A 51,723-nucleotide genomic window follows, 5' to 3' on the forward strand; every position below is an offset into this window, starting at 1 on the left:
TGTTTTTGCCTATCTAAAAGCTCTTCTGCGCTACTGAATGTCTTTCGTTTTTCAGTGGGGCAAAGATAGATACTTCTACCTTCACACGCAAGTTTATTTAACTTAAAGTTTACACCAGTATTATAATTGTGGAAAAATAAACTACATAACAAAATGAAAATAAAACTATTATATACTTATCAACACTTATCCACAATAAGTAATATAAATCCTAAATATGAAAGAATAATGTACTGAAGTCAAAAAAAACATTTGAATGATGTAAGCAGAAAAAATTCGATTACCTAAGATAAAATATGAATAGATATTATTTAGTTCATAATTGCAAACTAGTATTCATTATTGTTCTAAGATACAGATTTGCATAATTTATATTAGTAAACAAATTTTTTAATTTAAGTCTATAAATATTTATTATAAATACAACAATCATATTCAGTAAGGATAGATAAGGCTATTATCCTGATTCTAGTTTTTAAATAAAAATTATATCAGCCTCCACTAAAGCCAATTATTAGATTGATATAAAGATAAAAATCATTATATAAATTATTCATTGCTCTTGTTCTATCTGATAGAAATACCAATAATATGGTTTACAAAATCATCAGACTATGCTTTTTTATTTAGATTTTGACGAGACAAATAACTATTTGGTTAAATAAAACTGATAATAAGCCAACGATTATAGTAACCATTAATTTTATTATTAAAGCAAACTTCTGAGTAATACATTTCAATCCGCTCCTACATCTCATTGCCTTTGTCATTTCATACAGACCCAAGCACCATATTATCTATAGTTTTTCATAGCACTATTTCACAGCTCTATTCAATGAATAGAGTATGAACATAGCCTTTAAAATCTCGCAATCCCTTTCACTTTTCATTATGACAACGATTGGGATATATCAAAAATACTCATGATAAGGATAAACAGAAATATAGTCCGCCCTGCCCTAGTTTATTACTTATAATTGAAAATAAAAAAGTATTCTTTTCCTTAAAAGGATTATAATAGCATGGTTTAGATCCTTCTATGATGACAAGTATACCATTTATATTAGGGATAATAATTATCTTATGAATAATTAATGGGATTGGCTTTAACAAAACTTAAAATTGTTCTGCGTGTATATCCCACTCACTTTGTCATTCCGATAGGAATCTAGACAACGCTATCCCACCAATTGTTACAATTATTCTTTCTTTTATCATCCTCGTTTAGATCCTTTCAGGATGACAAAATGTGGTAAAGTTATCAGAAGTAATGATACCAGGAAATATCTATGATAAAATAAAAAGAGAAGAGAAGAGTATAGAGAGAAGAAGAAAGAATCTACAACAAAAAAATAAAGACTTGGATAAAAAACCGGTATCCGTAACAGGAACCAAAGTTGTTAGATTACTCATTACCGATTACTCATTGCTCATTGCTCATTACTTATTGCCCATTACTCATTACTTATAGTTGTTGGGTATAAAGCAAAAAAAATCCTTTATCATAATGATAAAGGATTTTTAAAAATAAAATAAAAACTGGCGGCGGCCTACTCTCCCGCGTTAGCAGTACCATCGGCGCTGGTGGGCTTAACTTCTGTGTTCGGAATGGGAACAGGTGAGCCCCACCGCTAAAACCACCCTAAAGAAGGTATATAAGGTTCAGGTTGTAGATCGTAGGTTAAAGGTAATAGCTGTTAACTGCTACCTGCTACCTTGCATCTATCATCTGATACCTGTTTTAAGCGATAAAAACTTTCACAAAGACAAAACCTTCGCTGCGCATAAAGAACTTGTCGTAATATTTTAATCATTTAATAAATATTTTCTTATAGCAACCATAGGCTATAAATCTACGGGTAATTAGTACTACTTGGCTATGACATTACTGTCTTTACACCTATAGCCTATCAACGTCGTCATCTACAACGACCCTTAAAAGATGTCTCATCTTGAGGCGAGTTTCGCACTTATATGCCTTCAGTGCTTATCTCTTCCAAACGTAGCTACTCAGCGGTGCACCTGGCGGTACAACTGATACACCAGAGGTTTGTTCAATTCGGTCCTCTCGTACTAGAATCAAGCCCTCTCAAACATCTAACGCCCGCAATAGATAGAGACCGAACTGTCTCACGACGTTCTGAACCCAGCTCGCGTGCCACTTTAATGGGCGAACAGCCCAACCCTTGGGACCTTCTCCAGCCCCAGGATGTGACGAGCCGACATCGAGGTGCCGAACCTCCCCGTCGATGTGAGCTCTTGGGGGAGACTAGCCTGTTATCCCCGGAGTACCTTTTATCCTATGAGCGATGGCCCTTCCATACGGAACCACCGGATCACTATGTCCTGCTTTCGCACCTGATCGACTTGTGGGTCTCACAGTCAAGCACCCTTATGCCATTACACTCTACGCACGGTTACCAAGCGTGCTGAGGGTACCTTTGAAAGCCTCCGTTACTCTTTTGGAGGCGACCACCCCAGTCAAACTACCCACCACGCAATGTCCTTCTGAAAGAAGTTAGGCTCCAAGTAAGTAAAGGGTGGTATTTCAACGTCGGCTCCACAAACACTAGCGTGCCTGCTTCAAAGCCTCCCACCTATCCTACACATTACTTACTCAAAGTCAATACGAAGTTATAGTAAAGGTTCACAGGGTCTTTTCGTCCCATTGCGGGTAATCGGCATCTTCACCGATACTACAATTTCACCGAGCTCGTGGCTGAGACAGTGCCCAGATCGTTACACCATTCGTGCAGGTCGGAACTTACCCGACAAGGAATTTCGCTACCTTAGGACCGTTATAGTTACGGCCGCCGTTTACTGGGGCTTCAGTTAATGCCTTCGCTTACGCTAAGCACCTTCCTTAACCTTCCAGCACCGGGCAGGTGTCAGACCCTATACAGCATCTTTCGATTTAGCAGAGTCCTGTGTTTTTGATAAACAGTCGCCTGGGCCTCTTCACTGCGGCCACCATTGCTGATGGCGTCTCTTCTTCCGAAGTTACGAGACTATTTTGCCTAGTTCCTTAGCCACGACTCACTCGAGCACCTTAGGATTCTCTCCTCGACCACCTGTGTCGGTTTTGGTACGGGTTGCTTCACTTCGGCTTTTCTTGGATCAGATTACTCTACAGCAGCTTCGCCCGAAGGCTAGGCCTTGACTATTCCGTCAGTCTCCAGTAGATACATCCAACCGTCCCCTTTATTCGTGAGCAAGTCAGGGAATATTAACCCTGTGTCCATCCACTACCCCTTTCGGGTTCGCGTTAGGTCCCGACTAACCCTCAGCTGATTAGCATGGCTGAGGAAGCCTTGGTCTTTCGGTGAGCAGGTTTCTCGCCTGCTTTATCGTTACTTATGCCTACATTTTCTTTTCTATCCGCTCCACAATACCTCACAGTACTGCTTCGGCGCAAATAGAATGCTCTCCTACCAGATATATCTAAAATATAAATCCATAGCTTCGGTAATATGTTTATGCCCGATTATTATCCATGCCGGACCGCTCGACTAGTGAGCTGTTACGCACTCTTTAAATGAATGGCTGCTTCCAAGCCAACATCCTAGCTGTCAATGCAGTCCAACCGCGTTGCTTCAACTTAACATATATTTTGGGACCTTAGCTGTTGGTCTGGGTTCTTTCCCTCTCGGACATGGACCTTAGCACCCATGCCCTCACTGCCGACGAACATTTATTAGCATTCGGAGTTTGTCAGGAATTGGTAGGCGGTGAAACCCCCGCATCCAATCAGTAGCTCTACCTCTAATAAACTTAACATCGACGCTGCACCTAAATGCATTTCGGAGAGTACGAGCTATCTCCCAGTTTGATTGGCCTTTCACCCCTACCCACAGGTCATCCGAAGACTTTTCAACGTCAACCGGTTCGGTCCTCCACTCTGTGTTACCAGAGCTTCAACCTGCCCATGGGTAGATCACAAGGTTTCGCGTCTAATCCTACTAACTATGCGCCCTATTCAGACTCGCTTTCGCTCCGGCTCCGGTACTTAATACCTTAACCTCGCTAGTAAAATTAACTCGTAGGCTCATTATGCAAAAGGCACGCCGTCACAGCATTACGCTGCTCCGACCGCTTGTAGGCGTACGGTTTCAGGTTCTATTTCACCCTTCTATTCGAAGTGCTTTTCACCTTTCCTTCACAGTACTTGTTCACTATCGGTCTTTCAGGAGTATTTAGCCTTGGAGGATGGTCCCCCCATATTCAGACAGGATTTCACGTGTCCCGCCCTACTCATTTATCATCCAAATATACCTTTCGAATACCGGGCTATCACCGTCTATGGCCGCACTTTCCAGTACGTTCTTCTAAATATATAAAGACTTTTGGGCTAATCCGCTTTCGCTCGCCACTACTTACGGAATCTCTTCGATTTCTTTTCCTCCGGGTACTTAGATGTTTCAGTTCTCCGGGTTTGCTCCTCTTACGAGGTGACATGTCTTCAACATGCCGGGTTGCCCCATTCGGACATCTGCGGATCAATTCGTGTGTGCCAATCCCCGCAGCTTTTCGCAGCTTACCACGTCCTTCGTCGCCTCTGAAAGCCTAGGCATCCGCCATACGCCCTTAACGATTTCTTTCCTATTTTTGGTTACTCAAGCGCTTTATGCGCTCGGTTTTCTCTTTGTGATGTCTTTACCGTTAATGTCAATGATCTTAATTTCTTTCTTTCCGACTGATGAACAGATGTTGTTGTTGGCTCCATCCGTAACTTTTAAATCAGTCTTCCAAAACTGTGGAGAATAAGGGAGTCGAACCCTTGACCTTCCCGATGAATCGGGACGATCTAGCCCCTATCGGCTAAAATCCTTTGTTTTATTTATAATAAATATCTTCTATTCTTGTTACTTTTCAGTAACTATGTGGAGAATAAGGGAGTCGAACCCTTGACCTCCTGCGTGCAAGGCAGGCGCTCTAGCCAGCTGAGCTAATTCCCCCTCTAGGTTGATTTGAGATTTGAAGTTTCACATTTGATATTCATACGTAACGAATTTCAAATTTCAAATTTTCAATTTCAAATCACTTAATTAGTAGTCTCGGGCAGGCTCGAACTGCCGACCTCTACATTATCAGTGTAGCGCTCTAACCAGCTGAGCTACGAGACTGTCTGTTAGACTAACAGATTTCAGATATTAGATATCAGACTTTTCTTTCTTCTTTTATCTTGCCTCTTTGTCTCAATCCCTTTACTAATTTCTAGTGGGTTTTGTATTTTTATATATCAACCAAACAAAAAACTAAAGCTATTGCTTTAAGTAAGTATAATGTACTTGCGTACTAATTTTGTTTAACGTCTTTAAGACGCTCTAAAATGAGATGTTCCAGCCGCACCTTCCGGTACGGCTACCTTGTTACGACTTAGCCCTAGTTACCTGTTTTACCCTAGGCAGCTCCTTTTACGGTCACCGACTTCAGGTACCCCAGACTTCCATGGCTTGACGGGCGGTGTGTACAAGGCCCGGGAACGTATTCACCGCGCCATGGCTGATGCGCGATTACTAGCGATTCCAGCTTCATAGAGTCGAGTTGCAGACTCCAATCCGAACTGAGACCGGCTTTCGAGATTTGCATCACATCGCTGTGTAGCTGCCCTCTGTACCGGCCATTGTATTACGTGTGTGGCCCAAGGCGTAAGGGCCGTGATGATTTGACGTCATCCCCACCTTCCTCTCTACTTGCGTAGGCAGTCTCACTAGAGTCCCCAACTTAATGATGGCAACTAGTGACAGGGGTTGCGCTCGTTGCAGGACTTAACCTAACACCTCACGGCACGAGCTGACGACAACCATGCAGCACCTTGAAAAATGTCCGAAGAAAAGTCTATTTCTAAACCTGTCATTTCCCATTTAAGCCTTGGTAAGGTTCCTCGCGTATCATCGAATTAAACCACATAATCCACCGCTTGTGCGGGCCCCCGTCAATTCCTTTGAGTTTCATTCTTGCGAACGTACTCCCCAGGTGGCTAACTTATCACTTTCGCTTAGTCTCTGAACCCGAAAGCCCAAAAACGAGTTAGCATCGTTTACGGCGTGGACTACCAGGGTATCTAATCCTGTTCGCTCCCCACGCTTTCGTCCATCAGCGTCAGTTGTTGCTTAGTAACCTGCCTTCGCAATTGGTGTTCTAAGTAATATCTATGCATTTCACCGCTACACTACTTATTCCAGCTACTTCAACAACACTCAAGACTTGCAGTATCAATGGCAGTTTCACAGTTAAGCTGTGAGATTTCACCACTGACTTACAAATCCGCCTACGGACCCTTTAAACCCAATAAATCCGGATAACGCTTGCACCCTCCGTATTACCGCGGCTGCTGGCACGGAGTTAGCCGGTGCTTATTCGTATAGTACCTTCAGCTAGATACACGTATCTAGGTTTATCCCTATACAAAAGAAGTTTACAACCCATAGGGCAGTCGTCCTTCACGCGGGATGGCTGGATCAGGCTCGCACCCATTGTCCAATATTCCTCACTGCTGCCTCCCGTAGGAGTCTGGTCCGTGTCTCAGTACCAGTGTGGGGGATCACCCTCTCAGGCCCCCTAAAGATCGCAGACTTGGTGAGCCGTTACCTCACCAACTATCTAATCTTGCGCGTGCCCATCTCTATCCACCGGAGTTTTCAATTTAAAATGATGCCATTCTAAATATTATGGGGTATTAATCTTCCTTTCGAAAGGCTATCCCCCTGATAAAGGCAGGTTGCACACGTGTTCCGCACCCGTACGCCGCTCTCAAGATCCCGAAAGATCTCTACCGCTCGGCTTGCATGTGTTAGGCCTCCCGCTAGCGTTCATCCTGAGCCAGGATCAAACTCTCCATTGTATGTTTGTCTGACTCACTCAAAGTTTTTAACGCTTTAGTTTTTCCTTACTTGGTTGTTATATTGTATGTCAATGATCTTTATATCTTCCGCTTTTCAACGAAGCAATCTTTCTGTCAGTGTCGCTCCGTATTTGCGAGTGCAAAAGTAAAACTTTATTTTGAATTGACCAAATGTTTTGAAAGAAAATTTTAAAGTTTTTTATCTAACCTTAACCCCTCTCTAAACCTCAATCTTTAAACTCCTGCGCTCCGATTAATTCGGACTGCAAAGATATAAACTTTATTTAAACCAGCAATCTTTTTTATTAAAAAATTAAAGTTTTTTTTCGCCGCTATCTTATGAAGTTTCATAATGTTTTTGCCTATCTAAAAGCTCTTCTGCGCTACTGAATGTCTTTCGTTTTTCAGTGGGGCAAAGATAGATACTTCTTGAATCCTACGCAAGTTTATTTAACTTAAATTTCATTTTTACGTAATATTTGAAGGTAAAACACTGGTTGGCAGGATGAAAAATTTTAAACAAAATTTAGATATAGCTGTAAAATTAGAATCAGCAACTTTATTTAATCTGTTTAAGGCTTATCTTCTTTATAAATCAGGCTCAGAAATTCGGCATACGATTTCTCTAAGCCAACAATATCACCGGATTTTAAATTCAACCCTCCTATTCCTGAGGTATCAGACTTCACTTTCAAAGATGAAATTTGAAAATATAAATTTTCACTACTCGTTTTGGGTTGTACTTTGATGGTAGATCCTAATAGTTTTTTTGTTGAGATGGTATAGACTTCACCAGGAACTATTTTTAGTTTTAAAAATGATCTGGGAGCTATTGTATAATCTTGTTTGTTTACATTAATTTTCTGATCTTTCTCTGCGGAAGCAAATATATAGATCATTCCGTTCTGAACTTCTAATTTTTCTTTAGGGGTATAATATAATGCGATTCTATAGTTAGAAGCATTAAATGGCTGAGCGGAACCATTAATATTTTCAAAAGGTTTTAAGGCAAAAGTATTGGCACCAATCTCTTTTGCCTTTTTATATATTAATGAAAATGCCAACGCATCATCTTTAAAAAAGCCTTGAACATCTATTTCTCCTAAATAAATAGCCCCTTCCACGGCTTCATCTTTTTTATATAAGAATTTATCTTTGTTATCATTTGTTTTTTCAACCCGGCTCAGATAGACATTTTGAGCTGTCCACAACTGAACACACAATACGGAAAAGATGATGGCTAGATTTTTCATATATTATTATTGTTGTGAAAGAATATCAACACAGTCTTCAAGACTATTTTCCCAATGTTTGGGTTCTATTTTATATGTGTTTTCTATTTTATCCAAAGACATTGTACTTCTTACGGGTCTTTTTGCCGGAGTTGGGTATTGTTCGGTTGTCAATGGATTTAACTTTATTGAAGATTTGGAAAATTCGGCGATCTTTTTTGCAAAGTCAAACCAAGTCGTTTCGGGATAGTTGGAGAAATGAAATATTCCAAAGGTTTTGTTGGGAGACTGAATGATTTCCATTATAGCCTCTGCAAGATCATTGGCATTGGTAGGTTGTCCGAACTGATCAGCGACAATTCCCAGTTCATCTTTTTGGGAGAATAGATTCAACATTGTCTTAACAAAGTTCTTATTAAATTCTGAGTAAAGCCAAGAGGTTCTCAAAATAATTGTTTTGGGGTTAATCTCTAATGCCAACTCCTCTCCCTTTCTTTTTGATTCTCCGTATACGCCGATAGGATTAGTAAAATCATCTTCGGAATATGGAAGATTGGTATCTCCATCAAAAACATAATCTGTAGAAACGTGAATTAAGATACTTTTGTAGTCTGCACACGCCTGAGCAAGGTAAGCAACTCCGTCAGCATTTACAGCAAATGCCTTTTCTTTTTCCTTCTCTGCCAGATCTACTGCTGTATAGGCAGAAGCATTGATACAATAATCAGGTTTATTATCGTAAAAAAAATCGTTGATCTGATCTTCGTTGGTAATGTCTAACGTAGTTGAGTCTGTAAATAAAAATTCGTATTGATTTTCAAAATCCGGTGCAATTTTCCTGATACAGTTTCCTAATTGTCCGTTGCTCCCTATTATTGCTATTTTTTTCATTTAATTATTTTAAATTGTATAAAAAGTATCGTTTAAGAATTTTTTGCATTTTGTGATCTTAAAAACTTAACTCTTGACTGGAAGTCTTTTTGTATCAGATCCACATAAAATTTCTGAAAGGTTTCTTTAATATCTTCCGGGTGGACTTCAGATTTTCTGGTTTTAACATTGAAATAAATTACAGTAACCCAAAGTACAGCATGAACGGTTTTTTCATCTAAACTTTTCATCAGAATCTCCACTTTAGCTGTTCTATCCTGTATTTCTATTGTTTTACTGCTGATGACCACCTGGGTATTGTATCTTACTTCTTTCAGATAGGCAATTTCATTTTGAATGGCAATCCAGGTACAGCCGGTTTGTTTAGTATACTCTTCATATGTAAATCCATAAAATGTTTCCACATGATCTTCTCTTGCATTGAACATATACTCAAGATATTTTACATTATTCAAATGTCCGATTGGATCGCAGTCGCTAAATCTAACTTTTACCGTGGTTGATACTTCTTTTTCCATTCCGCAAAAATAAAAAAACCACCTCTAAAAGAGGCGGTTAGTTTTATAAATCTTTGTTAATTTGCTAAATTATTGAATTCCTAATTCTTTTTTAACAGCTGCAGTTGCATCTGCTCCTGCTTTATAAAGGAATGCCGGAGAGTTTGCATCCATTACATACTCGTATCCGTTAGCTTTAGCTACTTTGTCTACAGCATCGTTTAATTTTTTCTCAATTGGCCCGAAAGCTACATCTTGTTTAGCTTGTAGGTCTTTTTGAGCTTTGTCTTGCATTTGTTGGATTTCTTCTCCTAATTTTTTCATTTCTTGCTCTCTAGCAGCATTTTCATCAGCTGTCTTTTTAGGAGCTTCAGCTTGATATTGCTGGAATTTAGTTTGAGCAGCATCTGCTTTTTTCTTAATCTCAGCTTGTTTTGTATCTAAGAATGTTTTAAGATCAGCATCTGCTTTTTTCTTTTCTGGCATCGCATTAAGAACTCCTATTACATCTAAAGTAGCAATTTTTTGAGCTTTTGCCATACCTACAGACACAATCATCATCACTGCTGCAAATAATACACTTAATTTTTTCATAATTGGTAAATAAATAATTTAATTTGTTTTTAGATTTTAAATTTAAGTAAAAGTTAATTGAAAAAATTACTTTTTACTTTTATTATTAGTTTTTTCTTTCTTATCTGTTCCTTTCAACAAAATGTCCAACACCTTGTCGGTAAAGTCATATTTTTTCTGAAGAAAAATAACGCTAATGTTATTGCTTTTATCAAGAACTATGCCCAACCCGTTTTTTTCAGACATTGTTTTAATCGCATTCCATATCTGATCCTGAAAAGGCTGTACTAAGTTTGTTCTTAGCTTTGTGATCTCACCATTTGCTCCAAAACGTAAGCTGGTAGTTGTTTTAATATTTTTATCAAGATCTACTACTTCTTTCTCTCTCAGTTTCAATTGATCACCTATCAACAACACTTTTTCACTTTCAAATGCCGCTTTTTTTCTTTCGTACTCTGACTGTAGATTTTGCAATTCTGACTGCCAGGTATCGATTTGTGAATTAAGTCTTGCTTCAGCTTCTTTATATTGTGGTAATTTATTTAAAATATAATCAGTATCCACTACACCTATTTTCTGGGCACTACTTAAGCCAAAAAATAACAGCAATACGAATGTGAAAGTTATTTTAAAGTTCTTCATATTTATAATTATAATGATTGGTTCATCAAGAAGTGGTTTTGCCATCCTGAACGGTTTCCTGAGATGGTCTTATCAAATCCATATGCGAAGTCAAATCCGATCAATCCAAATGCACCCATATATACTCTCACTCCGACCCCTACTGATCTTTTCAGCTGGAATGGATTATAATTACCCCAAGAGTTCCAAACGTTACCACCTTCAGCAAATGTCAATGCATAAATTTTAGCTGTTTGGTTCATTGAGATTGGGTATCTTAATTCTAAAGTAAATCTATTGTAGATTGTACCTCCTCCTTTCTGGGTAATATCAGTTCCATCACCACCATAAGTACTTGCATTTTCATAACCTCTTAAAGGAATCAATTCTCTACCATCGTATCTACCTCCAAATAAACCGGTACCTCCTACATAAAATCTTTCGAAAGGCGGAGCTCCCAATTGTTTGTTATAACCATCCATGAATCCCATTTCAGCAGAAGATCTCAATACAAGTTTTCCAACGATTTCGTTATATACATCTGCTTTAAACTTGATTTTATAGAACTCCATCCACTTATATTTATCAATAGGTGACATTTTAGAATAATCTTTATTGCTAAACAATGAATATGGAGGTGTTAGTTTCGCAGAAAGTTCGATATTGGATCCCGTTGTTGGGAAGATTGGGTCTATACCTGCTGAGTTTCTACTTAATCCTAAGTTGACACTGAAGTTATTAGCATTTCCATAGTATTCCGTAGTATCCCCAAATTGGAACGGATAGTTGTTGAAGTCATACTTCTGGAATTGCAGACCTGTATACAAAGAGAAATAATCATCAGGCCAGTTCAATAGTCTGTTTAGACCTACTGAAGCCGAGAAAATATTAAGCTTCTGTGCATTTCCATACATATCACTGTATTTTACTCTTGAGTTATTCAAACTTACAGAAAGTGCTGTAGGCTTAGTTCCGAATAACCAAGGCTCAGTAAATGATACTCCATAGTTCTGGAAATACTGACCTGCCTGAACCTGGATAGAGAAGGTTTGTCCATCCCCTTGTGGTACAGGTTTAAAGTCTTTAAACTTAAGGAAGTTTCTTAACGAGAAGTTATTAAACGTTAATCCTAAAGTTCCGATAAAGCTATTACCTCCATAACCAGCTTGTAACTGTACTTGAGAAGATCCTTTTTCTACCAGTTTCCAGTTGATATCAACGGTATTATCTTGTTGATTTGGCTGAATATCCTGTCCGATCTGTTGTGGATCAAAGAAAGACATCCCTGCCAGATCGAAATAAGTTCTTTTAATTTCAGTCTTTTTGAAAAGTTCTCCAGGTTTTGTTCTTAATGCTCTAAGGATTACGTGGTCATGGGTGGTTGTATTTCCCTGCCAAGTCACTTTATTCCATGTAGCCTGTTCTCCTTCATTAATTCTAATTTCGAGATTTACAGCATCTCCTGTTACAGATTTTTCTACCGGTGTTACATTAGAGAAAAGGTATCCATTGTTCATATACACGGATTTGATATCAGAATCATCTTCTTTACCTCCGTCTTCTCCTACTTTTTTGTTGAATCCAACGGCATCGTAAATATCCCCTTTCTTATATCCTAATAATCTTTGTAATTGTTCAGTGGCATATACTGTATTTCCGGTGAACGTAATGTCCCCGATATAATACTTTTTACCTTCATTAAGTTTTACATTGATTTCGTAGTTCTTATTTTTATTTCTCCATACAGAATCTGAGACGATCTTTGCATCTCTGTATCCTAAAGAGTTATAATAACTGATCAGGCTTTGTTTATCTGCCTGATATTTATCTTCAATAAATTTAGAAGACTTCAAAATTCCCCCGATACCAAAGCGTTTTTGCTTAGTTTCTTTAAAAGCTTTATTTCTAAGCTTACTATCTGAAACATTTTGGTTGCCTTCAAATTCGATATGGTCGATTTTAACTCTCTTCCCTTTATCTACGTTGATGGTCCAGTCTACCAAAGCAGGATCTCCTGCATTCGCTTTATCCTGAATACTGATTTTAGCATCAGCAAAACCTTTTTTGATATAATCTTTTGGGATGTTTGTCTTAAGACTTGAAACTAAGTTTTGAGTAATTTTAGTTCCAGGCTTCAGGTTGTTATCCTTAGCCAGTTTTTCGCTTTTAGATTTTCCAATTCCTTTTCCTTCGAATTTAACTTCGCCAAGTTCTTTAAGGTCTTGTAAGTAAAATCTAAGCACGATAGTCTGTCCTTCAATACTTTGGACGTAAACTTCCACCTCAGAAAAAGATTGGGTATCCCAAAGCTTTTTCACAGCATTACTTATTTTCTGTCCCGGAATGTCTACACTTTCTCCTTTAGATAAACCTGTAAATCGCAGAATTTGCGCGGGTGAATATTTTTTTACCCCATCTACAACGATGTCTTTAAGTGTGTAAGTGCCTACTTCATTTTCTGTATGAACAGTCGACTTATTTACTTTTGTGCTGTCCTGTGGAGTTACTTGTCCATAAAAATGTGCAGAAGCAGCAAACATAATGATGGGTAATAGTCTAAACTTCATTTTATCGAGTCTTTCTTTTCTTAAAAATTTATTGGCCTTGTATCTGCTCTCCGGTTAATCCGTATCTTCTTTCTTTGTTTTGATAATCTACAATACATTGGAAGAAAATATCTTTGGTAAAATCCGGCCATAAGACATCTAAAAACTGTAATTCTGCATAGGCAATCTGCCAAAGAAGGAAATTACTTATTCTGATTTCGCCACTTGTTCTGATGAGTAAATCTACAGGAGGAAAATCTTTTGTATAAAGATAGTTCTCGAATAATTGTTCGTTAATATCTCCTATTTCTACTTTTCCTTCTTTTACATCAGAACTAATATTTTTTACAGCATTCAGAATTTCGTTTTGAGAGCCATAGCTTATAGCTAATACTAAGTTTCCTTTTGTGTTTTCTTTTGTAAGATCTACCACACGTTGAAGCTGCTCTCTTACTAATGTAGGCAACTTCTCCATATTTCCTATCACATGCATTCTCAGTCCCTTACTGAAAATCTCTTCTGCTTCAAGTAGTAAAGTTTCTACTAAAAGATTCATAAGAGTATTCACTTCTTCAGTCGGACGGCTCCAGTTTTCTGAAGAGAACGTATAAAGTGTTAGGTAGGGAATATTGATCTCATTACATGCATTAATAGCATTTCTTACAGCATTAATGGCATTCTTGTGGCCAAAAGTTCTTTCTTCGCCACGAGACTTCGCCCATCTTCCATTACCATCCATAATGATGGCTACGTGTTTTGGTAAATTCTCAGAATTTATTTTATCTTTAATCAACGACATATTAATCACAATAACATGGAGGTCTTCCAAACGAAAAAGTAAGTCCTAAACTGAAAGTATTCATCCAATCTTTAGATCTACTATCTCCAATATTTCTCTTTCTAATAAACTCTTCCTGTCTTTCTTTAGCAACAGCATAATAATTTCCTGACTGCAATAAAGAGGCTCCAGTAGCCGGATCTAAAATATCTGCATTAAAAGAAGTCTTTACATCTTCAGCAAGGATCTTACTATGATCCAACTGATCCGTTAAGGTATATCTAAATGTAGCTTCTGCAAATATAGCCCAAGTATGATTAAATTTATACTTCAACCCTACTCCAAAAGGAATATGCATTGTAACTTTTTTCCCTAATGAATATTCGGTTCTCGTTTGGAAATCCATTTCATTAATAGGAGCTAATGCAACTCCGTCAGCATCTCTTTTAAAGTCATTGACCATAGTAGCTTTAGGAGCGTCAAACATTAAAGCACCGATCCCCCCAAAAATATAAGGGCTTACCATACTTACCTGTTCATTATTTATTGGGAAAAAGTTGTATTCAAACATTAAACTTGCCTCATATACATTATTTTTCCCATATGAGTTTCTATTCTTTCTATACTCTTCTTTCGCAACTTTATCATTAAACTGAATCTGATTATATCCTAAATCCAATCTAACAGTCTGGTGCGGATTAAAATTAAATCTATATAACAACCCTCCATAAAATGGGAACCCCCAATCTGAAACTCTATTTAAATCCAACGGCTTTTGTAAAATATAATTTGTCCTTCCTACATCTCCCACTAGGTTACTCATCCCTAGACGAACTCCCAATTCGTTTCTTTGTGCTTTGACACTTACCACTCCAAGGAGAGCAAGGAAGCTAAACAATAATTTTTTATTCATAAAAGAATATGGATTTATGGTTATTTTAAAATTTAATTTTTGCAAATATAAAACATTTTTATATTAATGATAATCTTAATGTTTAGTTAAAAATAAACAAAAAAACATAATTTGTTATAAAGTAAACGGCAAAGTGGCAAAAATATTCTTTTTTTCATAGAATCAAAACACATCAAGTATAAAAAAACCCCCATTACATGAGGGTTTAAAGCTCTATTTTTTATTAAATATTGTTTGTACTTTATTCCGTATTCTGATTAATAACGGTTCTTTATAATTTTTATCTTCATCAAAATAACCATAACCATAGCCATAACCGTAGCCGTAACCATAGCCATAACCTTGTTTTGTATTATAGTCATTATAAATAAGACCCAAATGACTAATTTCGTTGTTATGGTATTTTTCGGTAATCATTTTCAGCATATACTTTTCGGTATATTCGTGACGTACAACATAAATATTGGCATCCGAATACTTCATCAGCTCATAGGAGTCTGCAACCAAACCTACAGGCGGTGAATCTATGATGATAAAATCATACTTTTCTTTTAATTCTTCTATGAATTTGATATTTCTCTGACTCATCAAAAGTTCAGATGGATTTGGTGGGATAGGTCCTGAAGTTGCTACATCAAGATTTGGAATTTTGGTTTTATTGATAATCTGGTCAATCTCAACTTCACCTGTCAGATAATTTGAAATACCATATTTATTATCAATTTTAAAATCTCCAAAGATCTTAGGTTTTCTAAGGTCCATTCCTAATAGGATTGTTTTTTTATCACTTAATCCTATAACAGATGCTAAGTTAATAGAGATATAAGTTTTTCCTTCACCACCAATAGAAGACGTTATCAAAATAACCTTGCCTTTCCCATCTTCATTATTATTCTCCATTAAAAATCTCATACTTGCTCTTATTCCCCTGAAGGCCTCAGACACAGATGATTTTGGCTGCTCTAAAACGGTAAGCATATTTTCGTTGCTATTGTTTCCGATAACACCAAGAAGTGGGATTTTCGTAGCGCTCAATAGCTCTTTAATATTTCTGATCTTGCTGTCTAGCAATTCACCGATTAGGATAAATAAGATTGGAAGCAATAACATTCCTGATATAATACTAATCTTAGCCAGCTTTATATTAGGTCCTATTGGATGCTGTCCAAGGTTTTTGGCAGGGTCAATCACCGTAATATCAGATTGATTGGTCGCCATCCTCATCTGTGTATCATTCTGTCTCCCTAAAAGGCTGTTATAGGTTGCTTCTATCATATTATACCCTCTTTCTGCATCCAAATACTTCCTTTCTTTTTCAGGATATGAAGCAAGATCTTCATTGGCTTCAGCTACTTCACGATCAATTTTATTGATTTCATCATAATATCTGGCATAATAACCTCTCAAACTATTAGATGAACCCATTTTAGCGTCGTTGATTAATCTATTAACCTCTTTCATTGGCTCAGAGTTCGGCTTATAGATTAATGCCATTTCTGATCTCTTGGTATATAAGGCTTTGAGTTCAGTAACTGTAGCTGAGAACATTCCATCCTCAAAACCGGCAGCATTAGTCCCAATCATCTTATCAAAATTTTGAGACTGAAGTGTATTTTTAATAGTATTTAAAGAGTTGAGTTTACTGATGATATCAGCCTTTTTTGCCTCAAGTTCTTTAATTTTAACAAGAGATTTTTCATCTCTGTCTTTAATATTATAAAGTTTTTCTGAAGTTTTTAAGTAATTCAGGACATTCGCGCTCGAATCTAATTTTTTACGGATCTTATCCAAATTCCCTTGTAGATAAAGGTCTGTGTTTTTATTTACCACGTTTTTATCCGCAAGTCTCTTTTTTTGCAGCTCTGCTACGGATTTATTTAAAAAGTTGACAGTACTATTAAGGTTATATCCTTTTTTGGTAATAACCATGATACTGCTGATCTCTTTATCAAAATCAACATTAATGGTAGAAATAATTTCATTAACACTTTGGTTCACTGAATTCAAACTAACAATAATGTTATCAAGTCTGATTTTAGGAGTAACAGGATTGGGAAGCAATCTAAATCTCAGATTAGGTGAATCATACCATTCATTTACTCTAACCACTTTATTAGTTGGTTTGGCATAAGCGTTAATGGTCTGAAAACCTTCCGTATCAAAATTATACAAACTCGTTGATTCTCCTTCTTCCGGTAATACCACTTCGTATGCACCGTTACCTTTTGGAACTAAAGTAAACGGATAATTAATCTGCTGAAGATGTTTCTTATCTATTTGTACAAAAACAGGAGAATCATCTTTATCTAAATAAGTAGATTTTATAAACCCTTTGGTGGAATAATTCACAAAAAGATCTAACTCTTTCACTAAGAACTCGTTATGAGATCTTGACAAAAGCATTTTCTTTAAGTACATACCATCCTGATTCCCACTTTGCCCCCAGATAAAGTTAATGGATTGACTTGCCTGGGTAGGTTGTAGAAAGCTGGCTGTATTACTTGATGTACTTAAGGATAAATCCGAAGCGAATATGTTCTGTGCGTAATATTTACTGTATAGCCATGATATGGTATATCCGATAAGTAGCATCAAAACGAACCAATACCAGTTTTTTAAAATTCTTCTTAAAAAATGCTCAATATCGAACAATGCGAATGCTCCGTACTTTTCTTTCGAAGATTCGGTCCTACTTACTTTAGTATCTTTTTCTGGAATCATGATGTTAAAGCCTTTGTAGGATTGTATATAGAGTTAACGCTGTTGTAATTGCTGTTACACCTGTCAATAAAGTCTGGATCGGATCTTTTCCGAATCCGTTCAAGCTTTTTCTTCTCGTGTTAAGATAAATCTCGTCTCCATTCTGTACATAGTAATAAGGAGAGTTCATAAGATCTTCACGGGTAAGATCAATTTTAGCGATCTTGATTCCTTCCGGTAGCTTTCTATGAATAACCACCTCTTTTTTATCAATTGTTCTGTTCAGTCCACCATTAATTGCTAATGCTTCAGTAATGGTAAGCGTATTTTTATGGGCTACTTTTTCTCCTGAGAGACCTGTAGTTTCAACATCTCCTAAAATATAATAGGTAATACCATCGGTATTTACTCTAACTTCGGATTTACCTTCCTGGAAGTTTTCATTTACTTTATTTTGGATCTCTTTCTGCAGATCATCAAGAGTTCTTCCTTCAGCTTTGATATATCCTATTCCAAATACATTGATTTCACCATTGGAATCTACTCTTAATCCATTAAAATAAAAATTAATATTTCCTCCAGTACTGGAACCTGTGGCACCTCCGATACCAACACCACCGCCTGAACGTCCTCCCATAGCAGCATTTGAAGAAGACCCGCCTATTCCTCCAGATGTATTATTAGAAGAATAAAATTGCGCAGCATCTCCTTTCGGAGTGGTAACAATATTAAGATTCAGCATGTCATTTTTTGTAATCCTATAAGTAGGAATATTATAGGGAACGAGACCTTCTTCATTAATTACAAGACTTTCACTTGGCTGCAAGTATCTTACATCTTTGGTCGTGATGCAGGAAGTAATTAAAAAGGGTAATATTAAAAATAAATACTTAAAGTTCTTCATCATATTTGAATATTGTTTACAAAAGTAATATTTAATTGTTAATTTTTGTTATTTCTTAATCGATATAGCAAATCCGGCAAATAAGCCCCCATAAAACCTAATAAAATGATAACTAATAACAACAAGTTGATATTAATGTGTCTCAAATAATAAGCTATTCCTACAATCATCAGATAATATATGATAATATAAAAGGAAGATCTTCTATGGGTAAAATTAAGCTTCAGTAATTTGTGATGGATATGGTTTTTATCAGCGTCAAAAGGTGATTTTTTATTATAAAGTCTGATTATAATTACATTTAAGGTATCTACAATAGGTAAAATTAAGATGGCCACAGCAACTGCGGGCGCAGATTGCAGATGATATCTTGGAACATCAATAAGTTTTTTATCTATAAAAATATCTATAAAACAGATGGAAGTAAAAGCCAATAAAAAACCGAGCAACATAGATCCTGTATCTCCCATAAATATTTTATTGGTTCTATAATTCGACAAATTATAATACAAGAACGCCAATACAGTTCCAATAATAATAACAGATAGAACTACTAACGGATAATTATATTCTCCCAATCTATAGTAACTTATTCCGAATAAAGCACTACAAATGATGGAATATCCTCCCGCCAAACCGTCTATACCATCAATCAGGTTGAATGCGTTAATAAGAACAATAAAAGTAATTATACTAAATATGACGCTTACAAAATAGCTTAATTCATATATTCCCAATATTCCGAACAAGCTCCTTATTCTGATATCTGAACCAATAACCACCAATGAAGAAACCACAATTTGTGCAACAAGTTTTTTATAGGCCCGCATTACTACAATATCGTCCATTACTCCAACATACAACAGAATAATCAGTGAGGCAAATAAAAACTTATAAAGGTCAAATAACTCATAGGCAAAAATGGAAGCACAGATTCCTATTGAATAGAAGATGGCAATCCCTCCCAGATTGGGAATCTTTCTGAGATGCGAACTTCTTACCCCAGGCTCATCCATAAGATTCTTTCTTCTTGAAATCTTTACAATAGTGGGTATAGAGAAAAAAGTAATTAAAAAGGAGAATATGAAACCTAACCCTATTTTCACATAGAAAATAGGTATTCCCGATCCGCTTAAGAACAATTCTAAATTTTTCATTCTTTTCTTATCCAGCACATCCATGTTTCAGACAAAGCCTACACTTGGCCTTATAAGAATATTGTCTATCATATTCTTCTATTGGTCGAAACAATAGTGCATACATTTGTGTTTATATCAATTTTCTTATCAATCTTTTCTGACCTGCAAAAAACAAGAGATAAAAAATCTTTTTCTTCAGTGGCAAAGATAAAAGATAATTCTTACCAAAACGACTATAGTTCAATATATCTTGAATTTTTATATGTCTTTTTTTTATGAAAACATCCAATTGATCGGCCATTCCGTAGAATATTTCTTCATCTTTTACAAATGCCAGGTACGCCAAAAAGGAATATACACCCTCAAAAATTTGAAAATTTTTCAATTCTTTTGTCTTATGAGCATACTTAGATTCATGAAAGATATTTTCGACATCAGCTACTGCTTTCAGGATATCGAGACCTTTTTGAGTATGGGTTTTCGTGATAGAATCGGTTCTTTCCAGATATTGATAATGAAAATTCTGGGTCTGAGCAATCACCTCACACTCCAATAAAAGTTGGGGGATAAGCTGAATATCTTCAAAATGAATTCCTTTTTTAAATCTTTTTTGATTAAAAAGTTCTTTTTTGAAAAGTTTATTACAAGCAAAATAACTGATATCCGAAAAAACAGAAAAGTTGTGTTCCAATTCAATTTTCTCCGGCATATTAGGGAGCTGCGTTAATTTTTGCGTGACATTTCCGTTTTCATCCACTTTTTGAATGTTACAGATCACCATTTTGGTCATATGCTTCTCCGCTAAAAGGAGCATTTCTTCAAACATCGTTTCCGTTACATAGTCATCACTATCCACAAAACCGATATAATCTCCTACAGCTTTATCAATGCCAAAATTACGGGCATCACTCAGTCCTCCGTTGTCTTTTGTAAAAGCTCTTACCTTTTCAGGATGCTTTTGAGCATAATCCTTAATGATCTCTTCGGAACCATCTTTACTTCCATCATTAATGACAAGTATTTCAATGTTCTGAAGGCTTTGATTAACCAGGGAATCAAGGCATTTTGCCAAATAATTTTCGACATTATAAACGGGAACAATGATGGAAACTTTTGAGGGAATGTTTGTCATACATTAAATTTTCGTCAGTCTTGCATTCAGCCAGCCTTTTTTGGCATCATCAAAATCTTTTCTTGAGCAGGGAATACAATTTTCTATATTTTCATCGTCACCAAAATACCACAAATTACTGAAAGTATCACGTTTGAAAGCATATTCTCTATCATCAATCAGTACATAGAACAATTCATAATGTCTTTCTTTCGGATGTGAATGCTGGATATTAATCCCTTCAATCAAGTACCAGAGCATTTGAGCTAAAAGCTGATGATTCAACTGGTTCTCCGAATAAATATTATAATTAAAAATACCCACGGATTTTAGGTTTTCACTTAATCCGATTTCTTTCATATACGCACAAATTTCTCTTCTGTTTAACCCATTTACCTGTGGATTCATTGAAAAAGGTTCACTAAAACTCTCAATCGCATCACAGTTTACGGTGACAAGATCTGCTTTTCTAAAGAATGGCTCCGTTTTTTCTGTCGAATTCATCATTTCCGCCAAACGGATAATATCAAATTCCACTTCTTTGATAAGCCTTACGGAATCCATTTCATTTAAATGCTTCTGGTAGCCTAAGTGGTGGTAATTATTAATAGAAAAATTCTTAGCACCAAACATTTTGCTTAAGAAAGTATGCTCATTAATTTCTTCTCCCTGCTTCAGGGAAATAATATTACTGATTTGAGTATAATTGATATTTTTCTGATGAAAATTCAAAGTAGAAAACAACGAAAAGACGAAGTCGTTGGAGCCACCGATAATAACAGGAAGCGCTCTCTTGTAATGACATGCTGACAATACTTCCTGCAATACATAATGAGTATCCTGAACCGATTTCCCTGAAACCAAATCTCCAAGATCTACAATAGGAATCTCAAAATCTAATTGTGAAAGCCTGTAAAACTCTTTTCTTATCGCTGTAAAATCCTGCACTTCCGCATCTCCTCCCGCTCCTCTATAATCTGAAATGAACAACAAAACAATGCTGTCCTCCTTTATATCTTTTGTAATCCGACTTCCAATTTGCCAGCTTTCTGTTTTGAAATTTCTTGGTGAAATGATAAAGTCTTCAAAATCCATATTGTATTGAAAGTTTATGTGTGTACTATTAATTTCTTTGTGTAACAAACATACAAAAAAACCACAGCACTCGCCATTCTCAAATACTTTTTATTGATAAAAAAAGCCGTTAACACTGTTTGTTAACGGCTTCTTATTATTATTTTAATATTTACTTTTTCAATAAATTTTCTATAAGCTTGTTTTGAGATTCGATAAGTTTTGAGATTTGTTCCTGGTTTTTAAGAATACTTTCTATGATTTCAGGTGAATGCATATTAAAAACCGGATTATATTGATTCACCGCGGCTACAGCATGATCACTGAACTCATTATTTGACATGATATTATTAGAAGAGTCATTAAATAGATCATTAATATCTACATCAAGCTCCTTTGCAATTCTATTTAAGAGCAAAGAATTAGGAATACTTTTATCCGATTCTATATTAGAGATCGTGCTTTGTGTAACGTCCAGACGCAAAGCGAGATCATCCTGAGACCAGTTCTTCGCTTCACGGTATTGCCTTACTTTGGTACCTAAACTCATTTTATTAAAATTTTGATCAAAAATATTAAAATATTAATGAGATTAAAAATAAATATCTGATAGATTTGCAAAACAACATCACTTCATTGTGATATTTGTTATTATATTTAATCATTAAATTACAAATGTTTATGAGAAAAAAAATCTATTTATGGCTATCCTCGATGATAGTATTATCCTTCATACTCCATTCCTGTATCCGGGATGAAGTATTTTCATCTGTAGATCCCGCATCCAAAGAATATACTTCTAAAAGTCTTTGGAAAGAAGATGAAACGTACATTAAAAATGTAATGAAAGTCTACTTTGAGAATGAAGGGAAAATTAAAAAAATAAATGGTACTATTTATTGGGATTACGCCATCACGGTAGGCACATACAATGAGAGCTTCCTTATGGTACCCGTGGTAGACAATGGCAGGGTAACTTCCGTATTACAGGTTCCAAGAAAAAAAGATACAATCTATTTTTATTTTACGGATTTTAGTAATCATATTGCTTTTTTCCAAACGCTTCTCTTTTCAAAATATGAGAAAAGGGCTTATACAAATGATCGTGCTAATCCTGCGGCCAGGGATGTGATCTGTACAACAAGCTGGTATTCTGTCTGGATGCCGGATAATGAGCAATTACCTTATCCTGAAACAGGTCCCGGGCATTGGGAAACTTATTCTGTGATAAAATGTGAACAAAGAGACCAAGAACCAGACACTTGCATAGGAGTTGTAGGTCCTAATGGGGAATGTCCGGGAGGAGGAGGAAGTACATCACCGGGTGGCGGTGGCGGATATCCTTATCCTGAAGACCCTAAACCAATACAAGAGACTAGAACGCCTTGTGGAAAGCTAAAGACACAATATGCAAATCCAAATTTTAAAGCTAAAATTGAAGAATTAGATAAATCATCTATACTCAATCAGAAGAAAGAAACTGGATATTCAGAAAGTAAAGGTGGAGTATTTACAGCGCTAAGCCAAGCAGCATCTACTGATAGTTCTGATGGGATGAAGATCATTGTTTCAGCAGATACTAAAGGATATATTCATACTCATCAAAATGATTACGAAAATGGAACCGATGACGACGGAAATATTAAAATAAGACAACCTATCAGAATGTTTTCTCCAGCAGATGTTAATACCCTTATGACAATGGCAGGCTATGTTACAGATGGGAATTATAGAGATCTTTATGCTACCATGATATCTAGCTATGGAAATTATACGATTATATTTACAGGAGTAGCTTCAGATATTAAAACAGGGTTTGATACACAGACATGGAGAGATAATTATAAAGCATTTGTAGAAAACGAAAAAGGATCGTTAGAAACTAAGTTCTTAAGATTTTTGAAAGAGAAAATGAATATTCAAAGTGTAGAATTGTATAAAATAAAAAGTAATGGTACAATTCAGAAAAAAACATTAAATTCAAATAATAAAGTAGAATCAAATGATTGCCCTTAATAATTATAAAATGAAAAAAAATATATCAATATTAATTATATTACTTAGCTTTTTCTGCAAAGCACAATCAGTAATTTCATTAGAACAAGCCTATGAATATTCTAAATCTGATGATGGACTTCCAGAAGCTGTGACTTATGTTAAAGATATTAACAATAGATTAGATCAGTTTGCAGGAACTTGGAAAGGAGCTTATAATGGCAAACAGTATGAATTTAGATTTATTAAAAAAGTCAATTTTGGAGAGTATTCTGTTAAATGGGATAAAATCATTGGTAGATTTATGGTAAAAGATGGCGCGGGAAATTTATTATATAATACTATCAATGAACCTAATGACAATAATACTAGATTTTGGGGATTTAAATTACAAAACAGGGTTTATGAAATGAGTTTTGTCGGAAATATCGAATACTGTAATGATAGTGGAGTCGTATTTATAGAGGTAAGTAAGAATAATCCCAATATAATGTATCTTAATTTTAGCCGGGATCAAGGAGCTTACAACCCTGAAAAATGCCCCAATTACTCTACTTATGTCCCTTTATTACCTAAGGAGAAGATGACATTAATGAAACAATAATCTAAAGCCTCTTTTTCAGAGGCTTTATTTTCAAAATGAAATTAGAATTGAGATATGAGACGAAGTTTAGATTTTTAGTATTTTTATTATAAATCCTTCGATCAGCAACTACAATCATTACCTGAAAAATTAGTTTCACAAAAATAACGCGAGAACCTATTTTTGAAGTGTTGTTATCAAATATAAATTATGAAAAAACAAATTAGAATCCCAAACCCTTGTCCTGAAAAATGGGAAAACATGCAAGATTTTACTGATGGAAAATTTTGTGAAAAATGTTCTAAATGTGTTATTGATTTTACAGATAAAACGGGCGAACAGATTCGGGATATCTTTAAAAAAGCTAATGGAAAAGAAATTTGTGGAAGAACTTCATTAGCTATGGCAGCTACAGGAATTATTTTAATAACCAATCTTACTTTTGTTCAAGCCCAAGCCAAAAACAGTTTTGGGATCGCTACTGAACAAAAATCCCAAAATATTACAAACGTGTCAGGAAGGTTAATTTTAAAAAAGACTCAGAAAATCATTCCAAATGCAGAAATTTACTTTATTACTAAGGAAAAATTTATGAAGTCTGTAACTAATCAAAACGGTTATTTTTCATTAGATATTCCCAACGATCTTATTGAAGAAGAAAATGTTTTATATTTTAATTTTGATAAATTAAATGAAGAAAAAAGAAAAGAACACCAGGAGAAAGATACTATAAGCAGTTATAATTATGGAGATCAAGTAGTAGTTTTTTCAAGAAAAGAAAAAATTGAAAATCAAAAATTTCAAATTGATTATAAAGGTTTTGAAATTGGAGCCGTTGTCGTTGTTGAAAATCCTCCACCAGATTATTACTATTTTGATGGAAAAAATATTAGCAAAGAAAAATTTGAAAAATTAAGAAAGGAAAATCCTCATTATCAATATTTTTCTTTTGAAGGAAAAGAAGCTGATATTATTTCTCAGGATAACTTTATAGATAAATTATACTTATTATATTCAAATTAAAAACAAAATCAGAATAGAAAAATTTCTATTCTGATTTAAGTGAAGTCTGTTTGAACTAATAAACTAGTCAATTTTTTCAGGACTAGCCATACTTATCTGATTATTTTTTCTTAGCAGCTGGTTTTTTAGCTGTTGTCGCTTTTTTTGTAGTAGCAGCCTTTTTCGCTGCAGGTTTTTTCTTTTCTGCAAAAGCATTTTTATCCTGATCGGTGATCCATTTTTTCACCTCATCTAACGAAATTTCTTTTAATTCTTCTGCATCATATTTGGTATCATCATTTTTCTTTGGAATTTTAAACATTGCTTTTCCAAATTTGATGAATGGTCCCCATCTTCCGTTTTCAATGGAAATTTTCTCTTTTTCCCATTGCTGGATATATCTGTTGGCTTCTTTTTCAAGTTTCGCATCAATTAATTCATTGATATCGCTTTGAGAAAGATTGTCAAAATTATATTTCTTTGGAACATTCACGAAAATATCCTTGTATTTGATGAACGGTCCGAATCTACCTGTCCCTTTTGTTACCGGCTCTCCTTTATACATAGCGATCGGAGCATCTGCTTTTTTCTTTTCGTTGATGATTTCTTCCGCACGCTTTTGATCAACAGAAAGCGGATCTTCTCCTTTAGGAATACTGATGAACGTTTCTCCCCATTTCACATAAGGTCCAAATCTTCCCACTCCTACAGAAACAGAGTTCCCTTCAAATTCTTTAAGATCAAAAGGTAATTTGAATAATTCCAATGCTTCTTCAAAGGTGATTGTGGCAATATTCTGCCCAGCCATTAATGAAGCAAAGATTGGTTTTTCTTCATCATCTGTTTCTCCAATCTGGATCATTGCTCCAAATCTTCCGATTCTGGCATGAACATTTTTACCGGTTTTAGGATCTACTCCTAGCAATCTGTCTCCTGTAGCACGATCGGCATTTTCTTCTACATCTTCAATTCTTGGATGGAATTTTGAGTAAAAGTCCGTCATCATTTCTTTCCACTTCTGATCACCATTGGCGATCTCATCGAAGCCTTCTTCAACTCTTGCTGTAAAACCGTAATCTAAGATTTCTCTGAAATTATCTGTCAGGAAATCATTTACAACTTCACCTATATCTGTAGGAACAAATTTGTTTTTATCTCCACCGAATTTTTCATCCAAAACCACTTTTTTGATCTTATCATTTGCTAAAGACATTTTGATCACCTCGCGGGTTTGTGGTTCGATTTCACGTTTATCTACATATTCTCTGTTCTGGATAGTCTGAATCGTCGGAGCATAAGTAGATGGTCTACCAATACCCAATTCTTCAAGTTTTCTTACCAATCCGGCTTCCGTGTATCTTGCACTTGGTCTTGTAAATTTCTCGGTAGCAGTAATCGTTTTATAGTTTAATATTTCTCCTACGCTTACTTTTGGCAACAATTTTTCATTGTTTTCTTCATCATCATCTTCAGTTTTTACAATTCCGTAAGCTTTTAAGAAACCATCGAAGATAATAACTTCTCCTTGTGCCTCAAAATGATGTGGCAATGAAGCGTTTCCGATTTCAATAATTGTTTTTTCAATTTTGGCATTGGCCATCTGAGAAGCAAGAGTTCTTCTATAGATCAGTTGATATAGTTTATTCAACTGAGCATCTCCTATACTTTTCACTCCAAAATCTGTGGGACGAATTGCTTCGTGGGCTTCTTGTGCCGATGCAGACTTTGTGGTATAGTTTCTTGGAGAAGAATATTCTGCTCCGTATTCTGATATAATTTGTTTTTTGGCTCCTTCGATTGCCTCCTGGGAAAGGTTTACCGAGTCCGTTCTCATATAAGTAATGAATCCTTCTTCGTATAATCTCTGCGCCAAACGCATCGTGTTGGTTACATTATATCCTAATCTTGAAGATGCTTCCTGCTGTAATGTAGAAGTTGTAAAAGGAGCAGATGCTGAACGGGTTCCCGGTTTGGTTTCAACATTCAAAACTTTAAACTCCGTAGTCTTAGCCTGTTCAAGGAATTTTTCCGCGTCTTCTTCTTTTTCGAAATCTTTTTTCAGCTTAGCAGCGATTTCCTGTTCGGTTTTATTTAAGAAGATTCCGTCTAATTTGAAACTTGCTTTCGGTACAAATTCACGGATTTCTTTTTCTCTCTCAACAATTAATCTTACGGCTACAGATTGTACTCTTCCTGCGGATAATCCTGGTTTCACTTTTTTCCATAAAACCGGAGACATTTCGAAACCTACGATCCTATCCAAAACTCTTCTTGCCTGCTGTGCATTTACCAAGTTCTGATCGATATCTCTAGGGTTTTCAATTGCTTTTAGAATGGCATTTTTAGTAATCTCATGGAAAACAATTCTTTTTCTGTTTTCAGGCTTCAACTTCAATTCATCTGCTAAGTGCCATGCAATAGCTTCTCCTTCACGGTCCTCATCGGAAGCCAGCCATACCATCTCTGCTTTCTTTACTGCGGCCTTTAATTCCGTTACCAATTTCTTTTTGTCTGCGGAAACTTCGTAATCAGGACTAAATGTGGCAAGGTCTATTCCCATTCCTTTTTTAGGCAAATCTCGGATATGTCCGAAACTGGATTTCACTTCAAAATCCTTTCCTAAATATTTCTGAATAGTTTTTGCTTTTGCCGGGGACTCAACGATTACTAAATTTTTCGACATTCTAAAAATTTTTTGCAAAAGTAAAGCTTTTTTATTATATACATTTTGTTCTAGGAGTTTAATTTATCAACCAGAACTCTTTGTATTGCATTAAAACAAACACTCATCCGGCAACCAAGTCCTTTGTACTGTATGCTTTAGGCCCTTATCAGCTTATCAATATTAATGATATAGAATTTTTCATCAATCGCAATAGACATTGAAAATATCACCATTAAAAGAATAGCGGAATAAATTGCTTTATTCCGCTGTTTTAAAGGTCATTTAACTTTTTATTTTTTAATAATTTTCACAACCTTTTCAGAATTATTTATTCTTATCAAATAAATTCCGGAGGCTAATGCTGAAATATCAATCTGTTTATTTTCAAACATTCCAGTTTTCACGAGTTGTCCTAATGTGTTATATAGCTGATAATAGTAATTTTTATTTTCCTTCACTTTGATATAAACTGTATTGGTTGCCGGATTAGGATATAATGATATTGTATTTTCTTTAGTCTCGGTTTCAATATTGGCAGTATTCAATATCGGTCCATTAGGCATAATTTTCAAACGTGATGCCGGACCTTCTTCATTACCATTTGCATCATATCTTATTTTCACACATCGGCAATTCATTCCGAAGTATGGATCATTATTATCATTAAAAGCGATAAAACGGTTTGCAGAAGAGGCTACATCAAAAAGAACCCCTACAGATCTCCCCAGATAGTTTGACGCTAAAGCAGCTGTCCAGGTGCCCGGATATTGGAAATTGATGATATTAAGAATCCCTTGAGGGGATTGATTTCCTATTACACTTCGAAATCCACGTGATCCTGAGTTTGGATAATTACCTATTGAATAGGAAGGATCATTAAATGTATAACCAATCGTAGAAGTTGTAGATGGGTTTCTTACTCTAAGCCCTAAATAATCCGTAAGCAGATTATAAAAAGTCGCTATATTTTTATCTTTTTTATACCAGGGAGTCTGCCCAAAATCCTGCCCTGAAATCAAAGCCACATTTGTTACATCCGGAATTCTCCATCCTTCAGGACAAGGGTCGAATGGAGACTTTTTCCCACCCCTTCCCCATCTGTCCGGCGCCAAGTTCGGCTCTGTTGCCAGCCAATCTGTTCCATTAGTATAATTGGGAACTGCATTATTAAACGGAGCAAACGTACTCGGAACCATATATACCAGTGGATTTTTGACAGAATAGGATAATATTTTAGCCACTTTATCCGCCGGCTTGTCTGTCGCCAAAAGATTAGAGGCAACAGCATATGTAGTATAGGATACAATATAACTTCCTGATGTATTATTGTATACCGCAGGGGTAAGAGCCGAATAAGCCACCGTACCATTAGCAGCTACCGCTCCTAAATAAATATTAAAAGAAGCCCTATTATCAGCGTATTGAAATGAAGGAATAGGATCTTTCCTTCCCCATTGATAATGCAATCCTGTAGATGCTCGTATTTTTGCCAACTCTGCAGCAGTAGGTGTAAACGGATTAACAACAGCAGGGAAAGCCTCTGTCGCACCGAGATTCCTATCCATAAATACCGTTTGTAATGCTACATCGGCTTTATTTACATAGTTAACATATTTCGTTGCTTCCGGAACAGGCAATTCCGTTGTATAGACATAAGATTCTACAGGAGTATCTGTTACCCAGATATGCCAACTCCAATATACAGGATTTGAAATACTACCATTATGTAGTGTTACCACCGCATTTCCACTTTGATTGGGATTGATTTCTACAGATATTTTAGAACTATCCAGTGCTTGAAGCGAGGAAGGAGACGAATTTATTATCGAAACTTTACTGATTAGGTTTATATTGGTCGTCCACAGCACATTAGCTTTTAAATTATTGAAACTGGATGGGTTAAGTATTTCAGAATTAGCTAAAAGCTGACTTTGCACAGAAAAAGCTTTACTCACAGGAATTTCTATAATGGAAGAAGACCCTGTTTTTACCATCTGATAAGTATTGGGGTTACCTATTCCTTCTCTATATTCCGTTACTGCAGGCAAATATTCGGTCGGAAAATCATACTCATCAACCACATATAACGGATCTTTTACACACCTACATCCATTAGCATCCGAGGTATACATTCTATCTAAAGGAAAATAAAAATACCTCCCTTTAATAGTAACATAAGCAGGGTCCGGAATATCCGGTTGTGTTTTATCCGGAATCATCAATAATCCCCTAACTCCTACAGCGGGTGTAGCATCAAAATGTCTTGCCATGGTTCCTGTCCACAATGCCGTATGGTGCTGATCACTATATTGTCCTTGATGCATATCTCTTATCAATTGTCCTGTTCCGGGAAATATTCCCATATTATACCCTCCCACACTAGTCAAATCGAAGCCCATATTGGGAAACACTTTAAAGCCTGTCATAAATCCCGGCACCCCAACATCTGTTGGTGTTACAACATGGTACTTATTGGCTTCAAAAACATTTTCTCCTATATTTGTTTTTACCCCAAAAGGAGAAAAATCAATTCTAATATCATCAACATATGATGCAGATGCTAAATTTGCAACCAACATAGAAGGGACTCTCCAGCCGTTCGGACAAGGGTCATATGGAGATTTATCTCTGTATGGTTTTGCAGTATCATCACTATTATAAACGGTTTCTATTTTACCTTCTGAATTATCTGACCAAAGATTAAGTTCAGAGAGTCTGTTATCCGGTAAAGCAGCTGTTTTCCCAAACCAATTGACAGGCAGATTAAGATTATTGTTATAATAAGCCTGTCCGGAATTATCATCTTTATTGACATAGATCAGACTTAAAGGATTTTTTACGGAAAGCCTGATATTATTGGAAATTTCGGCCTGAGAAAACGAAACCGTTTTCGTTAGGTTATCTATATTGATCGCGTTGGTAAAATTCTTTGCGCCCCTATGTCTGACGCGCCCCACCGATCCGGAAACTTCATAGAAATCATTCCCTCTTGTAACCAAAGGCGGAATCGGATCTTTCCTTCCCCATTGATAAAGCAATCCTCCACTTCTATTCCAATCCGACGAAGTGATGGAATTGGTTAAAGCTCCAAGATTCCGATCCATCCATTTCCAATCGGAATCAGGAATTAATTCTACCGAACCATCGGACTTCATTCTTTTAAGATGATTAAAACTTTTATAGGATGGCCCATTAGCAGGATCATCTGTTACCCAAATGTGCCAACTCCAATATATATCTCCATTAACTTTAAATGCAATCACTGCATTTCCTTTCTTAGCCTTATTGATAGGGACTTTTATTTTAGCATCCTGGCCAGAACCTATCATCTCCAGCACATAATTTTCTCCCGACTTTATCAACCCATGAATATCTTCCCAGAATACATCTGCCGTTACCGTTCCCGCAGGAATGCCATTTCCGTTGATATTCCCTCCTCCTTCCCACATGGCATAAGCTTTCTTTACGGGAATCAATAATCCGTCATTATCTTGAGCAGGATCAAAAATATAACTATTCGGAGCCTTTTTCCAGTCCGGAAATAGCTTTGAAACCATATAGTTGAAATCTGGATGATGTAATGAATCTGACTTTTTTGTGACAGGCACATGACCGGCATGTTCAACCGAGAGATAACCTTCTTTCGAGACGATGTTTCCTTTTAGATAGATGCACATCGACATCAGGCAAAAAATTGCCACCAATTTCCCTGTTAATCTTTTCATATCTATAGATTTGTGTGTTATTAGTGGTATACAATTTTTAAACCTACATCAATAAAAAGAAATTTATTTTATAAATAAAAATAACATATTTGAATTATGTTATAAATAAATTAAGATAAACCAATTATAAATACACAAAAAACACAACACAAAAATAAGATAATTCACCATTTTCATTTTAACGATCATTCAATTTGAACAAATATTAATAACAGCTACCAGAAATTGGGAACAAAAAAAAACAGTATTTAAAATACTGTTTTGAATATATATTGGAAGCTAACCATTAACTATATTGAGATGGTATGTTATGTTTTTTCAAAAAAGAAGTCACTGTTAGAGATATCAGCAGAACTAATAATATTAAAAATGGACAATACCAAATAAAGAAATCTATATGGGGATGGATATGTGCATGTTGTTTAAATATAATCAACCAGCTCAGTGGTGCTGCACTTGAAAACCAGGTTACAAGTACCAACCTTCTTTCTATATTTTTAAAATACAAGAACAGTGAGCACAAAAAGCCTATAACAAGGATAACAAAAACAGGTAATTTAACGAAATCCTCTGTAATAAAAGAACCTCCAATATATCTAAAAAGAATATCTACATGATATTGTTTAAGTGTATTCAGATAAGCGTATTCTCCGGTATAGGAATATCCGCCATTCGATCTTCTTGAATAAGCGTCCAACAAATGAGCAATCCCGTCATTAAAATTTCCTGTTAAAAGCTTGAATTGGTATAATTGAAATAAAATCGTAGCCATTAATGGCGCAATAACAATGATAAAGTGCCTTATTATAAATTTAATATAAAATGAAAGTTTATTTTCAAATACATAATAAATGTAAGGAATCGCGGATGAGATCAAAAATACAGTGATAAATTCAAATCCTGTAAACCAAAACTTAATAAAAAACAACAGGGAAAATACAGTAACATACTTTTTAAAATCAGGTTTTTCCTTATTTTTTTCAAAGAAGAAAAGAGCATATACAAAAGGTAAAAAATAGACCCAACTGCACCACCATGTGCTTTTACCATATAAAAAGATCCAATAATTCGGAAGCAGAAGAATAAAACATACAATAGCTGTTGTCATTCCGAATTTACGTTTTACCCAAACAAGAAACAGAGTCAACAAAATACTCAGCGAGAGTGAATTTAGCATTCTGAAAATGGTAATATTAACCATATTATCCAATCCAAAGGCTTTATCAAAAAGGCTATACAGAATAGCCTGACCTCCTATTTGAGTTTTATAGGCCCAATATGCATATTTTTTAGGCTTCTCATTATTAATATATTGTTCATAAGACTTTTTTCCTCCGGCATTTTTAGAAGAAAAATCAGAATCTACATAAAAAATTCCTGTAAAACCTCCGTCTTCAAAAATAGATCCTTGTTCCGAATTCAAAAGTTTACCAATAACAAGTGTTTCGGAAACTTCTACTTTGCTATATTCAAACCTTTCTTTAGGAATGAGATGAAAAATATTGAATTGAGTGTTACAAAAAAATAAAACAGTGAAAACAAAGAAAATCAGTTTATCTTTCATTCTATTTTGTACTATTATATCGTACTCTAAAATTTTTTCTATCAATAATGCTTATATTATCTAAAATAAGTCCTGTCATAAAAGCCAGTAAAGACACAATGATCAACATGATAGAAAATATAAGCGTAGGAACTTTATATACATATTTGTATTCAAAATATTCTGTAATCGGGACTATCATAAAGAGTACTCCTACTATAAAAAGAACAGCAGACACTACTCCAAAGAATAAAAGCGGTTTATAAAGTCTCACCAGATTAAAGAACAATTTTATAACCTTAAAACCATCTGTAAAGGTATTCAACTTTGACTCGCTCCCTTCTGGTCTGTCTCGATAATTGATAGAATATTCTTCAATGGCCAACCCGTTATGCAAAGAATAAATCGAAAGATCAGTTTCCAATTCAAAACCTTTGATTGTACTGGCATAGTTTTTAACAAATTTCTTTGAAAAAATCCTGTATCCGGATAATATATCCTTCAATTCTGATCCAAAAAATACATTAATTAAGTTTCTTACCAGATTGTTCCCGAAATTGTGGAAGGCTCTTTTATTTTCTTTTTTATAACTGTTATTAGAAAGCCTGTCCCCAACAAGCATATCACAATTATTTTCTATAAACTGATCCACCATTTCCTGAACACAATCTACAGGATAAGTATCATCGCCATCAATCATGATATAAATATCTGCTTCTATTTCACGAAACATTTTGAAGACAACATTGGCTTTACCTTGTCTTTTTTCGTGCCTAACGATTGCTCCTTCTGCTTTTGCAATGGCAACAGTATCATCCTTAGAGTTATTATCATAGACATAAATATCCGCTTGAGGAAGGAACGTTTTAAAGTCTTTCACCACAGTTCCAATGGTTAAAGCTTCATTATAACAAGGAATAAGAACAGCTATTTTTGGCGACACCATTAGCAAGAAAGGTTTTTATTAAACAGTGTTCCAATGTGTTGAGGGATTTGCAGGAACCTGCAGCAATTTTCTGCAGCAATTTTCATTTTCTTCATCTTTATTTTTAAGTTTAAACAAAACTAATAAAAAAATATGGGAAGTTTTTTAAATTAATATAAATAAAATCCGTGATATTGCGGATATACGCTAGTTTAAAATTAGATAACGCATTCCCTTTAAGGAAGCACGAAGTTCTGATAAAGATCAATCGTAAATTTACCCGCCGTAATATTTCTAAAGCTCGAGAAAACAACGAAGTTAAAAATAACCAGGGATATAATAAACGTATAAATCATCACCTTACTTGATTTTGATACCACATACATGGCATTGGGAATAATTAAAAATCCAAATCCAACAAAAGCACCTACCAATCGGGATGAGAAAACCGGATTATTCCTAAAAATAAAATAGAAGCAAATACCCACGAGTGCATAGTTACGATGATATTCGTAATATGGATATTTTTCTTTTAGTTTAGTATCATAAAAAAACAGGAAGAAGGTAAGAATTGCAGACATGACTTCCGGAATACCAATTCCCCCATTCAGTCTTTCTACAGACTCATCCATATAAGCATTAAAACCACCGATAACCGTACTATCTGAAGCAATTCCGTCTAGAAAACTACCAAAGACTCTATACACCTCAAATGGTGACATAATGATAGAGGCTATAATAGCTCCCAACATAATCCCTTTGTTTATAGGAATACGGGCCACCCAATACATAGGCAAAAATGCATAACACACATTATGAATACCTCCGGCCAGATAAATACAGAGCAAATAATAGAAAAGCTTTCTTTCTTTAATGAATCTTACTGCAAAGTACACAATAAACACCCCTAAGTTTTGTCGCATCTGCCCACACTCTCCAATAAAAAATCCGGGTATAAACATAAACAAAATATAGGTAAATGGATAGAACGTATTATCCTCTACATATCTTAGCTTAAAAAATATCGCCAATATTGCTATTACAAAGGTGACCATGTAAAAAGGTGCATTGAAAATATTGAGCATAAGCTTATTAATAAGCACATATAGCCACTCTACCGCTATAGGCTGAGGACTCTCAAGATGCAACCCTTTTAGAAAAATGCTAGCATAATCGAAGGTGTCGGAATACACGTAAATTTCCCTATAACTTCCATAATCCGGTCCCGCATCACGGAAACCGGCAACAAGTATCATAAAACCTCCAAGCATATACAGGTACTTTCTTTCTACCTGGGCTCTAAAAACTTCCTGGAAGCTAAATATGAATAGGAAAAAGATTATGATCAGAAAATATGGGTGTAATAAACTCATTATTTTTTATTATAAATCTTTAATAAATATTTCTTCATCAGTTGGAACTTCTGCAAAAGTATATTATTTTTTATTTCGCCTAAAATATTTTATTGATTTTCAGTCAAAACTTATGGCCTAATTATTTTGAACTAATGCTTAAAAATTTAAATTTGCAGACTTGATTTCGTAATGTAATGCATCGTTTTTTTATATTTTTATATTATCTGATTTCCAAAAACAGGATTTTTTCTGCATTTATCGCATTAGGAATAGCAATCCTGTGCGTATTTTTTGCTTCAAAAATTAACTTTGAAGAAGATATCAATCAGATCATTCCTAAAAATGAAAAGTCTGATCTTACAGCAAAAGTTCTTAAGCAGCTTAATTTTTCGGATAAAATCATTGTCATTATAGAAAACAAATCTAATGAAAACAGTTTTCAACTTTCTGAAACTGCAGATACTTTTTTACAAAAAACAGAACCTTTACAAAAGTATATTGGTTCGATTCAGGGAAAGGTTAATGAAAATGAAATTTCAGAGACCTTTGATTTTGTCAATCAAAATCTTCCTTTATTTCTCAATGAAAGTGATTACAAAGAAATTGAACGAAAGCTTCAGAAAGACAGTATAGCGCAACAGGTTGAAAACAATTATGTATCATTGGTTTCCCCTACAAGTCTCGTTACCAAAGACTTCATAAAAAAAGATCCTTTGGGACTTACGTTTCTAGGAATCAAAAAATTAAATGCATTAAATATCAGCAAAGACTTCAAACTTGAAGACAGCTATATCGTTACCAAGGACGGAAAAAATCTCCTGCTTTTTATTGACCCAAAAAATAAGAGCAACGACACCAAAGCAAATGAAGCTTTTGTAGATGGACTTAATGCTATAAAAGACAATATCAACAAACAGTTTAAGGGAAAAACCGAAATCAGCTACTTTGGCTCACCCGTTATTGCTGTTGCCAATGCCAAGCAGATCAAAAAAGATATTCAGAATACTGTAGTTATTTCTTTAACGGTGTTGCTTATCCTGCTCATTTACTATTTCAGGAATTTCTTTACTCCGATTATCGTTTTCCTTCCTACGGTATTTTCAGTCTTGCTCGCCTTACTGTTATTGTATTTTATTAAAGATAAAATTTCAGCCATCTCGCTAAGTGTAGGGGCTATTCTTATCGGGATTACTATAGATTATGCTTTACACATCCTCACCCATTATAAGCACAATAACAATATTGAAGAGCTTTACAAAGAAATCACACAACCTATTGTGCTAAGCAGCGCAACAACGGCTGTTTCATTCCTCTGCCTTGTGTTTGTTCGCTCTGAAGCCTTAAAAGATCTTGGACTTTTTGCAGCCATTACCGTAATGCTCTCTTCGATTACAGCCTTAATCATAGTTCCTCAACTTTATAAACCAAAGAAAAAAGAGGAAAAACTCAATACCAATTTCATTGATAAAATAGGATCTTATCCTTATGAAAAAAACAAACCTTTGATTATTGGATGTTCTTTAATTATTCTTGCCTGTTTGTTTGGTTTCAGACATGTAGGATTTAATGAAGATATTGGAGACTTGAACTATATTCCGAAAGACCTAAAAATCAGTGAAGCCAAACTGCAGAAACTTTCAGACATTACTTCAAAATCTATTTATACTATTTCTTATGGAAATTCTGAGGAAGAAGCCTTGGCAAGAAATTCCCAGTTGAGTAATTTTTTAGAAAAAGAAAAGAAAGAAGGCAAAATTCTAAGTTATAACTCGATTGGAAATATTGTGCTTTCAGAAAAGGATCAGCAAAAGAAAATTGCCGATTGGAAAAACTTCTGGAACACTAATAAAAAGAACCAAACCATCTCCGAATTAATTAATAATGGTAACAAATTTGGATTTAACAGCTCTGCTTTTGACAATTTCAGTACCGTTTTAAATAAAGACTATTCAATTTTAACACTGAAAGATTACGAGAAGGTAAAAGCGCTACAAATTTCAGAATTTCTCAGCAATGAAAAAGGATTCTACACCGTTTCCAATATCGTAAAAGTGGATGAAAATAAAAGAGACGCCTTCATCAATGACATTGAAAATAAACATGATGCACTGGCGATTGACCGTCAGCAAATGAATGAAAACTTCCTAGGTCTCCTGAAAAGGGATTTTAACACCCTTATCAACTATTCTCTTCTGGCGATCATTCTGACAATCATTGTATTTTTCAGGAATTTTGAACTGACGGTTCTTACCATGTTTCCTATTGTTCTAACCGGAGTGGTTACAGCAGGAATTCTTTATTTTTTCGGGCTGGAACTCAATATTTTCAGTACTGTAGTCTGCACCCTGGTTTTTGGGGTGGGAGATGACTTCAGTATCTTCCTGACGCAGGCAATGCAAAAGGAACACACCACAGGAAAAAATGAACTACCAACATACAGAATTTCAATTATACTGGCCGTTTTCACCACTATTCTTTCCATTGGTTCTTTAATTTTTGCCAAACATCCCGCTTTACATTCTTTAGCATTAGTTGCTTTAATCGGAATGTTCTCTGTGATTATCATTACCTCTACCCTATATCCTTTCTGGTTTAGGTTTCTTATTACAAACAGGGCTAAAAAGGGACTTTCCCCGATTACTTTCAAACTATTTTTAACAGCCGTCCTTTCATTCTTATACTATGGATTAGGAGGCCTATTATTTTCAGCATTCGGAAGCTTCTTTGTTAAAAATTCCAAGGGTAAAACATTAGATATCATTAAGCTGATTTTAGCTAAATTCTTAACGTCAGTACTATATTCCAACCCTTTTGTAAAAAAGAGAGTCATTAAAAATACAGCTGAAGATTTCAGCAAACCGGCAGTGATTATTGCCAACCATACTTCTTTTTTAGATACTTTAGCGATTGCTATGGCAACCCATAAAATCATTTATCTTGTTAATGACTGGGTATATCAATCTCCAGTTTTCGGCAAACTGGTAAGAGCATTAGGCTTTTATCCCGTTTCTCAGGGTATCGAAAACGGAATGGAAAAATTAAAGGAAAAAATTGAACAGGGGTATTCGCTTGTTGTTTTTCCTGAAGCGGAACGATCTTATACTAATGATATCAAAAGGTTTCATAAAGGGGCATTTTATCTTGCGGAACAATTCGGTTTGGATATTCTTCCGATTTATATTCATGGTAATTCAGAAGTCTTGCCCAAAGGAGATTTCATCATCTACGATGGGAGTATTACCGTAAAAGTTGGAGATAGAATTCATAAAGATGATTTAAGTTTTGGTGCAAATTATTCGGAAAGAACAAAAAAAATCAATGCATACTTCAGAAACGAATTTGCAAAATTGAGAAGTCAACTGGAAGATGAGAATTATTTTAAAAAGAAATTATTTTTAAGCTACCTGTATAAAAATAGTGAAGTCGTACAAGAAGTAAAAAAAGATTTCAACCGCAATAAATCAGTCTATTTTGAGTTGAACAAACATATCCCCCATGATGCCAACATTCTGCACATCGCAAATGATTTTGGACAGAAAGATGCTTTATTAACTTTAAATCAAGCTGGCCGAAAAATTTTCTCATTGATAAAAAATGATGAAAAAAGAGAAACCGCAGCTCACAGCTATTTGGTAAAAACAAGGAAACTACATTATATAAAGGATCTTTCTGAAGTGAATAAAAATATAGATGTATTACTGGTATCTGATGAACATTTTAATATCCATAATCTTGCATATCTCCCAGAAACGATCATCTTTATCAACACAGGAAACATCGTATTTGAAAATGATAATTATATAGTAAAATGGAGTTCGGAATTCCTAAAAGTATTTAAAACCCAATAATAAATATGAAAAACATATTTTTGTAAACACTAAAAAAATTCCATGAAAAAAAACATACTTGTCATTTATTACTCTCAAACCGGTCAGCTGGAAAATATTGTGAGAAATATAGCCAAACCTTTTGAAGCAAAAAAGGAAGAATATGATGTTACCTATTATAATATTCAACTAAAAGAAGATTTTCCTTTCCCTTGGCCAAGTGATGTTTTTTTCAACACCTTCCCGGAGTCTTATCTACAAATTCCCAAAGAAATATTTCCTCCATCCGAAGAAGTATTAAATAAAAAATATGACCTTATTCTGTTTGGATATCAGGTATGGTACCTCACCCCTTCAATTCCCATTATATCATTTTTAAAGAGCGGGTATGCAGAACGTATTCTTAAGGATACTCCGGTAGTAACTATTTCAGGAACCAGAAATATGTGGATGTTATCCCAGGAAAAGCTCAAAGTTTATTTAAAAGATGTAAAGGCGCAACTGGTTGGGAATATAGCCTTGGTAGACAGACACGATAATTATACCAGTGTATTAACTATTCTCCGCTGGCTGACAACCGGTCAGAAAGAAAAATCAGGGATGCTTCCTGCTGCCGGGGTTTCGAACGAAGAAATTGCAGGTTCTGTAAAATACGGTGAAATCATTGAAAAGCATTTAAAAAATAATAACCTGAATACCCTTCAACCGGAATTAGTAAAAAATGGAGCGATTGAAATCAGAGCATTTCTAGTCCGTGTAGAAAAGGTTGGAAATAAAATTTTCACTGTCTGGTCTAATCTGATTATAAATAAAAAAGAGAAACGTCCATTGCTAATAAAATTCTTTAAGGTATATTTGATGGCAGCGATATGGATTATCTCACCTGTTGTTTTAGTATTACACCTTCTTACAACCCCTATATTTTGGTTTAAAAGACAAAAGCAAAAAAGATATTTACAAGGAATTAATTTAAAATAGAATGTACGACGTATTTATAACAAAAGCATCAAAATACTTACCCAATGAGCCGGTAGCGAATGATGAAATGGAGACTTATCTTGGGCTTATCAATGATGCGCCCTCTAAAGCAAAATCACTTATTCTAAGAAATAATAAAATTACAACAAGGTATTATGCTTTAGATAAAGAAGGAAATCCTACCCACACGAATGCACAGCTTACTGCAAAAGCTATTGAAGGACTTTTTGACGAAAATTTCAAAAAGGAGGATATGAAATTATTATCCGTAGGGACAACTTCTCCGGATCAGATCCAACCTTCCCATGCCTCTATGGTACATGGTGAGCTGAACATCGGAAAATCTATTGAAATTAATACCGCAACCGGTCTTTGTAATTCAGGCATGAATGCTTTAAACTATGGCTTTCTTTCTGTAAAAGCTGGCGTACAGGAAAATGCAGTTTGTGCAGGATCTGAAAGAATGTCCTCATGGATGACCGCAGATAAATTTAATCATGAGGCAGAAAATTTAATATTATTGGAAGAAAGACCTATCATTGCCTTCAAAAGAGAATTCCTCAGATGGATGCTCTCTGACGGTGCCGGTTCTTTCCTTTTAGAAAATAAACCAAGAGAAAACAGTACTTCTTTAAGGATAGAATTCATTGATTTCTATTCTTATGCTCACGAAATTGAAGCATGTATGTATGCAGGCTGTGAGAAGCAAGAGGATGGAAGTCTAAAATCATGGGCAGACTATCCTTCAGATGAGTGGCTGAAACAATCTATCTTTGCGATAAAGCAGGATACGAAAATTCTGGATAAATACATTTTGGTAAAAGGAGCGGAAAGCTTAAGAGCTTCTTTTGACAAACATAACCTTGACCCTGAAAAAATAGACCATGTATTGGCACACATTTCTTCCGGATATTTCAAAGACGGGTTGAAAGAAGAGTTTGCTAAAAAAGGTATGGACTTCCCTACAGAAAAATGGTTCTACAACCTTTCCAATGTTGGGAATATCGGGGCTGGTTCTATCTTTATTGCATTAGAGGAATTGATGAATTCAGGGACTTTGAAAAAAGGAGAAAAAGTACTTCTTTGTGTTCCGGAAAGTGGAAGATTCGCTTATTCTTGTGCATTATTAACTGTATGCTAATGGAAAACAGATTGCCAACATCCGATAAAGATTTTGTAGAAAGCCTTATTCCTCAAAGATTTCCTTTTGTAATGGTGCATGAACTTACAGAATATTCTGAAAGTCATCTCTTATCAGGTTTTGAGATTAAAGAAGATAATATTTTCGTTCAGGATGGAGCCTTTCAGGCTTCAGGATTAATTGAGCATCAGGCACAAAGCGTAGCATTGCATACTGGCTATAAATATTATCTTTTAGGAAAAGATGCCCCTACAGGATATATTGGAGCCATTAAATCTTTTGAGGCTGAAATATTACCCAAAACAGGAGACGTACTACAATCAGAAGTAACCATTCTGAATGAAATAATGGGAGTAACATTAGTAGATATCATCACCCGCCTCAATGGTGAAGTGATTGCAAAATCTCAAATGAAAACTGCTGTAAAATAATTGAAAATGGAAATCAGGGAAGATCATTTCATCAATATACACAACTTTCTGCCTCACCGTGAGCCTATGCTTATGGCGGATTATATTCTGGAATTAACCCAGGAAAAAGTTGTGACTTCCTTTGAAATAAAAGAAGACAACATCTTCCTTCACAATAATGAACTGACAGAAGCCGGATTAATCGAAAATGTAGCCCAGACCTGCTCTTCGATCCTTGGACAAAGCTTCTTCGAAAATCCCGAAGCTGATACAAAAGTAATTGGCTTTATCACCAACATCAAAAAAATAGAAGTTTTTGCTCTTCCAAAAGTTGGAGATAAAATTGTTTCAAAAGCATCCCTTATTTCTCAATTTGAAAACATTTGCCATATTTTCTGTGAGACATTTAATAATGATGAATTATTGATTAGAGCAGAGATTAACCTGTTTATTCAGGAGGTAAAATCCTAAGAAATACATTCAATTTAAAATAGAAAGAGCTGTACAATATGTGCAGCTTTTTTGTTTTTTGATGATTGCATAGATTGGATGTTATTATTTTTAACGCTATGCTCGCAAGGGAATGATTATTCTTATTATTCTGATGTTCGCAAAGGCATTTCATTCAGCTAACGCTGCTAATTATTTTTACATGGGAAATTGTTGTATTCGTCATTAGATTTTGGCTAAAGCCAGATGAATTTTATGATGTATTTAGGCGGTCTAAAGCCCTCCTCTATTGAATTAAAACATCTCATCAAACGATTTCCCTTGCTGAGTGAAATGCCTCCGCGATCGAAAAACATCCACAATTAATACCCCTTCCTCAGATCTTGCGTTATAAAAACAGTAACTAAAAACATTACAAATCATTGTAAATATTTGTGGAGTTATTTGTGATATTTGCGTTTAAACAGCAGCATATTTCACGTAAAACATTATACGAACCCGTGAAACACTTGTCATTAGAAAAAGAGTATGAAGCAAACAAAAAAGTGGAACATTACTGCTCCACTTTTTTATTATTTAAATTTTGAGGGTTTACAAAAGTTTTATTTTTAGAAAATAATAAAAAGTAGGACTAGGTTTCGATTTAGCCTAATTAATATTTTTTTTTAAATAACAACTTCATAATCGTTCCCCCCACACATCTGCTCTGCAGGACCTGCAATATCAGTATTGACATTTACATTACGTATTTGGCCTGTAGTTCCATTGGCACACGAAATGTAAACAGTTATACCTCCTTTCACTTTTTTTAATTCATTTTTAGTAAGTAGCTTTAAGTTTTTCATAAAAATTCAATTTGGTTTTATAATATTATTTTATCATTTATATTAAACAAATATAACTAAAATATTTAAACTACATATACATTCTCAAAAAGTAAGAGAATTCTTGAAACATTCTCAATTTAACATAAATCAGTATTCTTAAAATTCAGAAATCGAAAATTTAACACAATCCATTACATTCAAAATATAATAAAATATGGATTTTGTAATTGCAATACTATATAATGTATTTTCACTATTTTAGCCACCTGATTAAAAAAATCAAAATAGGTGAATCCTATTTCATCCGAAATCTAAAAAATAATATTATTTAGATGAAAAAACAAAACCTACCTCAAGACGAAAGCAATCTAAAGTCAGCTAATATGACTGAAGTCTTGTATGTCACGGACGAAAACGATAATTATACAACAGCAAATAGCACAGGCTGGGATGCAAAAAAGGCAGCATTGGATGAGTCGATGGAGCTTATCCATGAAAGAATTGAAGAAGCCAGACAAAATGTAGCCAATAATATCGTAAGTCCAATCGTTTATTTTATGGAATTGAATAAAATGGATTTGGGTGTACTTTCTTCTTATGTAGGGATGTGGCAATGGAGGGTGAAAAGGCATTTTAAGCCAAAAGTATTTAAAACACTCAATGAAACTACCCTGAAAAAATATGCCGATGCATTTAATATTTCAGTGGATGAATTAAAAAACTTCGACGGAAAATAAATGAGATAGAGCATTCATCATAATGTAACATTTCATTTAACCAATGAAAAAGATAAAAGCTGCAAATGAAATTAAACTTTGAACACCATCAGACAGCGCATTGCGAAAACGGTGTTGCTTCTAATCTATTGCTTAATAAAGGATTAAAACTAAGTGAACCTATGATTTTCGGCATCGGTTCCGGATTATTTTTCGTTTATCTTCCTTTTTTAAAGGTGAATTTTGCTCCGGGATTCAGTTATCGTCCTATGCCGGGAGCCATCTTCAGCAAAGCAGCCAAAAGATTAGGAATTAAAATCAAAAGAGAAAAATTTTCAAACCCTAAGGACGCGCAAAAAGCCTTAGAAAGAAATTTAGAACAAAATATCCCTACAGGACTTCAGGTAGGTGTTTTTAACCTTACCTATTTTCCTGAAGAATATAAATTCCACTTCAATGCCCACAATCTGGTTGTATATGGTAAAGAAGACGGAAAATTCCTGATTAGTGATCCCGTGATGGATTATGTAACATCTCTTTCCGAAGCAGAACTGGAGAAAGTGAGATATGCCAAAGGAGCTCTTCCTCCAAAAGGACATATGTATTACCCTGTTTATGTTCCGGAAAATATCAATCTTGAAGAAGCCATCAAAAAAGGAATTAAGGATACCTGTAAAAATATGCTGGCACCCGTTCCTCTTATCGGTGTAAAAGCCATGAGATGGGTAGCTCGAAGCATTCCAAAATGGGCAGAGAAAAAAGGAACGAAAGTCACCAATCATTATTTGGGACAATTGATCAGAATGCAGGAAGAAATTGGCACAGGAGGAGGAGGTTTCAGATTTATTTATGGAGCATTCCTTCAGGAAGCGGCTGTTATTCTTAAAAATGATGAATTGAAAGAATTATCAAAAGAGATTACATCCATTGGCGATCTTTGGAGAGATTTTGCCGTAGACATTGCCCGAGTATACAAAAACAGAAATTCAAAAAGCAATATCTACAACGAGCTTTCAAAAACTATGCTTCATATTGCTGATCTGGAAGAAGCTTTCTATAAAAAATTGAGAAAAGCAATCTGATATGGCAGAGAACATGATTGAAATTAAAAGCCTGTATAAAAAATACAAAAACGCCGACGAGTTTTCTGTAAATGATATCTCTCTGAATATCGACAAAAATGAAATCTATGGTATTCTCGGTCCCAATGGAGCAGGAAAAACGACGCTGATTTCTATGCTTTCAGGATTGATTAAACCCACCTCAGGACAATTTACCATTGACGGACTCTCTCCACAAAAAGATAGTTTTAAAATAAGACAAATCATCGGTATTGTACCTCAAGAATATGCCCTTTATCCGACCCTTACTGCCAAAGAAAACCTTATGTTCTTCGGAAGTCTGTATGGTCTAAAGCATAAACAGCTTACTCAAGCTATTGATGAATCTCTGGAGATTATGGGGCTTTCAAAATTTGCCAATAAGCAGGTCGGGCAATTTTCCGGAGGAATGAAACGTCGTTGTAACCTTATTGCCGGCACACTGCATAATCCGAAAGTTCTTTTTTTGGATGAACCGACAGTAGGGGTGGATGTGCAATCTAAAAAAGTAATCATCGATTTTTTACAAGAATTGAATAAAAACGGAACCTGTATTATTTATACTTCCCACCACCTTTCCGAGGCAGAAGAATTCTGTACCAAAATCGCTATTATTGATAAAGGAAAAATTCATGCTGTGGGAACACCTGAAGAACTTGTTTCACAAATCGCTCATGCTGAAAACTTAGAAGATGTTTTCATTTCATTAACCGGAAAAGAATTAAGAGATGTTGTTGTATAAACTGTGGAGAAGTTTTATTAAAGAAATCCTTCTGCTGAAAAGAGATATCGGAGGAATTGTAATCATCTTTGTAATGCCGTTGCTTCTGATTGTAACCATTACGCTGATTCAGGATTCTACCTTTAAAAACCTTGAAGGTTCAAAAATCCCAATCATTTTTATAGATAACGATAAATCTGAAGTCTCAAAAAATATAAAAAGTGAGCTCGAAAGCAGCAAAACCTTTCAGCTACTGACGAACTATAATGAAAAATCAGCACAAGAAGCTGTCTTTTCAGGAGATTATCAGATGGCGATTGTCATCCCTGAAAATCTAACAAAAGATCTCAATTCCAATATTGATTCCAAAGTTCAGACTATCGTAAGCTCCTTTGGTCTGGAAGGAGATTCGGCAAAGACTAAAAAGGAAGCCCCAAAAGCCAAAGAAATTCATTTATACTTTGATCCTGCTACCAATGCCGGATTCAAAAACTCGGTGATGAATTCCGTTAACAAAATGGTCTTTGAAATTGAAAATAAAAAGATTTACAAGGCATTCCAGGACCAGCTTGGTACCACAGAAAATCTGGATGAAAACAAAAACCTGATTAGTTTTAAAGAGATTACTCCAAAGAAAGGAGAAATGGATATTATGCCGAATTCCGTTCAGCATAACGTACCAGCCTGGACACTTTTCGCAATATTTTTCATTGTTGTTCCTTTGTCCATCAATCTGGTAAAAGAGAAAAGCCAGGGAACAAGTGTAAGAGCAAGGATAAGCCCGACTCCATACTTTGTTCATATTTTAGGAAAAACATTTACTTACCTTATCATTTGTATTATCCAGTTTTTATTGATGGTTGCGGTAGGAATTTATCTTTTTCCATATATGGACCTACCGGCATTTGACGTATCCGGAAAAATGTTTCAGCTTGTTACCGTAACTTTATTTGCAGGATTGGCTGCTATTGGGTTTGGTGTATTATTGGGAACCATCGCAGATACACAAGAACAATCGGCACCGTTTGGAGCGACTTCAGTAGTAGTTTTAGCAGCTATTGGCGGAATCTGGGTTCCGGTATTTTTAATGCCTGAATTTATGCAGACCGTAGCCAAATTCTCTCCTATGAACTGGGGACTGAACGCTTATTATGATATTATTTTAAGAAACAGTGGAATTGGAGGTATCGCTAAAGAATTAGCTTTCCTATTTTTATTTTACCTTGCAACGGTATCCATTTCCATTTTTTACGAAAAAAAACAGAATGCAGTCTAAAGAAAATATGTTAACCTGTACCGAAGAAGTAAGAGTACGATTCAATGAAACAGACCCGTTGGGAATTGTCTGGCATGGCCATTATATTGTTTATTTTGAAGATGGAAGAGAAGCCTTTGGACGTCAACATGGTCTTACCTATCTTGACATTCAGAATGCAGGCTATGTAACCCCTATCGTAAAAAGTACCTGCGAACATTTTCTTCCTTTAAAATATGGAGAAACGTTCAAAATTGTAACAACTTTTATCAACTCTGTGTCTGCGAAATTGATCTATCAATATGAACTATTCAATCAGGAAGGTAAACTGGTTTGCAGTGGAGAAACGATTCAGGTTTTTTTAGACAATGACGGAAACTTATGTTTGTACAATCCGGAATTTTTTCAGACCTGGAAAGATAAAATGGGATTATCATGAAAAAGGAAATTTATATCTCAGATTACAATTGTGTGACTCCTTTGGGATTTGATGTAGATTCCAATTGGAAAGCCCTTTTGGAAGGAAAATCAGGAGTTGCTTTACATGATATTATAGAAAATCAGGAGGCAGTTTATGCTTCCATGATTGATTCTGAAAAGTTGGATGAAGAATTCAACAGATTCTTCAACTATGCTCAGAATGACATTCATAATTTTACGAGACTGGAGAAGATGCTTCTTTTAAGCATAAAACCTCTTGCTGAAAAATATACGCTATCAAAAGATACTGCTTTTATCTTATCAACAACAAAGGGAAACATCAGCTTATTAAAAAATCAGTCTCAATTGCCGGAAGGAGTTTATCTTTCTTCTTTAGCTCAGAAAATTGCTGACTTCTTTGGGTTTAAAACAAAACCTATTGTAGTCTCCAATGCATGTGTTTCAGGGGTAATGGCGATTGCAGTTGCTAAAAATATGATTCAGGCCGGAAAATATAAAGATGCCTTTGTAATAGCCGGTGATGAGATTTCTGAATTTGTTGTTTCAGGCTTTAACTCTTTTCAAGCCATTGGAGCAGAACCTTGTAAACCTTACGATAAAAACCGGAACGGAATCAATATCGGAGAAGCTGCAGCAGCAATTTATATTACTAGCCAACATTCTGAAGAAGAAAGAATCTCACAAAACGAGAACTTAAGATTTAAAATTCTGGGAGATTCTGCCATTAATGATGCCAATCATATTTCCGGTCCCTCAAGAACCGGAGATGGCTTGTATGCCAGTATTAAAAATGCAATGACAGAAGCCAGAATATCTGCAGAACAGATTGATTTTATTTCCGCCCATGGTACGGCAACAGTGTATAATGACGAAATGGAAGCTATAGCATTCAACAGAATGGAACTGCAAAACGTTCCTCTTAATAGTATGAAAGGCTATTACGGACATTGTTTAGGAGCTTCCGGGCTGCTGGAAAGTATTATCTCCATGGAAAGTGCATCTCATAGTACCTTAATTCCTTCTAAGAATTTTGAAGAAATTGGTGTATCTCAACCTTTGAATATTATCAGAGAAAATCAACCTGCAACAGTTCAATATATTTTAAAAACGGCCTCAGGTTTTGGAGGCTGTAATGCTGCGATAGTGCTGGAAAAATGTTAATTTGAGTAGAATGAAGAAAATAAACACCTGCACCATAGAACATTCAAAAATAACTGTTGATGGAAATCTTATTTTTGAAAGCCAAAGTGAAACGTTCCAGGAATTTGCAAAAGAAGCCTATAAAAGCTTAGAGCTCAGCTATCCTAAATTTCATAAAATGGACAACTTGAGTAAGCTAGCCTTTCTCTCTGCCGAAATGCTTTTAAAAGAAGATGACCACAGCAGAACAGCATTAGTTTTTGCTAATAAATCATCGAGTTTAGATACTGATTTTAAATATCAGGAAAGCATCAATTCCCGGGAGAATTACTTCCCAAGTCCGGCTGTTTTTGTATACACGTTACCTAATATCTGTGTAGGTGAAATCAGCATCAAACATACAATGCAAACAGAGAATGCTTTTTTCGTTTTAGACGAATTTGATGAAAAATTTTTGAACGACTATTCTGAGCAGATCCTCCAATCCGGAAAAGCTGAAAAGGTATTATGCGGCTGGGTAGAATTGTATCAGGAAAATTATAAAGCTTTTGTATATTTGCTCACATTATAATGTACCAATGAGATTCTTCGCTAAGCTCAGAATGACAATTACAATTATGGGTAAACTGATACATTAGTATATTATGATATTAAAATAATATTTATGGAAAACTTAAAAACTGAATTGAAGCACAAAATTATTGATGTACTTAACCTTGAAGACGTTTCTGTGGAGGAAATCAAAGATACGGATCCACTATTTGGAGGAGGCCTGGGTCTTGATTCTATTGATGCATTGGAACTGATTGTTCTTTTGGACAAAGACTATGGAATAAAATTAGCCGATCCTAAAAAAGGAAAGGAAATTTTTCAATCCATCGATACTATGGCTCAATTCATTGAAGACAACAGAACAAAATAATTTTTTTAAACGCTAGGTTCGCTAAGCTTTTTAAACATTGAAAATATTTTCGGTCGCAGGGGCGCTTCGCTTAGCAATGAATACCAATTATATTTTCTTTGCTGAGTGAAGTGTCCTTGCGAACTTAAAACAGTTTGATAATAAAAAAGCTTTGCGCTCATTGCCTTTAAATAATTCATAGAAAACTAATTAATGAGTCAAAAAATTGCCATAACAGGAATGGGCATCATTTCTTCCATCGGAAACAACGTGGAGGAAAATCTTATTTCCCTACAATCCGGAAAACATGGAATTTCAGATATACAGATGTTTGAAACCCGCCATGCAGGGGCCATTAAAACAGGGGAAATAAAGCTATCCAATGAAGAACTTCTACAGCAGCTTCAGCTTGATGAAGATAATAATGCAACAAGAACTTCTTTATTGGGAATGATTGCTGCAAAAGAAGCTGTAGAAAGTGCCGGAATTTCAGATATCAACGGTTACAAAACCGGATTGATTTCTTCTACCAGCGTAGGAGGAATGGATATTACCGAAAAATATTTCTACTCTTATGAAGACTTTCCTGAAAAGCAAAAATATATTGACGCTCATGATGCAGGAAATTCCTCATTGGCAATTGCTGATTATCTGGGATTAAAAGGCATGGTTTCTACCATTAGTACCGCTTGTTCATCAGCAGCCAATGCCATTATGATGGGAGCAAAACTGATTAAAAATGGAGTTTTAGACCGTGTCATTGTAGGAGGCACAGATTCTCTGTCAAAATTTACACTGAACGGATTCAATACCCTGATGATTCTTACGGATTCTTACAATACTCCTTTTGATCATAACAGAAAAGGACTAAATCTTGGAGAAGCTGCCGCTTTTTTAGTACTGGAATCCGACGAGGTTGTCAAAAAAGAAAATAAAACTGTTTTGGCTTATCTTTCCGGCTATGGAAATGCCAATGATGCTCATCACCAAACGGCATCTTCAGAAAACGGGCAAGGTGCATTTCTGGCCATGCAGCAAGCCTTGAAGATTTCAGGTTTGGCAAAAGAAGAAATTGATTACATTAACGTTCATGGGACGGCTACCCCTAATAATGATTTATCAGAAGGAATTGCCATGATCAGAATTTTCGGAGAAAATCAGGTTCCTGAATTCAGCTCAACCAAAGCATTTACAGGACACACATTAGCAGCAGCGGCAGGAATTGAAGCCGTATTTTCAATTTTAGCGATGCAGCATAGTGTCATTTTCCCGAACCTTAATTTCAAAACAAAAATGGAAGAGTTTGACTTAATTCCTGTTACCGAATTAAAAGAAAAGAATATCAATAACGTTCTTTCCAATTCATTTGGATTCGGAGGAAACTGTTCCACCTTAATATTCTCGAAATCATGAGTGCAGTGTACATCAACAGTGCATCCTGCATCTCTGTTCAGGACACTTTAAACGAAAATATTCTTCAGAATCTCAAGCCTGAAAATTCGATACAGATTCTGAAGGCGGTTGAACCCAATTACAAGGCATTCATTCCTCCCACTATGATCAGAAGAATGTCTAAAACCGTAAAAATGAGCTCCGTAGCTTCACACTATGCTTTACAGGAAGCAGGAATTACACGACCTGATGCAATCATTGTGGGAACCGGAATGGGCTGTTCACAAGATTCTGAAAAGTTTCTGAAAAATGTGATTGACAACCAGGAGGAGTTTTTAACCCCTACATTTTTCATTCAGTCGACTCACAATACCGTTGCCGGACAAATCGCTTTAGGATTGCAGTGTCATGCTTACAACTTTACCTATGTGAATACTTCTTCATCACTGGAATTTTCATTTCTGGATGCTCAATTACAGATCAATGATGGTGAGGCAGAAAATGTTCTGGTAGGATCTACCGATGAGCAAACCGACCGAACCATGGAGCTTTATCGTTTGCATAATATCATTAAGAAAGAAACAGATCTTCCGTCCGATTATCTAAATTCAGAGACAAAGGGAGTCATCTGGGGAGAAGGAGCCAGTTTTTTTGTAGTAGGAAAAGAAAAAACAGACCATTCCTATGCAAGGCTTAAAAATATTCACATCAATAACCGATTGGAAGTGGATGAAGTTGAAGATTTCATTCATGAATTTTTAACGAAAAACAATCTTTCCGCTGAAAATATTGATGCGGTGATTCTGGG

The 51,723-nt window shown here is 35.3% G+C and carries 39 protein-coding genes, 3 tRNA genes and 3 rRNA genes; 19 read left to right on the forward strand and 26 right to left on the reverse strand.

All coding sequences use genetic code 11. The features are described from left to right. Window positions 1-1,249 precede the first annotated feature (1,249 nt). Window positions 1,250-1,471, forward strand: coding sequence for a hypothetical protein (locus tag CW752_RS16740; protein WP_133121628.1), 222 nt, complete (start codon window positions 1,250-1,252; stop codon window positions 1,469-1,471). 66 nt (window positions 1,472-1,537) lie between these two features. On the opposite strand, the gene rrf is transcribed toward CW752_RS16740, so the two are convergent. The 20 genes from rrf to CW752_RS00095 all read right to left on the reverse strand — a co-directional run bounded on the left by rrf (window position 1,538) and on the right by CW752_RS00095 (window position 22,373). Next, window positions 1,538-1,645: ribosomal RNA gene (rrf, locus tag CW752_RS00005) — 5S ribosomal RNA — on the reverse strand. Between the two features lie 198 nt (window positions 1,646-1,843). Continuing rightward, a 23S ribosomal RNA gene (locus tag CW752_RS00010) occupies window positions 1,844-4,598 on the reverse strand. Window positions 4,599-4,754: 156 nt separating this feature from the next. Beyond that, a tRNA-OTHER gene (locus tag CW752_RS16755) sits at window positions 4,755-4,830 on the reverse strand. 51 nt (window positions 4,831-4,881) lie between these two features. After that, a tRNA-Ala gene (locus CW752_RS00015) sits at window positions 4,882-4,955 on the reverse strand. A gap of 94 nt (window positions 4,956-5,049) precedes the next feature. Further along, window positions 5,050-5,123, reverse strand: a tRNA-Ile gene (locus CW752_RS00020). 204 nt (window positions 5,124-5,327) lie between these two features. Further along, window positions 5,328-6,844: ribosomal RNA gene (locus CW752_RS00025) — 16S ribosomal RNA — on the reverse strand. Together the 16S, 23S and 5S rRNA genes with 3 tRNA genes alongside form the textbook arrangement of a ribosomal RNA operon. 572 nt (window positions 6,845-7,416) lie before the next feature. Further along, a complete protein-coding gene (locus CW752_RS00030; protein ID WP_101237754.1) occupies window positions 7,417-8,097 on the reverse strand; it encodes a hypothetical protein in 681 nt (226 codons plus the stop codon). A 6-nt stretch (window positions 8,098-8,103) separates the two neighbouring features. Further along, the gene (gene rfbD / locus CW752_RS00035; protein WP_101237755.1) at window positions 8,104-8,967 is read right to left on the reverse strand and encodes a dTDP-4-dehydrorhamnose reductase; all 864 of its coding nucleotides are present in this window, start codon (window positions 8,965-8,967) and stop codon (window positions 8,104-8,106) included. A gap of 32 nt (window positions 8,968-8,999) precedes the next feature. After that, window positions 9,000-9,485, reverse strand: coding sequence for an acyl-CoA thioesterase (locus CW752_RS00040; RefSeq protein WP_101237756.1), 486 nt, complete (start codon window positions 9,483-9,485; stop codon window positions 9,000-9,002). Window positions 9,486-9,554: 69 nt separating this feature from the next. After that, on the reverse strand, window positions 9,555-10,058 hold the full coding sequence (locus tag CW752_RS00045) for an OmpH family outer membrane protein (RefSeq protein WP_101237757.1): 504 nt from the start codon (window positions 10,056-10,058) through the stop codon (window positions 9,555-9,557). A gap of 66 nt (window positions 10,059-10,124) precedes the next feature. Then, complete coding sequence (locus tag CW752_RS00050; RefSeq protein WP_101237788.1) at window positions 10,125-10,679, reverse strand: OmpH family outer membrane protein; 555 nt, start codon at window positions 10,677-10,679, stop codon at window positions 10,125-10,127. Window positions 10,680-10,687: 8 nt separating this feature from the next. Then, the gene (gene bamA / locus CW752_RS00055) at window positions 10,688-13,225 is read right to left on the reverse strand and encodes an outer membrane protein assembly factor BamA (protein WP_101237758.1); all 2,538 of its coding nucleotides are present in this window, start codon (window positions 13,223-13,225) and stop codon (window positions 10,688-10,690) included. Between the two features lie 28 nt (window positions 13,226-13,253). Beyond that, window positions 13,254-14,003 carry an isoprenyl transferase gene (locus tag CW752_RS00060; RefSeq protein ID WP_101237759.1) on the reverse strand — a complete coding sequence of 250 codons (750 nt, stop codon included), beginning with the start codon at window positions 14,001-14,003 and terminating at the stop codon, window positions 13,254-13,256. 1 nt (window position 14,004) lies between these two features. After that, window positions 14,005-14,895: a DUF6089 family protein gene (locus CW752_RS00065; RefSeq protein ID WP_101237760.1), complete on the reverse strand. Its 891-nt coding sequence runs from the start codon at window positions 14,893-14,895 to the stop codon at window positions 14,005-14,007. A 213-nt stretch (window positions 14,896-15,108) separates the two neighbouring features. Then, window positions 15,109-17,616, reverse strand: coding sequence for an exopolysaccharide transport family protein (locus CW752_RS00070; RefSeq protein ID WP_101237761.1), 2,508 nt, complete (start codon window positions 17,614-17,616; stop codon window positions 15,109-15,111). A gap of 4 nt (window positions 17,617-17,620) precedes the next feature. Next, complete coding sequence (locus CW752_RS00075) at window positions 17,621-18,502, reverse strand: polysaccharide biosynthesis/export family protein (RefSeq protein ID WP_101237762.1); 882 nt, start codon at window positions 18,500-18,502, stop codon at window positions 17,621-17,623. 35 nt (window positions 18,503-18,537) lie between these two features. Then, the gene (locus tag CW752_RS00080) at window positions 18,538-19,656 is read right to left on the reverse strand and encodes a glycosyltransferase family 4 protein (protein WP_101237789.1); all 1,119 of its coding nucleotides are present in this window, start codon (window positions 19,654-19,656) and stop codon (window positions 18,538-18,540) included. 112 nt (window positions 19,657-19,768) lie between these two features. Then, window positions 19,769-20,770, reverse strand: coding sequence for a glycosyltransferase (locus tag CW752_RS00085; protein ID WP_101237763.1), 1,002 nt, complete (start codon window positions 20,768-20,770; stop codon window positions 19,769-19,771). Between the two features lie 3 nt (window positions 20,771-20,773). Then, the gene (locus CW752_RS00090) at window positions 20,774-21,844 is read right to left on the reverse strand and encodes a formimidoylglutamase (RefSeq protein WP_101237764.1); all 1,071 of its coding nucleotides are present in this window, start codon (window positions 21,842-21,844) and stop codon (window positions 20,774-20,776) included. A 151-nt stretch (window positions 21,845-21,995) separates the two neighbouring features. After that, on the reverse strand, window positions 21,996-22,373 hold the full coding sequence (locus CW752_RS00095) for a helix-turn-helix domain-containing protein (protein WP_101237765.1): 378 nt from the start codon (window positions 22,371-22,373) through the stop codon (window positions 21,996-21,998). A gap of 131 nt (window positions 22,374-22,504) precedes the next feature. Here CW752_RS00095 and CW752_RS00100 point away from each other — a divergent pair, with 131 nt between their 5' ends. The 3 genes from CW752_RS00100 (at window position 22,505) to CW752_RS00110 (ending at window position 25,424) form a co-directional block, all read left to right on the forward strand. Next, a complete protein-coding gene (locus CW752_RS00100; protein ID WP_101237766.1) occupies window positions 22,505-23,839 on the forward strand; it encodes a hypothetical protein in 1,335 nt (444 codons plus the stop codon). 10 nt (window positions 23,840-23,849) lie between these two features. Further along, complete coding sequence (locus tag CW752_RS00105) at window positions 23,850-24,422, forward strand: DUF6705 family protein (protein ID WP_101237790.1); 573 nt, start codon at window positions 23,850-23,852, stop codon at window positions 24,420-24,422. A 189-nt stretch (window positions 24,423-24,611) separates the two neighbouring features. Continuing rightward, a complete protein-coding gene (locus CW752_RS00110; protein ID WP_101237767.1) occupies window positions 24,612-25,424 on the forward strand; it encodes a hypothetical protein in 813 nt (270 codons plus the stop codon). Window positions 25,425-25,524: 100 nt separating this feature from the next. Here CW752_RS00110 and topA read toward each other — a convergent pair whose 3' ends face one another. The 5 genes from topA to CW752_RS00135 all read right to left on the reverse strand — a co-directional run bounded on the left by topA (window position 25,525) and on the right by CW752_RS00135 (window position 35,634). Further along, entirely contained in the window at window positions 25,525-28,086 is a 2,562-nt protein-coding gene (gene topA / locus CW752_RS00115) for a type I DNA topoisomerase (RefSeq protein ID WP_101237768.1), read from the reverse strand. A gap of 272 nt (window positions 28,087-28,358) precedes the next feature. Further along, the gene (locus CW752_RS00120; RefSeq protein ID WP_101237769.1) at window positions 28,359-31,793 is read right to left on the reverse strand and encodes a T9SS type A sorting domain-containing protein; all 3,435 of its coding nucleotides are present in this window, start codon (window positions 31,791-31,793) and stop codon (window positions 28,359-28,361) included. Between the two features lie 286 nt (window positions 31,794-32,079). Further along, window positions 32,080-33,357 (reverse strand): hypothetical protein, encoded by a 1,278-nt coding sequence (locus tag CW752_RS00125; RefSeq protein WP_101237770.1) that lies wholly within the window; start codon window positions 33,355-33,357, stop codon window positions 32,080-32,082. A gap of 1 nt (window position 33,358) precedes the next feature. Next, window positions 33,359-34,282 carry a glycosyltransferase family 2 protein gene (locus CW752_RS00130; RefSeq protein ID WP_101237771.1) on the reverse strand — a complete coding sequence of 308 codons (924 nt, stop codon included), beginning with the start codon at window positions 34,280-34,282 and terminating at the stop codon, window positions 33,359-33,361. Between the two features lie 215 nt (window positions 34,283-34,497). Beyond that, window positions 34,498-35,634, reverse strand: a complete 1,137-nt coding sequence (locus CW752_RS00135; protein WP_101237772.1) for an EpsG family protein — start codon at window positions 35,632-35,634, stop codon at window positions 34,498-34,500. Window positions 35,635-35,810: 176 nt separating this feature from the next. On the opposite strand from CW752_RS00135, the gene CW752_RS00140 reads away from it, so the two are divergent. The 5 genes from CW752_RS00140 to CW752_RS00160 are packed head-to-tail and all read left to right on the forward strand — an operon-like array spanning window position 35,811 to window position 42,443. Next, the gene (locus tag CW752_RS00140; protein WP_101237773.1) at window positions 35,811-39,464 is read left to right on the forward strand and encodes an MMPL family transporter; all 3,654 of its coding nucleotides are present in this window, start codon (window positions 35,811-35,813) and stop codon (window positions 39,462-39,464) included. 42 nt (window positions 39,465-39,506) lie between these two features. Then, the gene (locus CW752_RS00145; RefSeq protein ID WP_101237774.1) at window positions 39,507-40,421 is read left to right on the forward strand and encodes a dialkylrecorsinol condensing enzyme DarA; all 915 of its coding nucleotides are present in this window, start codon (window positions 39,507-39,509) and stop codon (window positions 40,419-40,421) included. Between the two features lies 1 nt (window position 40,422). After that, the gene (locus CW752_RS00150; RefSeq protein WP_101237775.1) at window positions 40,423-41,562 is read left to right on the forward strand and encodes a beta-ketoacyl-ACP synthase III; all 1,140 of its coding nucleotides are present in this window, start codon (window positions 40,423-40,425) and stop codon (window positions 41,560-41,562) included. After that, the gene (locus CW752_RS00155) at window positions 41,562-41,993 is read left to right on the forward strand and encodes a hypothetical protein (RefSeq protein ID WP_101237776.1); all 432 of its coding nucleotides are present in this window, start codon (window positions 41,562-41,564) and stop codon (window positions 41,991-41,993) included. The genes CW752_RS00150 and CW752_RS00155 overlap by 1 nt, the downstream gene beginning before the upstream one ends. 6 nt (window positions 41,994-41,999) lie before the next feature. After that, window positions 42,000-42,443 (forward strand): ABC transporter permease, encoded by a 444-nt coding sequence (locus CW752_RS00160; RefSeq protein WP_101237791.1) that lies wholly within the window; start codon window positions 42,000-42,002, stop codon window positions 42,441-42,443. Window positions 42,444-43,087: 644 nt separating this feature from the next. Here the strand turns inward: CW752_RS00160 and CW752_RS00165 are convergent. Continuing rightward, window positions 43,088-43,267: a hypothetical protein gene (locus CW752_RS00165; protein ID WP_101237777.1), complete on the reverse strand. Its 180-nt coding sequence runs from the start codon at window positions 43,265-43,267 to the stop codon at window positions 43,088-43,090. A gap of 314 nt (window positions 43,268-43,581) precedes the next feature. Here CW752_RS00165 and CW752_RS00170 point away from each other — a divergent pair, with 314 nt between their 5' ends. The 10 genes from CW752_RS00170 to CW752_RS00215 form a co-directional block, all read left to right on the forward strand. After that, a complete protein-coding gene (locus tag CW752_RS00170) occupies window positions 43,582-43,986 on the forward strand; it encodes a hypothetical protein (RefSeq protein WP_101237778.1) in 405 nt (134 codons plus the stop codon). A 65-nt stretch (window positions 43,987-44,051) separates the two neighbouring features. Then, complete coding sequence (locus tag CW752_RS00175) at window positions 44,052-45,047, forward strand: BtrH N-terminal domain-containing protein (RefSeq protein WP_101237779.1); 996 nt, start codon at window positions 44,052-44,054, stop codon at window positions 45,045-45,047. 1 nt (window position 45,048) lies between these two features. Next, complete coding sequence (locus tag CW752_RS00180; RefSeq protein WP_101237780.1) at window positions 45,049-45,807, forward strand: ABC transporter ATP-binding protein; 759 nt, start codon at window positions 45,049-45,051, stop codon at window positions 45,805-45,807. Further along, a complete protein-coding gene (locus CW752_RS00185; protein WP_101237781.1) occupies window positions 45,794-47,062 on the forward strand; it encodes an ABC transporter permease in 1,269 nt (422 codons plus the stop codon). Before CW752_RS00180 ends, CW752_RS00185 begins: the two co-directional genes overlap by 14 nt. Further along, on the forward strand, window positions 47,052-47,480 hold the full coding sequence (locus tag CW752_RS00190) for an acyl-CoA thioesterase (protein ID WP_101237782.1): 429 nt from the start codon (window positions 47,052-47,054) through the stop codon (window positions 47,478-47,480). Before CW752_RS00185 ends, CW752_RS00190 begins: the two co-directional genes overlap by 11 nt. Further along, the gene (locus CW752_RS00195; RefSeq protein WP_101237783.1) at window positions 47,477-48,643 is read left to right on the forward strand and encodes a beta-ketoacyl synthase N-terminal-like domain-containing protein; all 1,167 of its coding nucleotides are present in this window, start codon (window positions 47,477-47,479) and stop codon (window positions 48,641-48,643) included. The genes CW752_RS00190 and CW752_RS00195 overlap by 4 nt, the downstream gene beginning before the upstream one ends. 10 nt (window positions 48,644-48,653) lie before the next feature. Next, entirely contained in the window at window positions 48,654-49,193 is a 540-nt protein-coding gene (locus CW752_RS00200) for a 3-oxoacyl-ACP synthase (protein ID WP_101237784.1), read from the forward strand. A gap of 93 nt (window positions 49,194-49,286) precedes the next feature. After that, window positions 49,287-49,544, forward strand: coding sequence for a phosphopantetheine-binding protein (locus CW752_RS00205; protein WP_101237785.1), 258 nt, complete (start codon window positions 49,287-49,289; stop codon window positions 49,542-49,544). Between the two features lie 192 nt (window positions 49,545-49,736). Beyond that, window positions 49,737-50,936 (forward strand): beta-ketoacyl-[acyl-carrier-protein] synthase family protein, encoded by a 1,200-nt coding sequence (locus CW752_RS00210; RefSeq protein WP_101237786.1) that lies wholly within the window; start codon window positions 49,737-49,739, stop codon window positions 50,934-50,936. Next, a partial coding sequence (locus CW752_RS00215; protein ID WP_101237787.1) for a beta-ketoacyl synthase N-terminal-like domain-containing protein occupies window positions 50,933-51,723 on the forward strand: 791 nt, incomplete at its 3' end. The genes CW752_RS00210 and CW752_RS00215, both read left to right, overlap by 4 nt.

Origin of the sequence: Chryseobacterium sp. PMSZPI (assembly GCF_002835665.1) — a bacterium.
Lineage (GTDB): Bacteria > Bacteroidota > Bacteroidia > Flavobacteriales > Weeksellaceae > Chryseobacterium.

Excerpts from the sequence above, each read along its gene's own strand:
- CW752_RS00030 (WP_101237754.1), bottom strand. The coding sequence starts at position 8,097 with ATGAAAAATCTAGCCATCATCTTTTCCGTATTGTGTGTTCAGTTGTGG.
- rfbD (WP_101237755.1), bottom strand. The coding sequence starts at position 8,967 with ATGAAAAAAATAGCAATAATAGGGAGCAACGGACAATTAGGAAACTGT.
- CW752_RS00040 (WP_101237756.1), bottom strand. The coding sequence starts at position 9,485 with ATGGAAAAAGAAGTATCAACCACGGTAAAAGTTAGATTTAGCGACTGC.
- CW752_RS00045 (WP_101237757.1), bottom strand. The coding sequence starts at position 10,058 with ATGAAAAAATTAAGTGTATTATTTGCAGCAGTGATGATGATTGTGTCT.
- CW752_RS00050 (WP_101237788.1), bottom strand. The coding sequence starts at position 10,679 with ATGAAGAACTTTAAAATAACTTTCACATTCGTATTGCTGTTATTTTTT.
- bamA (WP_101237758.1), bottom strand. The coding sequence starts at position 13,225 with ATGAAGTTTAGACTATTACCCATCATTATGTTTGCTGCTTCTGCACAT.
- CW752_RS00060 (WP_101237759.1), bottom strand. The coding sequence starts at position 14,003 with ATGTCGTTGATTAAAGATAAAATAAATTCTGAGAATTTACCAAAACAC.
- CW752_RS00065 (WP_101237760.1), bottom strand. The coding sequence starts at position 14,895 with ATGAATAAAAAATTATTGTTTAGCTTCCTTGCTCTCCTTGGAGTGGTA.
- CW752_RS00070 (WP_101237761.1), bottom strand. The coding sequence starts at position 17,616 with ATGATTCCAGAAAAAGATACTAAAGTAAGTAGGACCGAATCTTCGAAA.
- CW752_RS00075 (WP_101237762.1), bottom strand. The coding sequence starts at position 18,502 with ATGATGAAGAACTTTAAGTATTTATTTTTAATATTACCCTTTTTAATT.
- CW752_RS00080 (WP_101237789.1), bottom strand. The coding sequence starts at position 19,656 with ATGAAAAATTTAGAATTGTTCTTAAGCGGATCGGGAATACCTATTTTC.
- CW752_RS00085 (WP_101237763.1), bottom strand. The coding sequence starts at position 20,770 with ATGACAAACATTCCCTCAAAAGTTTCCATCATTGTTCCCGTTTATAAT.
- CW752_RS00090 (WP_101237764.1), bottom strand. The coding sequence starts at position 21,844 with ATGGATTTTGAAGACTTTATCATTTCACCAAGAAATTTCAAAACAGAA.
- CW752_RS00095 (WP_101237765.1), bottom strand. The coding sequence starts at position 22,373 with ATGAGTTTAGGTACCAAAGTAAGGCAATACCGTGAAGCGAAGAACTGG.
- CW752_RS00100 (WP_101237766.1), top strand. The coding sequence starts at position 22,505 with ATGAGAAAAAAAATCTATTTATGGCTATCCTCGATGATAGTATTATCC.
- CW752_RS00105 (WP_101237790.1), top strand. The coding sequence starts at position 23,850 with ATGAAAAAAAATATATCAATATTAATTATATTACTTAGCTTTTTCTGC.
- CW752_RS00110 (WP_101237767.1), top strand. The coding sequence starts at position 24,612 with ATGAAAAAACAAATTAGAATCCCAAACCCTTGTCCTGAAAAATGGGAA.
- topA (WP_101237768.1), bottom strand. The coding sequence starts at position 28,086 with ATGTCGAAAAATTTAGTAATCGTTGAGTCCCCGGCAAAAGCAAAAACT.
- CW752_RS00120 (WP_101237769.1), bottom strand. The coding sequence starts at position 31,793 with ATGAAAAGATTAACAGGGAAATTGGTGGCAATTTTTTGCCTGATGTCG.
- CW752_RS00125 (WP_101237770.1), bottom strand. The coding sequence starts at position 33,357 with ATGAAAGATAAACTGATTTTCTTTGTTTTCACTGTTTTATTTTTTTGT.
- CW752_RS00130 (WP_101237771.1), bottom strand. The coding sequence starts at position 34,282 with ATGGTGTCGCCAAAAATAGCTGTTCTTATTCCTTGTTATAATGAAGCT.
- CW752_RS00135 (WP_101237772.1), bottom strand. The coding sequence starts at position 35,634 with ATGAGTTTATTACACCCATATTTTCTGATCATAATCTTTTTCCTATTC.
- CW752_RS00140 (WP_101237773.1), top strand. The coding sequence starts at position 35,811 with ATGCATCGTTTTTTTATATTTTTATATTATCTGATTTCCAAAAACAGG.
- CW752_RS00145 (WP_101237774.1), top strand. The coding sequence starts at position 39,507 with ATGAAAAAAAACATACTTGTCATTTATTACTCTCAAACCGGTCAGCTG.
- CW752_RS00150 (WP_101237775.1), top strand. The coding sequence starts at position 40,423 with ATGTACGACGTATTTATAACAAAAGCATCAAAATACTTACCCAATGAG.
- CW752_RS00155 (WP_101237776.1), top strand. The coding sequence starts at position 41,562 with ATGGAAAACAGATTGCCAACATCCGATAAAGATTTTGTAGAAAGCCTT.
- CW752_RS00160 (WP_101237791.1), top strand. The coding sequence starts at position 42,000 with ATGGAAATCAGGGAAGATCATTTCATCAATATACACAACTTTCTGCCT.
- CW752_RS00165 (WP_101237777.1), bottom strand. The coding sequence starts at position 43,267 with ATGAAAAACTTAAAGCTACTTACTAAAAATGAATTAAAAAAAGTGAAA.
- CW752_RS00170 (WP_101237778.1), top strand. The coding sequence starts at position 43,582 with ATGAAAAAACAAAACCTACCTCAAGACGAAAGCAATCTAAAGTCAGCT.
- CW752_RS00175 (WP_101237779.1), top strand. The coding sequence starts at position 44,052 with ATGAAATTAAACTTTGAACACCATCAGACAGCGCATTGCGAAAACGGT.
- CW752_RS00180 (WP_101237780.1), top strand. The coding sequence starts at position 45,049 with ATGGCAGAGAACATGATTGAAATTAAAAGCCTGTATAAAAAATACAAA.
- CW752_RS00185 (WP_101237781.1), top strand. The coding sequence starts at position 45,794 with ATGTTGTTGTATAAACTGTGGAGAAGTTTTATTAAAGAAATCCTTCTG.
- CW752_RS00190 (WP_101237782.1), top strand. The coding sequence starts at position 47,052 with ATGCAGTCTAAAGAAAATATGTTAACCTGTACCGAAGAAGTAAGAGTA.
- CW752_RS00195 (WP_101237783.1), top strand. The coding sequence starts at position 47,477 with ATGAAAAAGGAAATTTATATCTCAGATTACAATTGTGTGACTCCTTTG.
- CW752_RS00200 (WP_101237784.1), top strand. The coding sequence starts at position 48,654 with ATGAAGAAAATAAACACCTGCACCATAGAACATTCAAAAATAACTGTT.
- CW752_RS00205 (WP_101237785.1), top strand. The coding sequence starts at position 49,287 with ATGGAAAACTTAAAAACTGAATTGAAGCACAAAATTATTGATGTACTT.
- CW752_RS00210 (WP_101237786.1), top strand. The coding sequence starts at position 49,737 with ATGAGTCAAAAAATTGCCATAACAGGAATGGGCATCATTTCTTCCATC.